Below are 57,671 nucleotides of genomic sequence, written 5' to 3'. Positions count from 1 at the left end.
AGGTTTCGCAGTAACATATAAAGATGCCAAGCGCATATCAAGAAAAGGTAAACAGCCAACAAAAACAGCATATTAGTTAAGTTAAAAAAATTAACAAATGAAAAAAACAACAATCTACCAGACGCTTATTAAATTACATAACGACAACAAAACGCCACAATAAATATAACGCTCTCGGCAGCGCTGCGCTCGTCGAGAGCCATGATAAGGTCATTTATCGGCGTCGTAATGAGCTAAATAAGGAACAACGGCAGAAATTGAGGTTTGGAATATGCCATTTGTTATCCAATGCAAGGTGTTTTCCCCAGGGCGCAAATTGAAAGCGGTGATATAAGAATCTGCTGCTAAATGATTTCGCCCCTGCATTTCATAAACCTTGCCCAGCAGAACATAATTAATCCATGACATTTGCATGTCGATAGCCTTATTTATTGATCGGTAGGCGTCGTCGATTCTCCCCTGCCCCAGCGCTTCCACGGTATATATCTGCTGCAAGATAGGACTGTCTTGCAATTGCGGTAGGCCTTCCAGCCGCTTGATTTCATCACGCAGTTGCTGCGACTGCTGGCTGTCAAACGGTTGATATGAGTTTCTTAATACGTCAACCAGCGCTTTTTCTGCCCCGCTATAGACAAAATCAGGCGCGCTTTTCATCAGCGCGCTGAGCAGTTCGCTGGCACGCGTCAGGGAATCTGCGTCTCCCTGAATCAGCAGCTGATGCGCCTGATAAAACTGCTGCAAGGCCGGCCCCTGCTGCGGAAGTACAGCGTTCAGACGCTTTAGCAACTGCGGCGGCCACGGCTGTTTCAGCGCCACCGACATACTGTTTAGCAAATCGGCCTGGATCTTGAGCTGATTGTCCGTAGTAATAAAGTAACGTTTATCCAGCATGATTGCGCTATCGGCGTTATCCACCAGCTTTACCGACAGGAAGCATTGCTGGGCGCGGTAGTGACGCTGATTGACGAATTCGATGGTCAGCGATTTACCCGAGCTGCTCGGCCCGCCGTAGTTATAGTTGGTGTGATCGTGAACCAAAAAGGTGGAGTAGGTATTGAGCGAATCGGCAATCAGTTCACTGAGGCCAACCACGTAGGAAAGCTGCGGCATCCAGTTGCTACAGCTGTTGCCACCCTGAATGCGGATATCGATATCACGCGGATTAAGCAGCATCGGCATGGTTGCCACCGGCACCCGCGGCGACAAGGTAGCAATACCGACAAACGCCACGCAGGCGCTGAGTGCGGCCAGGAAGCTCAACCATACCCAAAATGGCGAGCGTTGATAAAATCGCGTGCCGCTACGCGCCGATTCGACCGGTTTTGCCGTCGGCCGTGGCGGAATATAGTCTTGCACCTCATCCTCGCCGCCATCTTCCGGCTCATGGGTAATTACTGCCACCTGCGGCGCTGCCGGCGGCGGTAGCTCACCTTCTTCACACCACATGACCTGTGCAGCCAGCTTATAACCACGCTTAGGCACGGTGACAATATATTCACGACCGTTGCCGTCACCGTCTTTCAAATACTTGCGCAGTTCGGAAATGCTCTGCGTCACCACATGATTGGTGACGATATTGCGTTTCCAGACGTTATCGATCAGTTCATCACGACTCAGCACCACGTCCGGATGCTGAGCAAAATAGAACAACATATCGATTAAACGTGGCTCCAGCGTCTTCTGACGCCCATCACGGCTGATTTGATTATTTGCTGGAGTAACCAGCCACTCTCCGACGCGAAATACAGGCTGTTGCATGGCGGAAATAACTCAAAGGGGACACGAAGCAAGCGCGCGATGATACCATAACCGCCTGCGACTTGGGCTGCGCCATATCGATTAAGCATTCATTGTTCATATAACTCTAGCGGCAAGCCGTCGGGATCGCTAAAGAATGTGAAGCGCGCCCCGGTATAAGGATCGACGCGTACCGTTTCGCATGCTACGCCGGCAGCCTGTAAATGCGCAATCGACTGCTCGATATCGTCGACGCTAAACGCCAGATGGCGCAGGCCGCAAGCTTCCGGGCGGCTGACGCGCAGCGGTGGTGACGGGAAGGAAAACAGTTCGAGGGTATATTGGCCATTCAGCGCCAGATCGGCCTTCCAGGAGTCGCGCTCCTGGCGATAAAACTCGCCTTGCAGGGTAAAGCCCAGTATCTGGCAATAAAAGTGCTTACTGACGGCATAATCGGACGCAATGATTGCAATGTGATGCACCTGACGTAAAGCCAACATGCTAACTCCTGATGTAAGGTTGGATGAGCTACGTTAGGCGATGAGTCCAACCAAGGTCAATTGGCAAAAGGCCGAATAGCAAAAAGCCCCGCTGAGACGGGGCTTGAAGCAATACCGTAGTTAACCCGGCAGATCTGCCAGCGCCGCACCAAAGTTGATATGTAACACCTGTCCATCCACCACCAGCGCAGGCACGCTTTTTACCCCAGCCCGTTCGGCATCGGCAATATAGGCCGGCTGCTCGCCCAGATGCACCACATTCACTGCGACATCATCACGCAGCAGTGCCAGCAACTGCTGTTCTGCACTCACGCAAACCGGGCAACCGGCATGATAGAAAACGGCTTTAGTCATGTTAATTCTCCTTGTTGTGACCCTGTGGGTAAGTTGACCCTCACCCATTTAGTTTCGAATCAAAACCAAATGCACGATAAGGTCATCCCTGCCGCTTGTCAATATAGTTTTCAATCGATACTATCTAGCGACAATATTGAGGGGATTATGCTGACACTGTTTGATTTGCTGGAACGTCTGAATAGCCTGCAGCGCAGCTGGCTGCGCAGTCATGAGGAGCTGGCCGCCCTGCCGCCGGTGCAGTTGAGTGCGCTGTATTATCTGGCGCGCTGCAATCACTATTCCAACACGCCGATGGCGGTGGCGGATTACCTTGGACTCACCAAGGGTACGGTGTCGCAGTCGCTAAAAAAATTAGAGAGTAACGGACTGATCGCCCGGATGGCGGACGTTAAAGATCGCCGCAGCGTACGATTGCAGCTGACCGACAAAGCGCGTGAATTGATGGACGCGCTGTTTCCACCGGCCTATCTGCGCGAGGCGCAGCAGGCGATGGGCAACGACGGCGATAACCTGTTGGAATTACTGACGCAGTTGCTGCGCCAGTTACAAAAACAAGGCGACGCTGCGCTGTTCGGTGAGTGCCACCGCTGCCGCTACCATCAACGGCGCGAAGGGCACGGCTTTTGCGGCCTGACGCATGAGTCGTTACCGCACGACAGCGAGCGGCTTATCTGTCGCGAGTTTGCCTGAATCACAGCGGATCTTTCAGCACCTTCACCAGATAGCGCCCGTCGTCGGTCAGCTTGGCACCATGAATGTCGGTTTCAAACCCTGGATAACGCTCACCAATCGAACACAGCATCAGCAGAAAATCCAGCACCGCGCGGCTTTCTTCGGTGATCATCTCTCCTGGCATCACCAACGGCACTCCTGGCGGGTATGGCAAGATCATGTTGGCCGCCACTTTGCCGATCAGTTGATCTATTTCACAGGTTTCAACGTTGCCGCGCACCTGCTGCTGGAACATCTGATGTGGGGTCAGACACATCTGCGGCAAAACGTCGAACGCGCGTTGCATCAGGCGCGGCAAGTCGTGCTGGCAAATCAGCCGATGGATGCCGGCGGCCAGATCCTGGACGCGCATATTGCGGTAGAAGTCGGGGTCTTCAGCGTATAGATCCGGCAGCATGTTCTTCACCCGCAGGTTAAGATCGAAAGCGCGTTTAAAATCGGTCAAACCGCGCAACAGGCTCATCGCCTTGGTTTTATCAATACCGATGCTGAACAGAAACAGCAGGTTATAGGGACCGGTTTTTTCTACCACGATACCTCGCTCGTCGAGATACTTGGCCACCAGCGCCGCCGGAATACCGCTTTCCGCCAACCCGCCCAACTCATTCATGCCGGGTGTCAAAATGGTCACCTTGATCGGATCGAGGAACAGATGATCGCGGTCGGTGTTGCCGAAACCATGCCAGTTTTCGTCTGGCGACAGCGCCCAGCATTCGGCCTGATCGATCTCCTCTGGTTGCCAGATGTCAAAGAACCAGCCGTCGCTTTCCGCTCGCAACCGCTGCACCTCACGGCGGAAATGCAGCGCGCGCTCTACCGAGCGGTTGATCATGCGCCGCCCCGGATTGCCGCGCAGCATCGCCGCAGCGGTTTCCATCGATGCCACAATGCCGTAATGCGGCGAGGTGGTGGTGTGCATCATATAGGCTTCATTGAAGGTGCCTTCATCGTAATCCCCCTTGATATGTATCATCGAGGCTTGGGAGAACGCCGCCAATAATTTGTGCGTCGACTGGGTTTCGTAGATCACCTTACCGGCGATACGCTCGCCGCTCATACCGCTCTTGCCGGCATAGATGGGGTGAAAATTGGTGTAAGGCACCCAGGCGGAGTCAAAATGGATCGACGGCACCTCCAGCGTCTGCTTGATAAAGTCGGTGTTGTACAGCAGGCCGTCATAGGTGGAATTGGTGATCACCGCATGCACCGGCCAACTGGCATTGGCGGTTTCTGCAATGCGACTGCTGATACTCTCCCGGCTGAACTCCCGACGTGGGATGCCGCCGAGAATACCGTAGGCATTACGCAGCGGGCGCAGGTAAATCGGTACGATATCGCTCATCATCAACAGATGGCACAGTGACTTGTGGCAGTTGCGGTCAATCAATACCGTGCTGCCCGCCGGCGCCGCGTACATGCCGATAATCTTGTTGGCCGTCGAGGTGCCGTTGGTCACCAGATAGCTCTGCTCGGCGTTAAAGGTCCGGGCGATATACTCCTCGGCCTCCAGGTGCGGGCCGGTATGATCGAGCAGCGAGCCCAGTTCGGTCACCGAAATCGACACGTCGGCCTTTAGCGTATTGGCGCCAAAGAAGTCATAGAACAGACAGCCGACCGGGCTTTTCTGGAACGCGGTGCCTGCCATATGGCCAGGCGTACAAAAGGTGTATTTTCCTTCCTTGACGTAGGTGAACAGCGCCTTGGTCAGCGGTGGCGTGATGGTATCCACGTATTCGTCGGTGTACTGGCGGATGCGCTGGGCGATATCCTGCGCCGCATTCAGGCCGTACTCAAAGAAATACAGCACCATGCGCATTTCATGCAGGCTGACGTCGAAGGTGGAATGGGTGTTGATGAACGCATACAGCGGCAAGTATTCATTCAGCTCGTTGATTTCGCTGCACAGTTCCAGACTGTACTCGTCCCAGTCGAAAATCACGCCGCAGATGCGCGCATTGTGTTCAATCAGCTTTAGCAGGTCTGCACTGCCTTGCGGATACACCAGTTGAAACCCCATGACAGACAGCGCCTGGTGCAGCTCGCGTATCGGTTCATCTTTGTAGTAAACGCCCATCGGGCTCATGATCGCGATAATATTCATCGTGCTGCTCCTGTCAGTAAACGGCCAATACAACCTTATAAAGCATAAAGCAAAATAGGCAGACATAAAAAAACCGCCCGGAGGCGGTTTGGTGTGGCAGGCGCTTATCAGCAGTAGCCGTAGTTCATCAGGCGCTGATAGCGGCGATTGAGCAACTCTTCGGTGTTCAACCCGTCGAGATCGGTCAGATCGGCCAGCAGTTGTGCCTTCAACGATGCGGCCATCGCCGGTACGTCGCGATGAGCCGCGCCCAGCGGTTCCGGGATCACCGAATCAATCAGCTTCAGTTCTTTCAGACGCGGCGCGGTGATGCCCATCGCTTCTGCGGCGATTGGCGCTTTGTCAGCGCTTTTCCACAGAATCGAGGCGCAGCCTTCCGGCGAGATCACCGAGTAGGTGCTGTACTGCAGCATATTCACTTTGTCGCCAACGCCGATCGCCAACGCGCCACCGGAGCCGCCTTCGCCGATAACCGTACAGATCACCGGTACCTGTAGACGCGACATCTCACGCAGGTTGCGAGCAATCGCTTCCGACTGGCCGCGCTCTTCTGCACCCACGCCCGGATAGGCGCCCGGGGTGTCGATGAAGGTGATGATCGGCATATTAAAGCGTGACGCCATTTCCATCAGGCGCAGCGCCTTGCGGTAACCTTCCGGTGCCGGCATACCGAAGTTGCGGCGGATTTTCTCTTTGGTTTCACGGCCCTTCTGATGTCCGATGATCATCACCGGCCGACCGTCCAGACGCGCGATTCCACCGACGATCGCCTTGTCATCGGCATAGGCGCGGTCGCCGGCCAACTCTTCGAAGTCGGTAAAGATGTGTTTGATATAATCCAGGGTGTAAGGACGGCGCGGGTGGCGTGCCAATTGGGCAACTTGCCAGGCCCCAAGATCGGAAAAAATCTTGCGCGTCAGCTCAACGCTCTTTTCACGCAGGCGCTGAACCTCTTCGTCCAGATTAATATCTAATTTTTCGTCTTGACGGCTGACTGCAGTCAGCGAGTCAATTTTCGCTTCCAGCTCTGCAATCGGCTGTTCAAAATCAAGAAAATTCAGACTCATAGCATTCCTATTTTAGTCAAATTCCAGTTCCACCTGCTCATTGCCTACCAAAGTCCGCAAATCTATCAACAAGCGGTCGGTGGGCGTCACGCGCCAGGTTGCGCCAAAACGCAGCTTGGCCCGCGCGTCGATCCGTTGATAGTAGAGATGCACTGGAATCGTCCCCGAGCGATGGGGTTCCAACGACTGACGGAGACGGTTCAAAAGCTGGTCATCAATTTGCCTGTCAGTCAGCGAGATAGCAAGCCCGCGAGCGTATTTTTCACGTGCTTCGCTGATGTCCATTAGCTCACGGGCGGTCATTTTAAGTCCGCCGCTAAAGTCATCAAAGCTGACCTGTCCACTGGCAATCAGGATACGGTCTTTTTCCAACAAATGCTGGTATTTTTCCAACGCATCGGTGAAAAGCATCACTTCCAGACGCCCGGAACGGTCATCCAGCGTACAAATCCCGATGCGATTGCCGCGCTTGGTGACCATTATCCGCGCAGCGACCACCAAGCCAACGGCGGTGGTCATTTTGCCCCGATCCGTCGGGTGCATGTCTTTCAAACGCTGGCCACCGGCGTAACGTTCGATTTCCTTAAGGTACTGGGTGATCGGATGGCCGGTCAGATACAGCCCCAGCGTCTCCCGCTCACCGTCCAGTACCACCTGCTCTTGCCACGGGGCAACGTTGGCATAAGATTGCTCAACCTGCTCCGGCGCTTCCGCCAGCACGCCAAACATATCAACCTGGCCGATGGCCTCGGCTTTGGCATGCTGATCTGCCGCTTTCAACGCATCACCGAGCGAATTCATCAGCGCAGCACGATGCGGTCCCAGGCGATCAAACGCCCCAGACATGATCAGCTTTTCCAGAATGCGGCGGTTCAGCTTTTTGATATCAGAACGCGCGCAAAGGTCGAACAGATCCTTGAAGTAACCCTGTTCGCCGCTGTTGCGCGCTTCAATAATAGCTTCAATTGGCCCCTCACCCACACCTTTAATCGCGCCGATACCGTAAACGATTTCGCCGTCGTCATTGACGTGGAAGTGATATTGACCGCTATTGATGTCCGGCGGCAGGATTTTTAGCCCCATCCGCCAGCACTCGTCCACCAGCCCTACCACCTTGTCGGTGTTGTCCATGTCGGCGGTCATCACCGCCGCCATAAACTCGGCCGGGTAGTGCGCCTTCAGCCACAGCGTCTGATAAGACACCAGCGCATAGGCCGCGGAGTGGGATTTGTTAAAGCCGTATCCCGCGAACTTCTCAACCAGATCGAAGATCTTGATCGACAGTTCACCGTCAATTCCCCGCGATTTCGCTCCATCTTCAAAGCCGCCACGCTGCTTGGCCATTTCGACCGGGTTCTTTTTACCCATTGCACGACGCAGCATATCCGCGCCGCCCAGCGTATAGCCAGCCAGCACCTGGGCAATCTGCATCACCTGTTCCTGATACAGAATGATGCCGTAGGTTGGCTCCAATACCGGTTTCAACGACTCATGCTGCCATTGAATGTCCGGGTAGGAGATCTCTTCACGACCGTGCTTACGGTCGATAAAGTTATCTACCATGCCAGATTGCAACGGCCCCGGACGGAACAGGGCCACCAGGGCGATCATGTCTTCGAAGCAGTCAGGTTTCAGGCGCTTGATCAGGTCTTTCATGCCGCGCGATTCAAGCTGGAACACCGCAGTGGTTTCCGAACGTTGCAGCATATCGAAGCTTTTCTTGTCGTCGAGCGGGATCGCTGCAATGTCAATCGGCGGCAGATCGGTCTTGGCACGCCGCTTGTTGATCATCTCCAGCGCCCAGTCGATGATGGTCAGGGTACGCAGGCCGAGGAAGTCGAACTTCACCAACCCGGCGTATTCCACGTCGTTTTTATCGAACTGGGTAACCGGATGGTTGCCTTCCGCATCGCAATACAACGGGGCGAAATCGGTAATTTTGGTCGGTGCAATCACCACGCCACCGGCGTGCTTACCGGCGTTACGCGTTACCCCTTCCAGCTTGCGCGCCATGTCGATCAGCGCCTTGACCTCTTCGTCCGCTTCGTAGATTTCCGGCAACTGCGGTTCGGCGGCAAAGGCCTTTTCCAGCGTCATGCCCGGATCGGGCGGCACCAGTTTCGAAATGCGATCGACAAACCCGTATGGATGCCCCAGCACGCGACCAACGTCGCGAATTACCGCTTTGGCCGCCATGGTGCCGAAGGTAATAATCTGCGATACCGCTTCGCGGCCGTACATCTCCGCCACGTGCTCAATCACCAGATCGCGTTTTTCCATGCAGAAGTCGACGTCGAAGTCGGGCATCGAAACACGTTCAGGGTTAAGGAAACGTTCGAACAGCAGATCGAACTCCAGCGGGTCGAGATCGGTGATCTTCAACGCATAGGCTACCAGCGAACCGGCACCCGAGCCTCGCCCGGGCCCTACCGGCACGTTGTTATCCTTCGACCACTGGATGAACTCCATTACGATCAGGAAGTAGCCGGGGAACCCCATCTGGTTGATGACCTTCAGTTCGGTATCCAGACGCTCATCGTATTCTGGCCGGCGCTGCGCACGGACTTCAGGATCGGGGAACAGGAACTCCAGACGTTCTTCCAGCCCCTCTTTGGATTTGGCCACCAAAAAGTCTTCGGTAGTCATATCACCGGTTGGGAATTGCGGCAGGAAGTATTCACCCAGACGAATGGTGACATTACAGCGTTTGGCAATTTCAACGCTGTTGATCAACGCTTCGGGAATATCGGCAAACAGCTCGCACATTTCGTCTTCGTTGCGCATATATTGCTGCGGGCTGTAATTGCGCGGACGTTTGGGGTCATCAAGGGTGAAGCCGTCGTGAATCGCCACGCGGATTTCATGGGCGTCGAAGTCATCTTCGACCAGGAAACGCACATCGTTGGTCGCCACTACCGGTAAATCACGCTCGTTTGCCAGGGCTACCGCAGCGTGCAGATAGTTTTCTTCATCCGGCCGCCCGGTGCGGATCAGTTCAAGGTAGTAGTTATCAGGGAAATACTGCTGATAGAACGCCAGACATTGCTCGACCTGCGCGTGGTTGCCGCGCAGCAGAAATTTGCCAACGTCGCCCATCCGCCCGCCGGACAGCAATATCAGCCCTTCTCGGTGCTCTACCAGCCAGTCACGGTCAATGATCGGACCGGCGGCGCCGTAACCGCGTTGATAGGCGCGGGAGATCAGCAACGTCAGATTCTGATAGCCGTCGTTGTTGGCGGCCAGTACGGTCAGCTGCGCCAGCTCATCGCCCAGCACATCGCTTTGCACGTTGAAATCCGCGCCGATGATCGGCTTGATACCGGCACCGTGAGCGCTGCCATAAAACTTGACCAGACCGCACAGATTGGTGAAATCGGTGATTGCCAGGGCCGGCATGGCTAACGCAGCGGCTCTTTTCACCAACGGCCCGATTTTGGCGAGCCCATCGATCATCGAGTAGTCGCTGTGAACGCGTAAGTGAATAAAACGGGGTTCGGCCATATCCTGATACCAGAAATGTGTGAATGTCATAACATGGCGTCAAGCCGCAGTCAGGGTATTTGCCATCCTGTTGCGGGGTAACGCACGTTACATTTTATTCAGCAAAAGGTGCGGCTTCCAGCGCTCTTCTTACCGGTGCAAAACTGCGTCGATGATGCTGCGTCGCACCATGCTGCGCCAGCTTTTCCAAATGGAACGCGGTCGGATAGCCTTTATGCTGGGCAAAGCCGTAAGCCGGGAACGACAGATCCAGCTCGGCCATTTCGCGATCGCGCGTCACCTTGGCCAGAATCGACGCGGCACTGATTTCGGCAACCCGGCTGTCGCCCTTCACTACCGCTTGCGAGCGCATCGGCAGTTTTGGGCAACGGTTGCCATCTATCAGCACCAGATCTGGCGTTATCGCCAAGCCGGCCACCGCCCGCTGCATCGCCAGCATCGTGGCGTGCAGAATGTTCAAACTGTCGATTTCAGCAGGTTCTGCTCGTCCAAGGCTCCAGGCCAGGGCTTTTTCGACGATTTCGTCGTACAGCGCCAGTCGACGTTTTTCACTCAGCTTTTTGGAATCGGCCAGGCCAACGATAGGACGTGCAGGATCGAGGATCACCGCAGCGGTCACTACCGCACCGACCAACGGGCCGCGCCCGACCTCGTCTACGCCGGCGATACATTGCGCCGTCGGATAAACAAAGGGTTCAATCATGCTAATGCCAGCTCCAACACAGCCTGGGCGGCCTGTTCGTCAGCGCCACAGCGAATGCTCTGGTGCAATTCAAGGAAGGTCTGTTTCAACTGCTCCGCTTGCGGGCTGTCCTCCAGCAGAGGCAACAGCGCGGCGGCCAGCTTGTCCGGCACACAGTCATGCTGCAACAGTTCGGTAACGATTTCGCGCCCGGCCAGCAGGTTTGGCAATGAGACATACGGGGTTTTCACCAGCCGCTCCGCCAGCCAAAAGGTAAACGGCTTCATGCGGTAACCTACCACCATCGGGCATTTTGCCAGCATGCACTCCAGCGCGGCGGTACCCGACGCCAGCAGCGCGGCGTCGCTGGCCAGCATCGCCTCGCGCCCCTTGCCGTCAAGCAAATGCGCCGGCAGTTCCGGCGCCACGTCCGCCTTGATGCGTTCAAACTGTTCACGCCGTTTGGCATTGACCAGCGGAACGACGATCTCCAGGTCAGGATAGCGCGTGCGCAGCAACTGGGCGGTTCGAAGAAAATCCGCGCTGAGCATTTCCACCTCCGCACCGCGACTGCCCGGCAACAGCGCCAGACAGCGGGCCTGGGGATCGATGCCCAATGCGGCGCGCGCCGCCAGTTTATCCGGCTGCAACGCCATGGCATCGGCCATGGTGTGGCCGATAAAGCGGCAGGGAACGTTGAAACGATCGTAAAACGCTTTTTCAAAAGGGAGAAACGCCAATACCAGATCGGTCGCTTTGCCAATTTTGAAAACGCGCTTTTGACGCCAGGCCCATACTGACGGGCTGACATAATGAATGGTGTGAATACCACGTTGCTTCAGACGCCCCTCCAACGTGATGTTAAAGTCAGGCGCATCAATGCCGACGAAGACATCAGGGGCAAGCTCGCTAAAGCGGCGGGTAAGATCCTTGCGGATCTTCAACAGGCGAGGCAAGCGCTCAAGCACTTCCACGATGCCCATCACCGCCAGCTCTTCCATTTCATACCAGGCTTCACACCCTTCGGCCTGCATCAACGGGCCGGCAACGCCGACAAAGCGCGCGTCCGGGTGTTTTGCCTTGAGCGCACGGATCAATCCGGCGCCAAGAATATCACCGGATGTTTCGCCGGCGACCAAACCGATAGTCAATGGACGCATAGACATGGGTTAGCGAATGATACCGCGGGTGGAACGACTAAAGAAATCGAGGTATTGCTGTACTACCGGCTGCTGTTGCGCCAAGGCTTCGATTTCCGTTTTCGCTTCATCCAGCGTTTTTTCACTGCGATAAAGAATCTTGTAGGCATTGCGAATCGCCTGCATTTCATCTTTATCAAATCCACGGCGTTTCAGGCCCACGGCGTTAACGCCGAATGGCGTGGCGTGGTTACCTTGTGCGATGACAAAAGGAGGCACGTCCTGTGCAACACCGGAGCAACCGCCAACCATCACGTGCGCGCCGATAATGCAGAACTGGTGGATCGCCGTCATACCGCCGATGATCGCATGATCGTCAATTTCCACATGTCCCGCCAGCGTGGCATTGTTGGCAAGAATGCAGGAATTACCCACCACGCAGTCGTGAGCAACGTGTACGTTGACCATCAGCAGATTGTCATTGCCCACTTTGGTTACGCCGTTACCCTGCGCTGTGCCGCGGTGGATGGTGACGCTTTCGCGAATGCGATTGCGATCGCCGACTTCGACACGCGTAGGTTCACCTGCGTATTTCAGATCCTGGTTCACTTCGCCGATGGAAGCAAACTGGTAGATCTGATTGTCGCGACCAATCTTGGTAATGCCATTGACCACAACGTGCGACTTCAGCACCGTGCCCTCGCCGATTTCCACCTGCGAGCCGACATAACTGAAGGGACCGATATGCACGCTAGCGCCGATAACGGCGCCTTCTTCAACAATTGCGCTTGGGTGGATAAAGGCGGTTTTGTCTATCACGGATTATGCCTCCCGGCTGCGGGCACACATCATGGTTGCTTCGCAGACAATTTTACCGTCAACGGTCGCCACGCCTTTAAAGCGCGTCAGACCACGGCGGGTTTTCTCGAAAGTGACTTCCATGATCATCTGATCGCCAGGCACCACAGGGCGCTTGAAGCGCGCTTCGTCGATACCGGCAAAGTAATACAGCTCGCCCGGTTCCAGTTTACCCACGCTTTTGAATGCCAGAATGCCGGTGGCCTGCGCCATGGCTTCCAGGATCAATACGCCCGGGAAAATCGGTTTACCAGGGAAGTGCCCCTGGAAAAACGGTTCGTTTACGGAAACGTTCTTCACCGCACGCAGATATTTATGCTCTTCAAACTCAAGTACACGGTCAACCAGCAAGAATGGGTAACGATGAGGGAGCAGTTCCAAAATTTCTGCAATATCTAGAGTATGAGTGTCGATAGTCAAAATACTCTTCCTGTCTCTAAAATCTGATGGCATCAACAACACGGCCTGCGTTGACCCCAAAAAGGAGATCATCAGGCAGGCCGCAAATTAACAACTATTTGCGCTTTTGGCCGCCGTAGAGCGGCCAACGCGTTTCGTTTTTCTACCCAGTAAGGCTCAGGCGGACGGCAGTGATTAGTCTTTTCCGACTTTTCGTTCGACAGCTTTTAAGCGTTTGCTAATCTCATCGATATTCATCACCAACGCGGCGGTTTTACGCCAAACTTTGTTGGGTTGTAACGGAATGCCCGAAGAGTATACCCCAGGTTGGGTGATTGGTCGCATAACCATTCCCATTCCTGTCACTACCACCTTGTCGGCAATTTCCATGTGACCATTAATCACACTGGCGCCACCGATCTGGCAATAGCGGCCAATTTTCAGGCTGCCGGCCATGATAACGCCGCCGGCAACGGCAGTATTCTCACCAATCACCACGTTATGTGCAATCTGGCATTGGTTGTCAATGATAACACCATTCCCGATATGAGTGTTATCCAGGGCACCGCGATCGATGGTGGTACATGCACCAATCTCAACGCGATCGCCAATAATTACCGTGCCCAGCTGGGGAATTTTAATCCAGTTGCCACGTTCGTTGGCATAACCGAAACCATCAGCGCCGATTACCGTGCCGGACTGAATCAGGCACTGCTGCCCGATGACCACCTCATGATAAACGGTAACGTTGGCCCATAGACGCGTACCTGCGCCAATGGATGCATTCTTGCCGATAAAACACCCGGGGCCGATAACCACGTTATCGCCGAGTACGGCACCCGACTCAATCACCGCATTGGCACCGACGGCAACATGCTCACCAAGCTGCGCGTCAGGAGCAATCACCGCGCTCGGCGCGATATCCTGAGCCGGAGCCGGCGTGGTGTCCATCAGTTGCGCCATGCGCGCGTAGGTCAGATAAGGATTCTTCACCACCAGCGCCGCGCTGCGGCAGTGTGGCAAATCTGCTTCGGTCAGCACCACGGCGCTGGCCTGGCAGGAGGACAACCGCTCTTGATAACGGCTGTCTGACAAAAACGTGATTTGGCCCGCTTGTGCCGAATGCATAGAAGCAATGCCGGTGATGACGAGATCGCCATCACCGTGCAATTGTGCATCCAACTGCTGTGCTAAATCAGCCAGTCGAATTGAAGGCATGTTGTTATTTAACCTGTTTCAGCACGTCAGCAGTGATATCTTTTGAAGTGCCTGCATAAGCAACGGCGTTAGCGTCGATCACGACGTCATAGCCTTCTTTGCTGGCAACAGATTTCACTGCATCCTGAATACGGCTCAGGATTTTGTTACGTTCTTCCATTTGACGACGACGGTTGTCCTGCTCGAAAGCCTGGGCTTTCTGAGAGAACTGCTCGCGTTGAGCCATCACGTCTTTTTCCAGCTTGCTGCGTTCGCTTGCCTTCATGGTAGAACCGTCACGCTGCAACTTCTGCATTTTGGTTTGCAGGCTGCGTTCCATGTTCTGGAGTTCGCCCGCGCGGCCCTTGAATTCGTTTTCCAATTGTTTAGCAACGGTTTCACGTGCTGGCAACTGTTGGAAAATGCTGGAAACGTTGACGACAGCAATCTTGTCAGCTGCCTGAACGCCCGCTGAAGCAGCCATTGCTAAACCGAGGCCTGCGGCACACAACCACTTTTTCACTATAAACTCCTTACCATCACCCGTTTGTGTCATATGACACTTGAAATACACAATCTGCCAGACTTATCTCAAGACACAATGAGACTTATCTCTCTCTGCTCCGCCGACGGTCTGGCACCTGTGATTCTTAACTACAGCTAAACCCAAAGATGAGCCCCGTTACCAGGTCTTACCAATGTTAAACTGGAACTGTTCGGACTTGTCGCCTTCGTAATCCTTGAGCGGATTGGCATAAGAGAACACCAACGGCCCAAGCGGTGACATCCACTGCAATGCGATACCGGCAGAAACGCGGATGTTACCCGGTTTGCTGTAGTCTGGTATGTCGAAACCTGCGGTTTGACTCTTCTCCCAGTTGGTATCCCACACGGTACCCGCATCGACGAACAGCGAGGTGCGCACCGAGTTGGCATACTTCTCGCTGATAAATGGCGTTGGGGTAATCAGCTCCATGCTGGCCACCGCCATCGCGTTACCGCCCACCGCATCATCGGAACCACAAATCTTGGTGCCGTTGCTGCAGCTATAGGAGTTGGAATTGTAGTACACCGCCTTCGGACCAATGGTATTGGACTGGAAGCCACGCACGGTGCTTGAACCACCGGCATAGAAGTTCTCGTAGAACGGCATTTCCTTGCCGCCCAGACCGTCGGCATAGCCCAGACGACCACGCCCCAGCAGTACCCAGGTGCGATCGTCGTTGATCGGCACATACTGCACGCTGTCCAGCGTTACCTTGTAGTATTCGTTGTCAGAACCAGGAATGGTGACTTTACCGTTCAAGGTGGTGCGGTTACCGGAAGTCGGGAAGTAGCCGCGGTCCAGATTGTTGTAAGTCCAGCCCAGGTTCAGAGTGAAATCGTCAGCCTTGTAGCTGGCGCGATCCATGGTGTTCGGATTCTGACCCATCGATTCGAGATAACGCCACATGGCGATCTGCGGCTGCATGTCGGACAGGCTGTTATGCACATAACCCAGACCGGCGCGCAACGAGTTGTTCTCGTTGATCGGGAAGCCCAGCGTACCGTCCACACCGTAACTGCTATTGGTATAGTCGGACAGGTCCGCATCATCCGCCTTGAAGTCGTTGTAGAAGATACGACCGCCCAGGCTGACACCGTCAACGGTGAAGTACGGGTTGGTGGCGGACAGTTCCGCATAGGTCTGGTAATCGTTCTTGGTGCCGCTGACGCCCACCGAGTAACCGGTACCCAGCCAGTTGTCCTGCTGCACGCCAACCTGGAAGCTGACGCCGCTTTCGGTACCGTAGCCGACGCCGAAGTTGAAGGTACCCGTATTGCGTTCCTTGACCTTGTAGGTCACGTCAACCTGGTCGGCGCTGCCCGGAACACGCTGGGTTTCAACGTCAACGGTTTCGAAGTAACCCAGGCGGTTCAGACGCTCTTTGCCCTGCTCGACCTGATCGTTACCCAGCCACGCCCCTTCCATCTGACGCATTTCGCGGCGCAGAACGGAGTCTTTACTGGTGTCGTTGCCTTCAAACTTGATGCGACGCACATAGAAACGGTTGCCCGCATCAATATTGACGTGCAGCTTGACGGTCTTGTCGGCGTCGTTGATTTCCGGCTGGGTCTGTACCCGCGGATAGGCATAACCGTAACGGCCCAACATCTTCTTGATGTTGTCTTCCATCTTGGTCACTTTGCTGCCGTTGTACAGTTCGCCCGGCTCGATTTTGGTCAACTGGGCGACTTCGGCCGAATGGCCCGCCAGGTTGCCGTTCACCATCACGTCGGAAAGCTTGTACTGATCGCCTTCGGTAATATTGATGGTGATGTAAATGCCTTTTTTGTCCGGCGTCAGGCTGACCTGGGTCGAATCAATGTTAAAGCGGGCATAACCGCGGTCCAGATAGAAGCTGCGCAGGGTTTCGAGATCGCCCGCCAGTTTCTGCTTCTGGTATTTGCGATCGCCAACCACGTTCCACCACGGCACCTCATCACGCAATTGGAAGCGTGAAATCAGCTCATCGTTGGTGAAGGCATGGTTGCCGACGATGTTGATTTGTTGAATTTTGGCGGAAACCCCTTCCGTGAACACCAGTTTCAGGTCAACACGGTTGCGCGGCAACGGCGTTACCACGGCTTTCACCGAGGCGCTGTATTTACCGACGCTGTAATAGAAGTCTTCCAGACCTTTTTCAATACTGGAGATCGTGGTGCGGTCGAGCGCCTCGCCAACCCGGACGCCAGAGGCTTCCAGATTCTGCTTGAGCATATCGTCCTTCACCGACTTGTTGCCGGAGAAGGTGATGCTGGCTATGGTAGGGCGTTCCTTAACCTGAACGATCAACGTATTACCATCGCGCAGTACGCGCACGTCCTCGAAGTTGCCAGTGGCAAACAAGGCACGGATGGTATTACTGATATCATCGTCAGTGACGGTATCGCCTACGCGAACCGGCATGTTGAGTAACGCCGCACCGACGGCGACCCGTTGCAGGCCTTCGAAATGAATATCTTTCACTACGAACCCGTCTGCACCGTATACGGTGGCGCTGCCAAACAGCAGCGACGCTATGAGCAACTTTTTCATCGCCATCGTTGTTATGCGTTCTTCCTAACCTATCCCCGCCCCTAAAGGCGAGAAAAATCATTGAAAAGTGCAAGACCCATTAACAGCACCAACACGATCGAACCAATGCGGTAGCTGTAGTCCTGTACTCGCTCGGAAACCGGCCCACCCTTCAGCTTTTCTATCGCCAGGAAGAGGAGATGCCCACCATCTAACACCGGTAATGGGAACAGGTTGATGATCCCCAGATTGACGCTAATCAACGCCAGGAACATCAGGTAATACACGAACCCTACCCCGGCTGACGCCCCTGCTCCCTGCGCAATGGATATCGGGCCGCTCAGGTTATTCAGCTTTACATCACCGGTTATTAACTTGCCCAACATGCTGACCGTTAACCGCATCAGCTGCCAGGTTTTGTCCCCGGCCTGATACAACGCCGGGAACGGCCCATACTGGCGAATCGTTTTGTACTCATCCGGCAGTGGCAACACCTTCGGGATAATGCCGGCAAAACCCACGCTTTTCCCTTCGCCCACCGGTTTTGTATCTGGTATCAGCGTCAAAGACAAGGGGGCGCCGTTTCTTTCAACTTCTAAAACCAGCGGTTGCCCGGGGCCGTCGTGAATGCGCTTCACCAGCGTTTGCCAACGACCCAGCAGTTGCCCATCGACTTTAACGATCCTGTCTCCGGCTTGCAAACCCGCTTTTTGCGCCGCAGATCCGGTTTGCACCTCGGCGAGTACCGATTCGATCTGCGGACCACGCGGAATAATGCCCAGCGAGACCACCGGATCCTGCTTGTCCGGCTCAAAGCGCCACTGACGCAGATCCAGGGTTTTATTCACTACCTGCGCCGAACCAAAAGGCGCGACGCCTACCTCGGTTTGCGTATCGCCAATTTTGGTAACCAGCGCCAAACGAACTGATTCCCAATCAGGCGTTTCGATACCATCAACCGATTTTAGTTCCATTCCCGGCGAAATTTGCGCCTGAGCGGCAATGGATTGAGGAGATATTTCGCCAATTACCGGACGGAAACTGGGCACGCCGATGATGAACACCAGCCAGTAGGCAAGGATGGCAAAAACAAAGTTGGCAATCGGCCCGGCGCTGACGATGGCAGCGCGCTGCCAGACGGTTTTGTTGTTGAAGGCCTGATGACGCAGCTCCGGGGCGACCGTCTCGACGCGTTCGTCGAGCATTTTCACATAACCGCCCAGCGGGATCAGCGCAATGACAAACTCGGTGCCATGCCGGTCGGTTCGTTGCCACAGGGCGCGGCCAAAGCCGATAGAGAAGCGTTCAACGCGGACGCCGCAGCGGCGGGCCACCCAAAAGTGCCCGAACTCATGCACGGTGATTAACACACCGAGTGCAATAATAAACGCTACCAGGTTCCAGAGCACGCTGAACATCATCCCTTCACTCCCCGTCAACGACGGATTAAAACACTAACAGCATCAGGCAGGCAAATACAGGCACGGCCGCGGTCAAGCTGTCGATACGATCCAGTACCCCGCCATGGCCAGGTATCAGATGACCGCTGTCCTTGATGCCCGCTTCGCGTTTGAACATGCTCTCAGTCAGATCGCCCAGCACCGATGCCAGCGCTGCAATGATTGAGCAAACCAGCAAGGTGGCCGGTATCACATTCAATGGCGCATAGCGGCCAAACAGCCATGAAATAACGGCCGAGGTCACCAGCCCGCCGATCAACCCTTCCCAGGTTTTTCCGGGCGAGACCTTTGGCGCCAGCTTGTGCTTACCCAGCATTTTGCCGAATACATAGGCGCCTGAATCCGCTCCCCATACCAGCAGCATTACATACAGCAGCCACCAGGCACCGGTGAAATGATTTTGTTCATAACCGAACTGACGCAGCGCCACCATGCCCCAGAAAAAAGGCACGATGGTCAATACGCCAAACAGCAGCCGCAACGGGCGGGAATTACGCCACAGGGCGGCTGAACCTGGATAGAACAGCACCAGCAGCAACGCCGCCAGCCACCAGCCCATCGACGCCCATAACGGCCCACCGACCTGCAGCAGATGTACCGACTGGTGATAGGCAGGTACGCTGAGCATCATCAACGCCAGCAGGAACCCGCAGAGTATCGCCAGCCAGATTCGTTGGGAACGGGAAGCAAAGCCAGCCAACTGGCCCCACTCCCAGGCTGCTAACATGCATACAACCAGCGTTACCAGTGCAAATCCCACCGGCGGCAGCAAAAACAGCGCTGCGATAACGATCGGTATTAAAATCAGAGCAGTTATGAGGCGATACTTCAGCAAAAGTTCCCCCTAGGACGCATTGACGCCGATAGGTGTTGTTCCCCCGAAGCGACGCTCACGTTGTGCAAATGCATTCAGCGCACCTTCAAAGACAAGTTCATCAAAATCAGGCCAGAGTACATCAGTAAAGTAAAGCTCGGCGTAAGCTATTTGCCATAATAAAAAGTTGCTGATGCGGTGCTCGCCACCGGTGCGGATCACCAGATCCACCGGGGTCAGATCGTTCATGCAGACCTGCTCGCTCAGCAATTCTTCATTAATCTGGTCCGGGCGCAGTAAACCTTCCTGCACGCGTTCGGCCAGGTGCTTCACTCCCTGAATGATATCCCAACGGCCGCCGTAGTTGGCAGCAATGTTGAGCGTAAGGCCATCGTTATTTTCTGTCAGCTGCTCGGAACGACGGATCCGCTCCTGCAAACGTGCGCTGAAACGGCTGACATCGCCGATTACGCGCAACCTGACGTTATGTTTGTGCAGGCTTTTTACTTCGCTGTCCAGGGCGCGGACAAAAAGCTCCATTAACGCAGAGACTTCCTGTGCCGGACGATTCCAGTTCTCACTGCTGAAGGCATAAAGCGTGAGCGCATCCAAATGATGGCTGGCAGCAAAGCTAACGGCTCTACGCACCGATTTCACCCCTGCTTTATGACCGAAGACACGTAACTTGCCCTGACGTTTAGCCCAGCGTCCGTTGCCGTCCATAATGATGGCGACATGACGAGGCCCAAAGATGGACGGATTAGCCTCTTGTTGATTTTCGGACGACATAACGCGTACTTATTTCCTCAATAGAAACACAAAAGCTTTTCCGGAGCACAGGCCCTTGCGCGCAAAAAAAGCCGTGTGCCCGACACGGCTTTTCAGTCTGCACGTCCTGAGCATACCGATGATATTCGGAATGCAAATGGCTTTTCGACCGCCAATCAGGCCTTTATTCAACGGCATAACCGTTGGCAGGTGGCGCAGACTATATCACCTCAGCGAGGCCTGAACAAACAGGCCACGGCGGTGCGCGCAATTTACGAACAAAAATGAACCGTATCACCAATCAGGCGCGCAGTTGCCGCACCAGTTCGCTGGCCACGTCACGCGCCTGGCGATCAATGTCTAAGACCGCGTCGACGCACGTCGGTTCCTGCAAAGCCAGACCTTCAACGACTTTTTGGTTAACCGTGGCAATATCGGTAAAGCGAATCTGCGCCTGCAAAAACGCCGCTACCGCCACCTCATTGGCGGCGTTGAGCGCAGTGGTCGCCGCCTGGCCGGCATCACAGGCGGCAATCGCCAGATGCAGGCAGGGATAACGTTCACGCTCGGGCTCGGCGAAGGTCAGCGCGCCAATACGGCAGAAATCCAGGGCAGCGACGCCGGAATTGACCCGCTGCGGATACGCCATCGCATGGGCAATCGGCGTACGCATGTCCGGGGTTCCCAGTTGCGCCAGCACGCTGCCGTCAGCATAACGCACCATCGAATGGATCACCGATTGTGGATGCAGAATCACTTCCATTTGTTCGGCTGAAGCATTGAACAGCCAGCGGGCTTCAATGTATTCCAGACCTTTATTCATCATGGTGGCGGAGTCGACCGAGATCTTGCGCCCCATCGACCAGTTTGGATGGGCACAGGCCTGATCCGGCGTCACCGCGGCAAACTGCGCCAACGGCATAGTACGGAACGGGCCGCCAGAACCGGTCAACACGATGCGTGACACACCATGATCTTCCAATGAAGAGTACCCCAACTGGCGCTGGATGCTCTCAGGTAAACTCTGAAAAATGGCGTTATGTTCGCTATCGAGCGGCAATAACTGGCTGCGGCTCTTGCGTACCGCATCCATGAACAGGCGACCGCAGGTGACCAGCGACTCCTTGTTGGCCAGCAATACCTGTTTACCGGCACGGATCGCCGCCAGCGTTGGCAGCAGCCCGGCAGCGCCGACAATGGCGGCAGTGACCTGATCGACGTCGTCCAGCGCCGCCAGTTCGCACGCTGCCTCCACGCCCGCCAGCACCTCGGTTGCCACGCCGTTTTCCGCCAGGATACGGCGCAATTCCCGCGCGGCGGTTTCATCGGCCATGGCGGCATACGCCGGGCGGAACTCCAGGCATTGCTCTGCCATTACCGCCACATTGCGGCCGGCAACCAGCGCCTTGATGGCGAAACGTTCGGAATTTTCCCTGACAACGGCCAGCGTGCTGGTGCCGACAGAGCCGGTGGAACCAAGAATAGTCAGTTGCTTCATGAGTTCGCTCTGAATAACTGTCTGAGGAGATCGGAGGTGTTCCAGTGTGAAACCTTGTACACCCGTTGTCATGATCTTTCAGTACGATGTAACGGGATCTGCGCCACAAAAAACAAAGCGCCGCCTGGGCGACGCTTGTTTTTTGTGCAAGCCGATTAGAACTCCATCAGCTCTTTTTCTTTGTCTGCCAGAGCGGCGTCGACCAACTTGATATAAGCATCGGTCATTTTCTGAATATCGTCTTGCGCACGACGTTCTTCGTCTTCGCTGATTTCCTTGTCTTTCAGCAGCGCCTTGATCTTGTCGTTGGCATCACGACGAACGTTACGTACCGAAACACGGCCCTGCTCCGCTTCACCGCGCACCACCTTGATCAGGTCCTTACGGCGCTCTTCGGTCAATGCCGGCAGCGGCACGCGAATGTCGGAACCGGCAGACGACGGGTTCAGGCCAAGGTCGGACGACATGATGGCCTTTTCGACCGCCGGGCTCAGCGAGCGGTCAAATACGTTGATTTTCAGCGTACGGGAATCTTCCACGGTGATGCTGGCCAATTGGCGCAGCGGCGTGGCAGCGCCGTAATACTCCACCATGATACCGTCGAGAATGCTTGGCGAAGCGCGGCCGGTGCGGATTTTGCTGATTTGGTTTTTGAATGCTTCAACGCTTTTTTCCATGCGTGTGTCAGCATCTTTTCTGATGTCGTTAATCACGTTGCGAACCCTTGAAAGCTGGTTACTTGGCAGGCCATTTTCCCCTGGGTATTCCACCGCACATCACCGCTGGCTGTAACGTTGATCCTGGCGCTTAACGCTCCAAGCGCCGAAGTTCCGCACTTGCCGACAAGATGCGCAGTGAAATCCTTTGGGTAGGTAATTATAGCCCGTGAATTTTACTCAAGGGGAACAGACGGCGTGGCGCACCGTCACTCCCCGCTAAATCAGGTTGAACGGCAATTATTTGCCGATCAGCGTACCTTCGTTTTCACCCATCACGACGCGGCGCAGCGCGCCCGGCTTGTTCATGTTGAACACGCGAATCGGCAGACCGTGATCGCGCGCCAGCGTAAAGGCAGCCAGGTCCATCACTTTCAGTTCGCGTTCCAGCACGTCTTGATAGGTTAACTGTTCGTACAGCGTTGCATCCGGGTTTTTAACCGGATCTGCGGAGTATACACCATCTACTTTAGTCGCTTTCAACACCACGTCCGCTTCAATTTCGATCCCGCGCAGGCAGGCGGCAGAGTCAGTGGTGAAAAACGGGTTGCCGGTACCGGCGGAGAAGATAACCACGCGGTTATTACGCAGCAGGCTGATTGCCTCTGCCCAGCTGTAGTTGTCGCACACGCCGTTCAACGGAATGGCTGACATCAGGCGGGCGTTCACATAGGCACGGTGCAGTGCATCACGCATAGCCAGACCGTTCATTACGGTAGCCAGCATTCCCATGTGGTCGCCCACTACGCGGTTCATGCCGGCTTGCGCCAGGCCCGCGCCGCGGAACAGGTTGCCACCGCCAATAACTACGCCCACTTGAATTCCCAGTTCGACCAGCTCTTTTACTTCCTGAGCCATGCGATCCAAAACGCTAGCGTCGATACCAAATCCTTCTGCGCCTTGCAGGGCTTCGCCGCTCAGTTTGAGCAGGATACGCTGATATACGGGTTTTGCATTGGTTGCCATGGTTATTCTGTCCTAAGCAGCAGTAATAGTATTGGAGGTTTCAGCCGATGAAATGCGCCTGCGCAGAGTATAACCCGGCAGGGCCGCCATCGGTGTAAATCTGGCTGGAGAAACATATACCCGGCATAACGCTTTATGCAGGGTATAAAATGGAACCGCCCGGAGGCGGTCCCATTAACAGGCATTAAGACTGTTTGCTCATTGCTGCAACTTCGGCAGCAAAGTCGGCTTCAACTTTCTCGATGCCTTCGCCCACTTCGAAGCGGATGAAGTTAACCACGTCAGCGTTGTGCTCTTTCAGCACCTGGCCAACGGTTTTGCTTGGTTCGATGACGAAAGGCTGACCGGTCAGAGACACTTCGCCGGTGAATTTCTTCATGCGGCCTTCAACCATTTTCTCAGCGATTTCTTTCGGCTTGCCAGACTGCATCGCGATGTCCAGCTGAACCTGGTACTCTTTTTCTACCACTTCGGCAGACACGTCTTCAGGCTTGACGAATTCTGGCTTGCTGGCAGCAACGTGCATGGCAATTTGTTTAACCAGTTCTTCATCAGCGCCTTTAGCGGCAATCAGAACACCGATACGCGCGCCGTGCAGGTAGCTGCCCAGCACGTCGCCTTCCAGAATGGAAACGCGACGAATGTTGATGTTTTCACCGATTTTTGCCACCAAAGCAACGCGTTCTTCTTCGAACTGTGCCTTCAGTACTTCAACGTCGGTTACCTTGCCAGCAGCGGCTGCATCCAGCACTTTGTCAGCAAATGCCTGGAAACCGGCATCTTTGGCAACGAAGTCGGTCTGGCAGTTAACTTCCAGGATCACGCCGAAGTTGCCTTCGATCTTGGTTTTGATCACGCCGTCAGCAGCCACGTTGCCTGCTTTTTTCGCCGCTTTGATCGCGCCGGACTTACGCATGTTTTCGATTGCCAGCTCGATGTCGCCGTTGGATTCAACCAGCGCTTTCTTACAATCCATCATGCCTGCGCCGGTACGCTCACGCAGTTCTTTTACCAGAGCAGCGGTAATATCAGCCATTTCTTTATTCCTCGGTTATCTCGCTCGGAGATTTACCCTTCGTCTTTCGCGCCACCGCGGCGTTGGCTGCCTTCTCTCACCTTGGCCACCTGGCTCGCCAGGCACCTGGAGATACATGCAGTTTCCGCTCTGCCGCAACCCGAAATCTTTTGGGCAGGGTTCTCATTTAGATAAGCAAAGGGGGCCTTTAAGGGGCCCCCCTAACCAACATATGTCAATACCTGGTTAATAAGGGCTCGAGTTCGAGCTTGCCTTATTATTCAGCTTCTACGAAGCTTTCTTCCGCCTGAACGGCCAGATCTTGAGAACGACCTTCACGGACGGCAGCAGCAACGGCGGTCAGGTACAGGTTAACTGCACGGATTGCGTCGTCGTTGCCTGGGATGATGAAGTCAACGCCGTCTGGATCGGAGTTGGTATCAACGATAGAGAATACCGGGATACCCAGGTTGTTGGCTTCTTTGATCGCGATGTGTTCGTGATCGGCATCGATAACGAACAGAGCGTCAGGCAGACCACCCATGTCCTTGATACCACCCAGAGAGTTTTCCAGCTTGTCCAGTTCACGAGTGCGCATCAGCGCTTCTTTCTTGGTCAGCTTGTCGAAGGTGCCGTCTTGAGACTGAGTTTCCAGATCTTTCAAACGTTTGATGGACTGACGAACGGTTTTCCAGTTAGTCAGCATGCCGCCCAACCAGCGATGGTTCACGAAGAACTGGTCGCAGTTGTTTGCAGCTTCTTTTACCGCTTCGCTTGCAGCGCGTTTGGTACCAACGAACAGGATCTTGCCTTTACGGGAAGAGATCTTGGTCAACTCAGCCAGAGCTTCGTTGAACATTGGTACGGTTTTTTCCAGGTTGATGATGTGAACCTTGTTACGAGCGCCGAAGATGAAAGGCTTCATTTTCGGGTTCCAGTAACGGGTTTGGTGACCAAAGTGTACACCAGCCTGGAGCATGTCGCGCATGGAAACAGTTGCCATGATTAAACCTCTATAGATTAGTTGGGGTTATGCCTCCACGTATCCCATAACGCCGACCCCAGCATGACGATGTCACCCGAGGCACCCCGGCGGATGTGCCGATACGTGTGTGTTATTTACACAATGTGAGTGCAGTTAAAGTATTTTCGGCCATATCTGCCGTCGTCACAAGGACGAACTCACCGATCGCCGGCGCGCTTTATACCATAAACCGGCCACACACTCCAACTTTTGTTGCATTATCGTCGCGTTGCGGCCACGCCGTGCGCAAATGAAATTTGGCAGCCTATCGGTGGGCTGATACCATAAGAGACTGCTTCCTATTCTTATTGTTGTCGGCATTACCGACACTCCTGCGGACGAATTTCATGGCAATTTCTATCAAAACCCCTGATGACATCCAAAAAATGCGCGTGGCTGGCCGCCTGGCCGCCGAAGTGCTGGAAATCATCGAGCCCCATGTCAAACCCGGTGTCACCACCGGCGAGCTGGATCGCATCTGCCACCAGTACATTACCGAAAAACAGCAGGCGATCTCTGCCTGCCTTGGCTATCACGGCTTCCCGAAATCGGTGTGCATTTCCGTCAACGAAGTGGTGTGCCACGGCATCCCAAGCGATGACAAGGCGCTGAAAGACGGCGATATCGTCAACATCGACGTGACCGTCATCAAAGACGGCTGGCATGGCGATACCTCCAAAATGTTCCTGGTCGGCAAACCGACCATTCTGGGCGAGCGTCTGTGCCGTGTCACACAGGAAAGCCTGTATCTGGCGTTGAAGATGGTCAAGCCGGGCATCCGCCTGCGCACGCTGGGTAAAGCCATCCAGCAATTCGTCGAAGCGGAAAAATTCTCCGTAGTGCGTGAATATTGCGGACACGGTATCGGCGAAGTGTTCCATGAAGAACCGCAGGTGTTGCATTACGACGCCGACGACGGCGGCGTGGTGCTGCAGGCGGGCATGGCCTTCACCATTGAACCGATGGTCAACGCCGGTGATTACCGCATCCGCACCATGAAAGATGGCTGGACGGTAAAAACCAAGGATCGCAGCTTGTCGGCACAGTATGAGCATACTATTGTGGTCACTGATAACGGCTGCGAAATAATGACGTTGCGCAAGGATGACACCATCCCCAACATCATTACGCATGAGATGTAAGTGCGGCGTCAACGCACTGCGAATGCATGACAGGCCGGCTTACGCCGGCCTTTTTTATGGGCCATCATAATGTCAGACAATTTCCGTGAACAGGCCGCTCCGGTCACTTCTGCGCAGGCCGCACCAATGCAGCCTGACTACCCCAACGTCTACGGCGATGAGGAAATCAACTGCGGTGCGCTAAAACAGCGGCTGGAACAGTTCCAGCAGTGGCTGGCGGCGGCATTTGACGCCGGTTCAAGCGCCGAAAGCCTGGTGGCGGCACGCAGCGAGTTTATCGACCGCCTGCTGCGCCGCCTGTGGACTTTCTACGGTTTCGACGCGCTGACCGAAACCGCGCTGGTTGCGGTCGGCGGCTATGGCCGCGGTGAGCTGCATCCATTGTCGGACATTGATGTGCTGGTCCTGAGCCAGCAACGCCTCGACGACGGCCAGGCGGCACGCGTCGGCGAATTCATCACCCTGCTGTGGGATCTGAAGTTGGAAGTCGGCCACAGCGTGCGTACGCTGGAGGAGTGCCTGCTGGAAGGCCTGGCGGACCTGACCGTGGCCACCAACCTGATCGAATCGCGCATGATCTGCGGCGACGTTGCGCTGTTCCTGCAAATGCAGAAACACATTTTCAGCGACGGTTTCTGGCCGTCGCCGCAATTCTTCCATGCCAAAATTGCCGAACAGCAGGAACGCCACCAGCGCTATCACGGCACCAGCTACAATCTGGAACCCGACATCAAAAGCAGCCCCGGAGGCCTGCGCGACATTCATACCCTGCTGTGGGTCGCCCGCCGTCACTTTGGCGCCACCTCGCTTGACGAAATGGTTGGCTTCGGCTTTTTGACCCAGGCTGAACGCAACGAACTGAACGAATGCCAGAGCTTCCTGTGGCGCATTCGCTTCGCGCTGCACCTGATGCTGACGCGCTACGACAACCGGCTGTTGTTCGACCGCCAGCTCAGCGTGGCACAACTGCTGCGTTACGAAGGCGAAGGCAACGAGCCGGTTGAACGCATGATGAAAGATTTCTACCGCATGACGCGCCGCGTCGGCGAACTGAATCACATGCTGCTGCAACTGTTTGACGAAGCGATCCTGGCACTGGACGCCACGGAAAAGCCGCGCCCGCTGAACGAAGATTTCCAGTTGCGCGGCGCATTGATCGATCTGCGGGATGAAACGCTGTTTATCCGCCAGCCGGAAGCCATTATGCGGATGTTCTACCTGATGGTGCGTAACCGTGATATCAAGGGCATCTATTCCACTACCGTGCGCCAACTGCGCCATGCGCGCCGCCATCTTAAACAGCCGCTGTGTACCATTGCACCAGCGCGCGAGCTGTTTATGGCGATCCTGCGCCATCCGGGCGCGGTATCGCGTGCGTTGGTGCCAATGCACCGCCACAGCGTGCTGTGGGCCTACATGCCTCAGTGGGGCAAAATCGTCGGCCAGATGCAGTTCGATCTGTTCCATGCCTATACCGTGGATGAACACACCATCCGCGTGCTGCAAAAGCTGGAAAGCTTTGCCGACGAAGAGACCCGTCCGCGCCACCCGCTGTGTGTCGAACTGTATCCGCGGCTGCCGCATCCGGAACTGTTGCTGATCGCCGCGCTGTTCCACGACATCGCCAAAGGTCGCGGCGGCGATCATTCAATTCTCGGCGCACAGGACGTGATCGAGTTCGCCGAACTGCATGGCCTGAACTCGCGCGAAACCCAACTGATTTCCTGGCTGGTGCGCTGCCACCTATTAATGTCGGTTACCGCGCAGCGTCGCGATATCCAGGATCCGACCGTCATTCAGCAATTCAGCGCCGAAGTGCAAAGCGAAACGCGGCTACGCTATCTGGTGTGCCTGACGGTGGCCGATATCTGCGCCACCAATGAAACGCTGTGGAACAGCTGGAAGCAGAGTCTGTTGCGCGAACTGTATTTTGCCACCGAAAAACAGCTGCGGCGCGGTATGCAAAACAGCCCGGACCTGCGTGAACGCGTGCGCCACCACCGTTTGCAGGCGCTGGCTCTGCTGCGTATGGACAATATCGACGAGGAGGCGCTGCACCGTATCTGGAGCCGCTGCCGCGCCGATTATTTTCTGCGTCACTCACCAAACCAGCTGGCCTGGCACGCGCGCCACCTGTTGGCGCATGACTCCACCCGGCCGCTGGTGCTAGTTAGTCGGCAGGCGACGCGCGGCGGCACCGAAATCTTCATCTGGAGCCCGGACCGCCCTTATCTGTTTGCCGCCGTCGCCGGTGAAATGGATCGCCGCAATCTCAGCGTGCATGACGCCCAGATCTTCACCAATCGCGACGGTATGGCGATGGATACCTTTATCGTGCTGGAGCCGGACGGCAGCCCGCTGGCGCAGGATCGCCACGCGGCAATTCAGCAGGCGCTGCTGCAGGCCATTACCCAACGGGATTACCAGCCGCCACGAGTGCGCCGACCGTCATCAAAACTGCGGCATTTCAGCGTGCCAACCGAAACCAGCTTTCTGCCAACCCACACCGATCGGCGTAGCTATCTTGAATTGACCGCGCTGGATCAGCCCGGTCTGCTGGCTCGGGTCGGCGAAGTATTTGCAGATCTGGGGCTTTCGCTGCACGGCGCGCGTATTTCCACTATCGGCGAGCGGGTTGAAGACTTGTTTATCCTGGCCGACGGCGATCGACGCGCCTTGAATGCCGAGACGCGCAGAAAGTTGGAACAACGGTTGACAGAGGCACTCAATCCAAACGATAAAATGTGATACAAATATCCTTTTCGTAGATAACATCAGGACAGAGAACAGAATGCAGCAACTACAGAACGTTATTGAAAATGCCTTCGAACGCCGCGCTGACATCACGCCGGCAAACGTAGACAGCGTCACTCGCGAAGCGGTAAACCAGGTCATCGGCCTGTTGGACAGCGGCGCACTGCGCGTGGCCGAAAAGATCGACGGCCAGTGGGTCACGCATCAATGGCTGAAGAAAGCGGTGCTGCTCTCTTTCCGCATTAATGACAACATCGTGATGGACGGTGCCGAAACCCGCTACTACGACAAGGTGCCAATGAAGTTCGCCGGCTACGACGAAGCGCGCTTCCAGCAAGAAGGTTTCCGCGTGGTGCCGCCGGCCAGCGTACGCCAGGGCGCGTTTATCGCACGCAATACCGTATTGATGCCTTCCTATGTCAATATCGGCGCTTACGTTGACGAAGGTTCGATGGTTGACACCTGGGCCACCGTCGGCTCTTGCGCACAGATCGGCAAAAACGTTCACCTGTCCGGCGGCGTCGGCATCGGTGGCGTACTGGAACCGTTGCAGGCCAACCCGACCATCATTGAAGACAACTGCTTCATCGGTGCGCGCTCTGAAGTTGTAGAAGGCGTGATCGTCGAAGAAGGCTCGGTGATCTCCATGGGGGTTTACCTCGGCCAGAGCACCAAGATTTACGATCGTGAAACCGGCGAAGTGCACTACGGTCGCGTACCGGCCGGCTCGGTGGTGGTTTCCGGCAACCTGCCATCAAAAGACGGTTCCTACAGCCTGTACTGTGCGGTCATCGTGAAAAAAGTTGACGCCAAAACGCGCGGTAAAGTCGGTATTAATGAGTTATTACGCACTATCGACTAAGCTTGAACAGCGGGTGATTCACCCGCTATTTTTTTGCCTTGATGCCAGACGCAGTCATAATCGCAGTACCGTCTTTTCGCCATAATAAACCGTGATATAAACGCTATTAGAGGGGCGCCGTATGTACGATAACTTGAAAAGCTTGGGTATTAATCAACCGGAAGATGTCGATCGTTATAGCCTGCGACAGGAAGCCAATAACGACATTCTCAAGATTTATTTCCGCAAGGATAAAGGCGAATTCTTCGCCAAGAGCGTGAAATTCAAATATCCGCGTCAGCGCAAAACCGTGGTAGCGGACAACGCAGGGCAAGGTTACAAGGAAATCCATGAGATCAACCCGAACCTGCGCTATGTGATCGACGAACTGGACCAGCTGTGCCAGCGCGATCAGGTCGAAGTCGATCTGAAACGCAAAATCCTGGAAGATCTGCGTCATCTGGAAGGCGTGGTTTCGAACAAAATCGCCGAGATCGAATCCGATCTGGAGAAGCTGACCCGCGGTAAATAATACCCGGCGACAAAAGGGCGGATCATTTCGCCCTTTTCATTGATACTGCACGGCGCAACGCTTATTTCAGCAACGTGCCCCAGTTTTCTACCCAAGGGCAGGACACCACTTCCGGCTCCGGCTGTTCCATGGCGTCAATTTCCAGCATTTCGCCTATCCGGGTCGCGCCCTGCTCTTGCAACAGCGCATCAAACGCCCGGCCGGCACCGCAGAAGTTGTCATAACTGCTGTCACCGAGCGCGATCAGGCCATATTTCAGCTCTGGTTGAAAACCAACCTCATCGCGAATGGCGGCAAACAGCGGTGCGATGCTGTCCGGCAAATCGCCCTGTCCGGTAGTTGAGGTAATCACCAACGCATAATGCTGGCGATAAAACTGCCAGGCTTCGAGCGTGCCTTCTTCGAACAGCTTGACCTCGTGGCCCTGCTCGCGAAGGATAGTTTCCGCTTCTTCCGCCACCAGCAACGCATTGCCATACACCGTTCCAACGAAAATACCGACCTGAGCCATCGCTCCAACTCCCTTCCTGAACTGTAAAAATTACCGGCTATCCTGACCGCTCGCGGTTGGAAACTCAACCCCGGCAAGCTCGGGTAGCACCGATAGCCAGCCAAACTGTGACATTACCCGCTGCCAGGTTTCATCCCAGCGTGCGGAAATGCATAACGGCTGGCCGGTCACCGGATGCGTGAATTGCAAATGGCTGGCGTGCAGCATCAGACGCGAACTGCCAAAATGCTGTGCCATACCGCGATTTTGCCGCAGGTCGCCGTGCTTGCTGTCGCCGATAATCGGATGGCGCAGGTGCGTCATGTGACGCCGCAGCTGATGTTTTCGCCCGGTTTCCGGTTGCAGCTCTACCAGACTGTAGCGTGCGCTGTCATAACGGCCAATCGCCACCGGCATTTCAACCTGTGCCAGCGGACGATAATGCGTGACCGCCGGCTGCGGCTCCTTGTCCTGCTCGGCAAACTTGTCGGCAATCTTGTCCCTTTCCTGGGTCAGCGGATAATCCAGCCGCGCGCCTTGCGTAACAAAGCCACGCACCACCGCATGATAGGTTTTCTGCACCTGATGCTGCTCAAACTGCTGTGACAGCAGGTGCGCCACCTCGCTGGACAGCGCCATCAGCAACACGCCGGAGGTCGGGCGATCGAGACGGTGCACGGTGAACACATGCTGGCCAATTTGATCGCGCACGGTTTGCATCACGAATACCGTTTCGCGGCTGTCGAGCCAACTGCGGTGCACCAGCCAACCGGCCGGCTTGTTTACCGCTACCAGGTATTGATCCTGATAAAGAATTTCAAGCATTAGCCGGGCTCTTTATTCAGCGTATTGTCCAGACGCTGCAACAGCACCAGCAGTGGCAGACAGTTTGGCTGCTTGTCTTTCAGCGCTTCCTCGAAATATGGCGTAATGGCAAAGCGGGTCGGCAATGGCGCACCGGCGTCCAGTAACGCATACATCCGCGGCAACAGCACCCATTGCAGCCACTCTTCCGCCAACATGCTGTCGACGCAAAACGGCTCGCTGCTGCTGAACGCTTCAGGTGCAGGCGGCGACGCCTGCCACAACGCCAAATCCCGCATCGATTGTTCTATCGCCTGCAAATCGTGGCGAACCTGATTTTGTATACTCATCTGCATTCCCGATCTGTTTAAACCATGGTAATCAGCGCACTGGCTGAAAGGCGGCAGAGCATAGCATTTAACCTGTTATAGCCCAAATTCCAATATCGAGCGTCGCCAGAGACAATTTCATCTGGTGGCGTTCAGCGTCGCACGGCACAATAGATGCCCAAATAAACCCACAAGATGAAACACATGTCGCTTAACATCTCAACCAAACCTCACGCCACCCCGGGCAAGGCGATGCTGGCCTCGGTGACAGGCTACGCCATGGACGGCTTCGATCTGCTGATTCTGGGCTTTATGCTGCCGGCGATCACCAGCGAACTGGGGCTGAGCTCATCGGAAGCCGGTTCACTGGTGACCTGGACACTGATTGGTGCAGTGCTAGGCGGCGTGATCTTCGGTCATCTGAGCGACCGCTTCGGCCGGATCCGCGTTTTGACCATCACCATCCTGATGTTTTCATTGTTTACCAGCTTGTGCGCGCTAGCGGTCGGTTACTGGGATTTGCTGGCTTATCGAACGCTGGCTGGCATTGGCCTGGGCGGTGAGTTCGGCATCGGCATGGCGCTGATCGCCGAAGCCTGGCCGGCAGAAAAACGCAATCGCGCATCAGCATACGTCGGCATGGGCTGGCAGCTTGGCGTGCTGGCGGCTGCCTTTCTCACGCCGCTGCTGCTGACGCATATCGGCTGGCGCGGCATGTTCCTCGTCGGTTTGCTGCCAGCATTGGCGTCCTTCCTGATCCGCCGCACCATGGGTGAGCCAGAAGAGTTTGCCCGCAATAAAGGCCGTGAAGCACCACTGCCCTTTATCCAACGCGTCAGACTGCTATTCAAGGATCGCGCCACCAGCCGCGCCAGCATCGGTATTTTTATTCTTTGTTCGGTGCAAAACTTCGGTTATTACGGCCTGATGATATGGATGCCGACCTATCTGGCAAAAAACTTTGGCTTCTCGTTGACCAAATCCGGCATCTGGACCGCGGTAACGGTCATCGGTATGACTTTCGGTATCTGGCTGTTTGGCGTGCTGGCCGATCGCTTTGCACGCTGGAAGATCTTTGTGATTTATCAAATTGGCGCAGTCGTGATGGTAGTCTGTTATGCACAGCTCAGCGATCCGCTGCTGATGCTGTTCGCCGGTGCCGTAATGGGCTTATTTGTTAACGGTATGATCGGCGGCTATGGCGCATTGATTTCTGACACCTATCCAGTACAGGTGCGCGCCACGGCGCAGAACATTCTGTTCAACCTGGGGCGCGGCGTCGGAGGGCTTGGGCCTTTGGTGATTGGTGCGTTGGTGACGCAGGTTTCCTTCACTGCGGCTATCACGCTGCTGGCGGCCATCTATCTGTTGGATATCTATGCCACGCTGTGCCTGCTGCCGAAAAAGCAGAGCAATGGCGATACCCTGGGAGCGATTGGTTAATCAGTACGCCATGCCGGCCGGCGGCATGGCGCAAGGTGGGGCATGGCGGGCAAAAAATTGGGGGCACTGCGTTAACAGTGCCCCCGGTTCGTTTTATAGCTATCCCGCTACGCAGTGTGCTCCCTGCTCATCCTTGAAAACTTTTCCTTCGGCCATCCTGACCAGACAATCCTTGCCGTATTCCTTTAAACGTCAGCCTGACGAGGTTCCTTAGTCTTCCTGACCCACCGACCATCCCGTGCCGGTTCTCAATCTCCATCCTGGAGGTGTCCCTGGTTTCATGCCTGAAACATCCTGAGCATCATCCTGACGCCATCCCTGCCACTCTTCACTGAGTGCATCCGCTTCTTCATCCTGAAGTCTGCATCATCCTGACGCATCCTACTCCAACCATTTCCATCCGGTAGGTATAAGATCGCCTAATTCCCCGCGGATCACAAGGGCTTGTAAAACCATTGTGTCAAAAATTGCTCAAGAGTTATTTTAAGAGAAAGTTAACTATTTGATACATCTGGCAATAAATCAAATTTCACGTTAACGCGATATAAAATTAAAAGCGATCTCGCACAACTCGTGTGAGAGATCTCTCACACGGCATGGCACTATTTAACCTCAGTAGCTCAATGTTGGTCGCAACGCATCCAAAAAATTGCCCAGGCTGGCCGCCAGCAAGGTACGCTTATCGCTGCCAAACTGTTCAAGCACCACGTTGCCGCTGACGTTGCACAGCGATACCACGGTCATCTCGGAGTCGGTGGTGGCCAAAAACAGCGTCGGCGACAGCTTCAGCCGTTTTTGTGTAACCAAATGGCCGATCAGGTTTTCCTGCAGGCGAATAAAATCCTCGTCGCTCCATACCTGCAAAAGACAAAGATGATGCTCGCCGAACTGCGCGCTCATATCGCCGGCGAATTGCCGGGTATAAAAAGCATGAATGTCCGGTTGCAAACGCAACTCCATTGCCGCTTCGACCTTTTCCAGCGTCGCGTCAGCAGGCGTGAACGGCTGCGGCAGCCATAACACTTCGTCGTCACGGTTTTCAACGATGCATGGCGAAGCAACGCCATACAGTTCGCGGCTTGCCGGCGCATGGCCGCGCTCCTGCTGCCAAATCGCCACATAGCGCTGGGTAAATTCACGCAGGGCGTGCGTTACTTCATGATCCATATTTCCTCTCGCATACGCTAAACTGGCTGCCATTGTACCTCGCTAACTTTAAGGTGACAGCAGATGTCCTCTCATCAAGATCATCAGGCATTATCGGGCCTGACGCTCGGTAAGCCGACGGCCTATCACGACCACTATGACGCGGCGCTGCTGCAACCGGTGCCACGCAGCATGAACCGCGAACCGCTGGGCCTGTATCCAGACAACCTGCCGTTCCACGGCGCAGACATCTGGACACTGTACGAACTCTCCTGGCTGAACAACAACGGCTTGCCACAGGTTGCCGTGGGAGAAATCAGCCTCGATGCCACCAGTGTGAATCTGATCGAGTCCAAAAGCTTTAAGCTGTATCTCAATAGCTTCAACCAGACGCGGTTTGCCGACTGGGAAACGGTGCGCAATACGCTGCAACGCGATCTGGCCGCCTGCGCACAAGGCAGTATCGAAGTGGCACTCTACCCGCTAGACCAGCTCGAAGGCCAGCCTATCGCTGGTTTTCGCGGCGAATGTATCGATCGACAAGATATCACCATCGACAACTATCAGTTCAACGCGGATTATCTGCAAAATGCCGCCGGCACGCAGACGGTAGAAGAAACGCTGGTCAGCCATCTGTTGAAATCAAATTGCCTGATCACCAATCAACCGGATTGGGGTTCGGTGCAAATCTGCTACCACGGCCCGCAGATTGATCGCGAAGCGTTGCTGCGCTATCTAGTGTCGTTCCGCCATCATAACGAGTTTCATGAACAATGCGTTGAACGTATCTTCAATGACATCATGCGCTTCTGTCAGCCGCAGCGGCTATCGGTCTATGCGCGTTACACCCGCCGTGGTGGGCTGGACATCAACCCGTGGCGCAGCAATGGGCAATTTTCACCGTCACGTGGCCGTCTGGCACGCCAATAATGCGAAGCGCTGCTCAACAACTGAGCTAACGGTAGCGTTACGTTGGTAAAAATCAGGGGACAGCGGTAAGGTTAAACTAGGATCGGTGCAGTAAATGCGCCCCTTGGCGAGCAAATCGACAGCCTTACCGCCGTGCGCGAAAAACCCATTTACAATAATCGATGCCGTTCTGCTGCCGTATGGATTACTACCGCCCCATCCCGGGTGCAAAGGAGTTACCTTGATTACACATATCAGCCCGCTTGGCTCGATGGATTTGTTGTCGCAGTTGGAAGTCGACATGCTGAAGCGTACTGCCAGCAGCGACCTGTATCGTTTGTTCCGTAACTGTTCGCTGGCGGTGCTCAATTCCGGCAGCCAGACCGACAACAGCAAACAGCTGCTGTCACGCTATGAAACCTTTGACATCAACGTACTGCGTCGTGAGCGCGGGGTAAAACTGGAGCTGGTCAACCCGCCGGAGGAAGCCTTTGTCGACGGGCGTATCATTCGCTCGCTGCAAGCCAACCTGTTCGCCGTACTGCGCGATATCCTGTTTGTTCATGGCCAGCTGGTCAACGCCGGCCGCTTCCAGCATCTGAATCTGGAGAACTCCGCACACATCACCAATCTGGTGTTCTCCATTCTGCGCAACGCGCGCACGCTGCACCTCGACGAAGATCCAAACATGGTGGTGTGCTGGGGTGGCCACTCGATCAACCCAACCGAATACCTGTATGCGCGCAAGGTCGGCAGCGAGCTGGGCCTGCGCGAACTGAATATCTGTACCGGCTGCGGGCCTGGCGCCATGGAAGCGCCAATGAAGGGCGCGGCAGTCGGCCACGCCCAGCAACGCTACCGCAACAGCCGTTTCATCGGCATGACCGAACCGTCGATCATTGCCGCCGAGCCGCCTAACCCGCTGGTGAACGAACTGGTAATCATGCCAGATATCGAAAAACGCCTGGAAGCCTTTGTACGTATCGCGCACGGCATCATTATTTTCCCTGGTGGCGTCGGTACAGCAGAAGAGTTGCTGTATCTGCTGGGTATATTGATGAATCCGGAAAACAGCGACCAGGTGCTGCCGCTGATTCTCACCGGACCAAAAGAAAGTGCCGATTACTTCCGCGTGCTGGACGAGTTCATCATGAATACCCTCGGTGACGAAGCACGCCGCCACTACACCATTATCATTGACGATCCGGCCGAAGTGGCGCGCCAGATGAAGCTGGCGATGCCGCTGGTGAAGGAAAACCGCCGTAATACCGGTGACGCCTACAGCTTCAACTGGTCAATGCGCATCGCCCCCGATCTGCAACTGCCGTTTGAGCCAACCCATGAAAACATGGCCAATCTCAACCTGTCGCCGGAGCAGCCGCCAGAAGAACTGGCGGCCGCCCTGCGCCGTGCATTCTCCGGCATCGTCGCCGGCAACGTAAAAGAAAACGGCATTCACGCCATCGAGCAGTTTGGCCCTTACAAACTGCACGGCGATCGGCAGATGATGAAACAGATGGACAGCCTGCTACAAGGGTTTGTCGCGCAGCACCGCATGAAGCTGCCGGGCAGCGCCTACGTGCCCTGCTACGAAATCATTGCCTGATGCCCTTCCCCTGGGCGGCACCGAGCCGCCCTCTTTATTATTAGTGTAAATGCCATGCCCATATCTTTGCTTATTGTTGACGCGCTAAATCTGATCCGCCGCATCCATGCGGTGCAGGGCTCGCCATGCGTCGATGCCTGTCGCCACGCCCTGCGCCAGTTGATTCAGCACAGCAACCCGACCCACGCGGTGGCCGTGTTTGATGAAGACGATCGTAGTGACAGCTGGCGGCATCAGTTATTACCGGACTATAAGGCCGGGCGCTCGCCAATGCCGGAAAACCTGCAACAGGAAATGCCACAGCTGCGTCAGGCGTTCGAAGCCCTCGGCGTGGCTTGCTGGCATTCGGCGGGCAATGAGGCTGACGATCTGGCCGCTACGCTGGCGGTAAAGGTCGCGGCCGGCGGCCATCAGGTCACCATCGTTTCTACCGACAAAGGCTATTGCCAGTTGCTATCGCCCAAGGTGCAGATCCGTGATTACTTTCAAAAACGCTGGCTGGATATGCCGTTTGTGCAGCAGGAATTCGGCGTGCTGCCGCAGCAGTTGGCGGATTACTGGGGGTTGGCAGGTATCGGCAGCAGCAAAATACCGGGCGTTGCCGGCATCGGGCCTAAAACGGCGGTGCAATTGCTGCAACAGGCGGGGAGCCTGGATGGCGTGTACCAACAGCTGGCGGACATCCCGGAAAAATGGCGCAGCAAACTGGCACAGCATCGCGAGATGGCTTACGTTTGCAAGCAAATCGCCACCCTGCGCACCGATCTGCAGCTTGACGGCAATCTGCAACAGCTGCGACTGCCCGAACGCTAATCGCCATAACCGCCCTGGGGCAGCGATGGGTTTACCGCGACATGATGAGCCGGTTGGCGGTCAAGCGACAGCGCGGCTCCCGCCTGCCAGGGGATTAACGTTCGTCGCGACGACCAGGGATCGCTGACCACATGCGGCGTACATGCACCGTCACCTCTTCGCGATCGTGGTACAACTGCTTGGCATGCACTTCGGCACTGATATCCGCCGCCGCAAGCGCTTCACGGATGCTCTGCAAATTCTGCGAAACCTCTTCGTAACGCTTTTTCATCGGCAGTTTCAAATTGAAGATTGCTTCGCGGCACCAGCCCTTGACCAGCCACTGGATCATCAAACTGGTCACCTTGGCCGGCTTCTCCACCATGTCGCAGACCAGCCAGTACACCTTGCTGCTGGTGGGTTCGAAGCGGAAGCCGTCGGCACGGTGGTGGGTCACCTGACCGGTATCCATCAGGCTCGGCGCCATCGGGCCGTTATCCACCGCATGCACCATCATGCTGCGTTTCACCAACTGATAGGTCCAACCGCCAGGGCAGGCACCCAAATCGACCGCGTGCATGCCGCTGGCCAACCGCTCATCCCACTCGTCGGCGGGAATGAACACGTGAAAAGCCTCTTCCAGTTTCAGCGTAGAGCGGCTCGGCGCATCGGACGGGAACTTCAGCCGCGGAATGCCCATATAGAACGGCGAGTTGTTATTGCTGTAGGAATAGCCGACGTAGCAACAGCCCGGTGCAATAAAGAATACGTGCACCACCGGCCGCGTTGGGTTCTCACGTGCCATCAGCACCTTTTGCTCACGCATCGCAGCACGCAGCGGCACCGTCAATTTACGGCAGAACTTCATCAGCTCTTTACTTTCGTTGGTATCCGCCACCTCAACCCGCAGCTCGCCACCGCGATCGACCACCCCCATCAGCATGCCGACAATCGGTGAAACCCGATCTTCAGGCGGCAGATCGCGCAGCAGTTCGCCAACCACCACCAACTGACGGGCAAAAATCAGCTCGCGGAATGGAATTTCTTTTGCCAGACGGTCGGCGTCGTCCGGTTGATAACACTCAAACAGCACATAGCCGCTGTTTTCCTTCACCCGCGCAAAGCCGAAAATCTCCAGCTGCGCGGCTTTGTCGGTAATTTCCGCCGCACACTCTTTTTCAAAGCCGGGACGGCAGTACAACGCAATCTTATTCATGGCGCTCGGCCCTTTTCCCCAGACGCAACGCGCCAATCAACATCAATGCCCAACCGATCAGGAAGCACACGCCGCCAACCGGCGTGATATACACCCAGACCTTCAGGTGCGACAGCGCCAGACAGTACAGGCTGCCACTGAACAACACGGTGCCGAGCGCCAACAGCGCCCCGCTCCAGTAAAACCACAGGCTGACGCGGCGCTGCATCGCCACCGCCAACGCCAGGATCGCCAACGTATGGAACCCCTGATATTCAAGACCGGTACGGATCCATGCCATTTCATTGGCACCGAGGGTACCGGTCAGTACGTGCGCGCCAAACGCCCCCAGGGCGACAAACACAAAGCCGCTGATGGCGGCGAAAATCAGCATTGAACGACTTGTCATCGTTATTTACCTTTATTAAAGAAATCAACCGCCGTCAGGCCGCGGCCGATTTATTGTTCATAGCGAAAGCGGAACTTTTCCTGTTCGCTGGCTGCTCGCGCCAGTATCCATTGGCGAAAGGCGGCTATTTTACCCAGTTCTGCCTGGCTGTCATGACATACCAGATAAAAAGCGTTTTTGCTGACCAGCACATCATTAAACGGACAGACCAGGCGGCCGGCTTCAATCTCGCTTTGCGCCATCACGTTATTCACCAGCGCAACGCCTTGCCCGTGCACCGCTGCCTGCACCACCATTGCGCTGTGGCTAAAAATCGGCCCCTGCTGCACATTGATGTGCTGTAGGCCCAACTGACGGGTATAAGCCAGCCAATCGCGGCGTGAAGTATCATGCAGGAGCGTATGATAAGCCAGATCGTCCGGTGATTTTAGTGCATGTTCGCCGGTCAACAGACTGGGTGAGCACACCGGCAGTAAATATTCGGCATATAAACGCTCGGCGCGCAGGCCTGGCCAGTTACCACGCCCATAGAAAATGGCCACATCCACATCGTCAGCCAGCTTGTCCTCTTCACGGTCCACCGCCTGAATACGCACGTCGATGCCCGGATAAGCTGAGTTAAAGCCGGACAGGCGCGGTACCAGCCATTGAATGGCAAAACTGGGCGGCAAACTGACGGTCAGCGCCCCTTTGGCACTACGCGCCTGCAGCTTGCGCGTCGCCTCGTTGATCGAAGAGAAAATCTCCTTGATATCCAGATAGTAACTTTGCCCTTCTTCGGTCAGCAACAGCGAACGGTTGCGGCGCCGGAACAGTTTCAAGCCAAGGAAATCCTCCAGCGACTTGATCTGGTGGCTTACCGCGGCCTGGGTCACGAACAGCTCTTCAGCCGCTTTGGTGAAACTCAAGTGTCGTGCTGCCGCGTCGAACACCCGCAGCGCATTAAGAGGAGGTAAACGTTTAGACATGAATTAGCTACTTTTGTGTAACAACTTCCGAGTGACTCAGCCAGAAAAACAAGCTGCGTTAAATGACAGGTTTCAGGCTCGTTTCCATGAACCAATGCCATTAGTTTTTTTAATCCGAGGCATTATAATTTGTCCGTTGAGCATGCGCCAGCAAATACCTATAGTGGCGGCACTTCCCGGGCCGGAACGAAAAGGAATTGGGTGTCGAGGACGCCGATGAACTTTTGGCTTGTGGTTGTGATGTTGTGTTTGCAAATTGTCCGGCAATCCGGACGTGGTAGCTAAGCTACTGTTTTTTCACTTCCTGTACATTTACCCTGTCTGTCCATAGTGATTTTATGCAGCACCGCAAACGTTGCGGTGCTTTTTTTTATCTGGCGTTTACCGATCGCTTTCTGCCAGTTCCTTCACTTCTGCACGGTTAATCTGCTGTTCTACGCCGTTGGCATCTTTGTAACTGATCATCCCGGTGTCATCATCAACCTGCGGTTTTCCATCAGCAACAATGGTTCGTCCATCATTGGTATGCATCACATAATTACTGGAACAGGCTGCCAGCGTGAATGTAAGCATCAGGGCAGAGATTACTGCGGCTGTTTTCTTCATTGTGGACTCCTTGTAGATAAAAATGCTGAAAAAAACCTTTTAAATTAGTAAATGAAAGGTTTCGTATGCCACTAAACAGCATAACAAACTCACCGAAGAATGCCAGGCAGGCGTGGCAATTGATCGGCATAACTTGTTACTTTCGGAAAAATAGGACAGGATCGTCGCTTGTCCCAGCCAGTGATAGCTTGTATGACGTCGTTTAACCCTTCACTTTTCCGCAGCCAGTTTCCTGCCCTTGCGCAGGCCGGCATTTATCTGGACAGCGCAGCTACCGCGTTGAAGCCGCTGCCGGTTATTGCCGCGACCCAGCAATTTTATGGCAATGACGCCGCCACCGTGCACCGCAGCCAGCATCGGGCAGCGCAGGATCTGACCGCCCGCTTCGAGCAGGCGCGCCAGCAGGTGGCAGGGCTTGTCAACGCGCCGAGCGCGGATGACATCGTCTGGACGCGCGGCACGACCGAAGCGATCAATCTGGTTGCGCAAAGCTACGCCCGCCCGCGTTTGCAGCCCGGTGACAACATCATCGTCAGCGAAGCCGAGCACCACGCCAACCTGATCCCCTGGCTGATGGTGGCACAGCAGACCGGTGCACAGGTGGTGAAGTTGCCGTTGGGCGCCGACTATTTGCCTGACCTGGGCAAGCTCCCGCAATTGCTGAACGAAAACACCCGTCTGCTGGCACTGGGGCAAATGTCCAACGTTACCGGTGGCTGCCCGGATTTGTCGCTGGCCATTCGGCTGGCGCACGCGGCCGGGGCTAAGGTGATGATCGACGGTGCCCAGGGTATCGTGCATTGCCCGGCTGACGTTCAGGCGCTGGATATCGATTTTTATGCCTTCTCTGGCCATAAACTGTATGGCCCGACCGGCATCGGCGTGCTATACGGTAAAAGTGATCTATTGACGGAAATGGCGCCATGGCAAGGCGGCGGTAAAATGCTGACCGACGTGTCGTTCGACGGTTTTACACCACAGAAGCCCCCTTATCGCTTTGAAGCCGGTACGCCGAATATTGCCGGCGTGCTGGGGTTGTCCGCCGCGCTGAGCTGGCTGGAAAGCCAAAACAGGGATCTGGCCGAACTCTACAGCCGAGAACTGGCGGCCAGCGCCGAACGGCGCCTGGCGCAACTGCCGGGATTTCGCAGTTTCCGCTGTTCGGATGCCAGCCTACTGGCATTTGACATCGCCAATCTGCATCACAGCGACATCGTCACCCTGCTGGCGGAACAGGGTATCGCGCTGCGCGCCGGTCAGCATTGTGCGCAGCCATTGATGGCGGCGCTTGGCGTCAGTGGCACCCTGCGCGCTTCATTTGCGCCGTACAATACGCCGCAGGACGTCGACGCGCTGGTCAACGCGCTGTCCAACGCCATCGAGCTACTGGCGGATTAATCGCTTATGACATACGGAGACACCATGCTTGCCCCCCATCCCTTTGGCCGTGACATCAACGCGCAGATGCTGATCGACACCTTTACCACGTTCAAGCAGTGGGAAGATCGCTATCGCCAGTTGGTAATGCTGGCAAAACAGCTCCCGCCGCTACCGCAGGCATTACGCGGTGCTGAACAGGAATTGAGCGGCTGTGAGAACCGGGTGTGGCTTGGCCATCAGCTGTTGGCAGACGGCACGCTGCACTTTTATGGCGACAGCGAAGGTCGTATCGTGCGCGGCCTGCTGGCGGTATTACTGACGGCAGTAGAAGGCAAAACGCCCGCACAGATCCTGGCGAGCGATCCCCTGGCATTGTTCGAACAGCTCGGGCTGCGCACCCAGCTCAGCGCAACCCGCGCCAGCGGCCTGGCAGCGCTGGCCGCCGGTGTCAAAGAGATTGCCGCGCGTTATGCCTGACGCGCAGCCTTGGCCAGCATTTTCTTCAGGGCGTGAGATACCGCCACAAAACCAAAGCTGGCGGTGACCATGGTCGCCGCACCGAAACCGGCGCTGCAATCCATGCGCTTGGGTCCCTCTGCGGTACTGCGCGAGGCGCACACCGTACCGTCCGGCTGCGGATAAACCAGCGGTTCACTGGAAAATACGCAGTCGATCCCCAGCTTGCCCTTACTGTTCTTCACCACCTTGAAGTCGTTCTTCAGGCGTTCGCGCAGCTTGGCCGCCAGCGGATCCTGAATGGTCTTCGCCAGATCGGCCACCGCAATCCGTGTCGGATCGATCTGCCCCCCCGCGCCGCCGGTGGTTACCACCGGGATCTTGTAGCGCCGGCAATAGGCCAGCAACGCCGCTTTGGGTCGCACGCTGTCGATAGCGTCAATAACATAGCTAAAGTTGTTCGCCAGCAGCTCGGCCACGTTATCCGGAGTAATAAAGTCATCAATGCAGGTCACCCGGCATTCTGGGTTGATCGCCAGAATGCGTTCCGCCATCACCTCGGTTTTTGACTGGCCGACGTGCTGTTTCAGCGCATGGATCTGGCGGTTGGTATTGGTTACGCACACATCGTCCATATCGATCAGGGTAATGGCGCCAATCCCGGTGCGCGCCAGCGCTTCCGCCGCCCACGATCCCACACCGCCGATGCCAATCACGCAGACGTGCGCCTGGGCAAACAACACCAGCGCCTGCTGGCCATACAAACGCGCCGTACCGCCAAAACGTTGCAGATAGGCTTCTGAATAAGGTGTGGTGCTCATAACGCTTTATTTACCTTGGGCCGCTCGCCGGACTAACGGCGCAGGCTGTTGAGTGTGCAAATGACAAGGGCCGGAAAATCCGGCCCTTGCGGGTCTGGAACGCGCTGCGCCGCGCTTTAACGGGTTACCAGCAGCGAGCCGCTCTGATTGGCTTTTGGCTGATAGGCGCTGAACAACGGCGCGCTGTTATTGCCGCCCTTCAACACCCAAACGCGACCATAGTGGTTGTAGTAGCCCGCCGAATGGCCGGCTTCCGGGCCGATCCCCTGGTACATGTCAAAGTGCTGGCCTTTGATGGCTCCGCCAACGTCCAATGCCACCATCAGGCGCATCTCGTATTTTCCCGTGAATTTACCCTTGTTGTCCAGTAAAGGCACCTCCGCCAACAGCGTAGTGCCGGCAGGGATTAACGAGCGGTCGGAGGCCACCGAGGCTTTTGCGATCAGCGGCACCGCGCTGGCGCCCTTCACTGGCGCGAAGGATTCAGGACGGAAGAACACGAACGACGGGTTCTGTTCCAGCAGCTCGCGCACTTGTGCCTCGCTATGGCTGTCAGCCCATTGGCGGATCGCCTGCATCGACATGTCCGCCTTGGCTACTTCGCCACGATCGATCAGCACCTTGCCGATACTGCGGTAAGCATGGCCGTTCTTGCCGCCATAGCCAAAGAACACCAGGGGCTGGCCATTGCCGAAGTCGACATAGCCGCTGCCCTGCACTTCCATCATAAAATTGTCCATCAGAGAGTTGGTATAGGCAATGATGTAGCGGTCATCAAGCGCGCCGCTGTAGATACCGGCGCGATCCGGCAGGCGGCCGCGGCCTTTTGGCGGCATGCGATACAGCGGGTAGCGGAACTCGCCCTGTTGGGTGTAGCGCGCCTGCAACACCGGGGTATAGTAGCCGGTAAACTGGACGTTACCGTAGTTGTCTACCCCTTCCATCTGGTAGGCATTCAGACCGAACTGGCTCAGTTGGCGCGTATCGGCACCGGAGGCCATCCAGCTCTGCACCGCCTGATAGGTACTGTTGTTGCGATTGAATAATGACGGCGACGCGTACTGAATTTCCATCAATTGATCTGAATAATCTTTGGCGTTGACCGGTACGCCGCGGGCATTGGGCTGATTAACCAACTCCAGCGATTGCTCCAGCCGCCCATCCTTATATTGCTGACCGCGATCGGTCGGCTTTGACGAACAGCCTGCCAGCACCGCTACTACCGTCACCACTAACCCGCCCAGCAGGTATTTGCCCCAACGTCCTTTCATCGCGCACTCTCTTAGACAGATATAATTTGTCCCAACATATCTCGAAAGATGAGGGATATGACGGCAAAACGATAACAAACGGCCATGGATAAAGGAATCGCCTGCCAACAAAAAAGTCGCCGCAGCCAGGTTGCTAAAAAATCGGCAGATTGGGGGTAAAACCAGCAATAAAATGGCTTTCATTCAATTATCTGCAAAAAGGGGTTGCATCATAAATCATGGAGAGTATAGTGCGCTTCCATCGGACGCGGGGTGGAGCAGCCTGGTAGCTCGTCGGGCTCATAACCCGAAGGTCGTCGGTTCAAATCCGGCCCCCGCAACCAACCGATACCGTACCAGCGGTATCAGATAACAGGGTTGGCTTCGATAAGGCAGTAGACGGACGCGGGGTGGAGCAGCCTGGTAGCTCGTCGGGCTCATAACCCGAAGGTCGTCGGTTCAAATCCGGCCCCCGCAACCAACTGATATCGTATAGCGGTATCCAAGCCAGACAGTAATGCATCAAGACGGACGCGGGGTGGAGCAGCCTGGTAGCTCGTCGGGCTCATAACCCGAAGGTCGTCGGTTCAAATCCGGCCCCCGCAACCAACTGATATCGTATAGCGGTATCCAAGCCAGACAGTAATGCATCAAGACGGACGCGGGGTGGAGCAGCCTGGTAGCTCGTCGGGCTCATAACCCGAAGGTCGTCGGTTCAAATCCGGCCCCCGCAACCAATTTGATGACCATAATCAAGCACCTTAACGGGTGTTTTTTTATGCCTGAAATTCCCGCCCCGGGCGTTAATCACGCCGAGCCACGCAGCCCGGCGCGCGCGCTTAACGCCTGGCCAGCGCACCACCGTTGGCAAAATAAGCCTTGATGCCGGCCAGAATCGACTCGGCCACCTGCTGTTGAAAACGGCTGGTTCGCAACTTGCGCTCTTCTTCAATATTGCTGATAAAAGCCGTCTCGACCAGGATCGACGGGATGTCCGGCGCCTTTAATACCGCAAAACCGGCCTGATCGACACGGTTCTTGTGCAACCGGTTGATTTTCCCCATGCGGTTCAACACTTCTTTGCCAAACTTCAGGCTGTCGTTAATGGTCGCGGTTTGCAGCAGATCGAACATGGTATGGTCGAGATAACGGTCACCGCTTTTGCTGACGCCGCCAATTTGATCCGATTCGTTCTGCGTCTGCGCCAGAAACTTCGCCGCGGCGCTGGTCGCCCCCTTGGTCGACAGCGCAAACACCGAGGAGCCGCGTGCGGCCCGGCTGGTAAACGCATCGGCATGAATGGAAACGAACAGATCGGCGCGTTGCTTGCGTGCTTTGGCCACCCGCACCTTGAGCGGAATAAACACGTCTTCGTTACGCGTCATAAACACTTTCATGTTCGGTTCACGCTTGATCATGGTGCTTAAACGGCGGGCAATTTGCAGCACGATGTCTTTCTCGCGCGTTTTGTATTTGCCGATAGCCCCGGGATCCTCACCGCCATGCCCCGGATCGAGCATAATGACAATCGGCCGATCGCGTCCGGCCTTGCCGGCCTGCGGAGCCTGGGTCGGTGCCGGCAACGTCCGCTCCAAATCCCCTTTATTGTAATCTTCCAGCAATGCCAATAGCGGATCATACTCTTCGCCGGACGACGATTTGGACGGGTACAAGTCCAGCACCAGTCGGTTACGGTATTCCGCCACCGGCGACAGGGTAAACATGTGCGGGCTGACGCTTTGCTTTAATTCCAACACCAGCCGCACGGTATTCTTGTCAAACTGGCCGACGCGCGCCTGTTTCAGATAAGGGTCGGCAGTCTGTACCTGGCCGGCGATGCCCTTGAGGATGCTGTTGAGGTGCACACCTTCGATATCCACCACGATACGATCGGGGTTGGTCAGAGCAAACTGCTTGTACTTGAGTTCCTCGTTGGATTCGAGCGTCACGCGGGTGTAGGTAGAGGAAGGCCAGACGCGCACCGCAATCACGTGCGACGAAGCGGCAAAACCGACGCGACTCACGCTCAGCAACCAGGTTGCGGCAACCCCCTGCAACAGACGACGGCGACCCAGATTGTGATTAGCGTTTGGCATGCGACTCCAGCAAAAAAATCAGCTTAAAAAAACACCATAAAGTGAGAATGGCAAAAACTTTAACGAATCCGTCCAGCGCTGTCACCAGAAAATCCTTTTATGTTTTGTCAATTTATTAACGATTTAGCGGTGTTAGCGCCAAAAAGCCAACAAATCCCCACTTGCCATTAGCGCAAAAAAGGAATAAAAATACAAAAATACCGTATAAATATGCAAAAGAGGTTTGACCGTGAAGGAACGTAGTACAGAGCTGGTTCAAGGATTCCGTCACTCAGTCCCTTATATCAATGCTCACCGCGGCAAGACTTTTGTGGTCATGCTGGGGGGAGAAGCCATTGAGCATGAGAATTTCTCCAATATCGTCAACGATATCGGCCTATTGCATAGCCTGGGCATCCGGCTGGTGGTGGTCTACGGCGCGCGGCCGCAGATTGACGGTAACCTGGCGTTGCATAATCTGGCGCCGATTTATCATAAGCATACTCGCGTCACCGATGCGCCGACGCTGGAGCTGGTCAAACAGGCCGCCGGTTTGTTGCAACTGGACATCACCGCCCGGCTGTCGATGAGCCTGAACAACACGCCGCTGCAAGGCGCACATATCAACGTGGTCAGCGGTAACTTTATCATTGCCCAGCCGCTTGGCATCGATGACGGCGTGGATTATTGCCACAGCGGCCGCATTCGTCGCATTGACGAAGAAGCGATCCATCGCCAGCTCGACAGCAACGCTATCGTGTTGATCGGCCCGGTAGCGGTTTCCGTTACTGGTGAAAGTTTCAATCTGACGTCGGAAGAGGTTGCAACCCAGTTGGCGATCAAACTCAAGGCGGAAAAAATGATTGGCTTCTGCTCGTCCCAGGGGGTTAACGACGCGGAAGGCAATATCATTTCCGAGTTGTTCCCCAATGATGCACAAAAGCGTATTGAAGAACTGGAACAGAGCGGTGATTACCATTCAGGCACCGTACGTTTCCTGCGTGGTGCGGTGAAAGCCTGCCGCAGCGGCGTGCGGCGCAGCCACCTGATCAGCTATCAGGAAGACGGCGCGTTAGTGCAAGAACTGTTCTCACGCGATGGCATCGGTACGCAGATCGTCATGGAAAGCGCCGAACAGGTACGGCGTGCCACCATCAACGATATCGGCGGTATTCTCGAGCTGATTCGCCCGCTGGAACAGCAAGGCATTCTGGTACGCCGCTCGCGTGAGCAGTTGGAAATGGAAATCGACAAATTTACCATCATCGAACGCGATAACCTGACCATCGCCTGTGCCGCGCTATACCCGTTCCCGGATGAGAAAATCGGTGAAATGGCCTGCGTGGCAGTGCATCCGGACTACCGCAGTTCATCGCGCGGCGAAATGCTGCTGCAAAGAGTGGAAACGCAGGCGCGCCAGATGGGGCTGAAAAAACTGTTCGTGCTGACCACGCGCAGTATTCACTGGTTCCAGGAGCGGGGGTTCACCCCGGCGGATGTCGAGGTGCTGCCAATGCAGAAACAGGCGCTATATAACTACCAGCGCCGCTCGAAGATCCTGCTGGCCGACCTATAGCCCACCGCCGGCACTAGTCGGCGGTGTCTCATTGGCCTGAGCCACCCTCACCAACCGCTCCGCCAGCCCGCTGCGCCGCTGGGTTGGCGTGCGGATGGCGCTGTTCAGCACCTTTTCACTCGCATACAGCGACAGTTGCCGACGCGCGCGGGTAATGGCGGTATACACCAGCTCACGCGTCAATACCGGTAGAAAGTGATTAGGCAGCACCAGCGCCGTATGGTCGAACTCTGACCCCTGAGACTTGTGCACCGTCATGGCATAGGCGGTTTCATGAGCCGGTAAACGACTGGGTTGCACCGATTTGATATTGCCGTCCGGCAATTGGAAATGCACACGCAGTTCGCCGCCCTCCTCCGGCAGAGCAATGCCAATATCACCGTTAAACAGCCCCAACGCACTGTCGTTACGGCCAATCATCACCGGTCGACCGCGATACCAGCGACCGGCAGATGCCGGGTTACGGCGAATCAACCCCGCACGTTGCAGCCCGCTTTCAATCCGTTCATTCAGACCGGCAACGCCAAACGGCCCTTCACGCAGCGCGCACAGCACCTGGAAACGGCCAAATGCTGCCAGAATATCGACCGCCGGCGCTCCGGCGGCGACCCGCTGGAGATAGTCGCGATAACCGGCCACACAGGCATCCAGCAACGCCTGGTAATCCTCGGTTTCCACCAGCGGATAACCGGCAACGTCGCTAAAATTGCCGTTGAGTGCGGCCCAGGCTCGTTTGTTGTCGCCGGCATTCACCGCCATCGCCAGTTGACCGATGCCGGAATCGGCGTCAAAACGGTAACTCTTGCGCAACAAACAGAGGCTGTCGCGTACCGCGGCGTCACCCTGCGCACTCTGGCCGCTCAACACACAGCCGGTCAGTTGCGCCAATTGTGCGGCGCGCGCGTCGCTATAGCCTTGCTCGGCAAAACGGCAGATATCTCCCAGCACCGCGCCAGCTTCCACCGAGGCCAGTTGATCGCGGTCGCCAAGAAAAATCACCCTGGCGTGCGGCGGCAAGGCGGCAATCAGACGAGCCATCATCGGCAGATCGACCATCGACGCCTCATCCACCACCAGCACGTCGAGGTGCAGCGGATTGCCACGATGATAGCGCATGCGTTGACTGTTCGGTTGTGCACCCAGCAGACGGTGCAGCGTTGCCGCTTCGGTGGGGAATAACGCCCGCTGTTCGGGGGTCAGTGGCAATTGTCGGCTGGCGCTGCCCAGTGACTCCGTGAGTCGTGCTGCCGCCTTGCCGGTTGGTGCTGCCAGCTGGATACGCAAGCGCGCCCCTTCGGCCAACTGCACCAATGCGGCCAGCAGTTTGGCCACGGTGGTGGTTTTACCGGTGCCCGGCCCGCCGGATATCACCGCAATACGCCGGGTCGCAGCTACCGCCGCGGCAATTTTCTGCCAGTCAGGGGTGTCCGTCGCCGTACCGAACAGCTGGTCGAGGATCGCACGCAGACGCTGAGTTTCGATAACCTGCGGTACGCTATCGCTGCTGATAAATGCCGCTACCTGGCCTTCGCTTTGCCACATGCGCTGTAAATACAACCGTTGTTTTTGCAGCACCAGCGGCGTTGGCTGACTGCCGTCACTGACCGCCGGCGAGCTCAACAGCCGTTGCCGCCAGCCATCCAGATCGGGCTGTCCTGCGGCCTGCCATACCGCCTGTGCCAATGCGGGTTGCCGCCCTTCGAACAAGTTCTCCGGCATTAGCTGTTGCAACAGCAGACAGACGTGCCCCGCACCGGCTTCCGCGCTGAGGCAAGCGGCGGCCAGCAACATATCCGGCCGATCCGCTGCCGCCACCACTCGTGCGAACTGCACGTCTAGCGGGCGCAGTACGCCAAGCGTCGCCGCTTGCTGCAATAAATCGATCATTGCTCGGCCTCCGTAGCACGGTGGACGCCACTGAACAGCCGATCCATCCCCATGACCAGTTCACTGTCCGGACGGCAGGAGAAGATGCCGTTGCCAGGGTGTTCGGCAGCGACACCGCGCAAAAACAGATAAATCACGCCACCAAAATGGCGCTGATAATCGTAATCCGCCAGACGGTGCCGCAGGTAACGGTGCAATGCCAGCGTGTAGAGCTGATATTGCAGGTCGTAGCGATGTTCGGCCATCGCCCGCGCCATTGCCGGCTGGGTATAGGCGCTGCTGTCCTCGCCCAGCCAGTTGGACTTATAGTCCAGCAGGTAATACTTCCCCTGCCAGCAGAATACCAAATCGATAAAACCCTTCAGCATGCCTTGCACCTGCTGAAAGTCCAGTGCCGGGCAGTGGGCAGACAGCGGGTCGTAGCGTTTGGTTAACGCATCCAGCTCATCGGCGCGCAGCAGGTCACCAATCGGCAGGTAGAACTGCAGCTCGGCCTGTTTGACCTGCGGTGCCAGCATCGCCAGCGATACCCCGCTGTCGTTGAGCCGGGTGTGCAACAATACCTGCATCCAGTCCTGCAACACCGGCAGCCAATGGTCGTCATAACCGTGCAAACGCAACTGTTCCAGCAGCCAGTCGGCGTCCAGCGGTTGGGTGAAATCCAGCGTTTCGAACAGGCTATGCAAGAAGGTTCCGGGTGCCGCACCGCGAGGAAAAGTATGTGGAGTAAGCGCCGGCTCACCGTCTGCGGCCTGCTCGCCGGCGGCATCCACATCCAGACGCGGCAGCAGATCCTGGGTGATTCCTGCTGAGCCATGCTGTTGCAGACCGGTATAACTGGTGACCCGCCAGTAATCCTGTACCTGGCGGGTAAAGCGGCGAGCGGTCAGTTTGGCCGCCGCCTCGGCTTGCGCTTGCCACGGTTGCGGGTCTGGTTCGTCCACCAGCGACAGCGCGACGCCGTCGCCGGTCAACTGCTGTAAACGCTGCTGCAGATAGCCGGCATCGCCGGCTTGCCCGGCCTGCACCAGGTAGCCCAGTGCGCTGCGGTGCAAATCGGTATCTCCCTGCTTCTTGCGCGTCCCCTGAATCAACGGGGCTATGCCAATGCTGCAGTGATAGACCGAACGGGTCAGTGCGACATACAGCAGGCGCAGGTCTTCCGCCAACCGCTCTTCTTCGGCCCAGGCGAGGCTTTCTTCATTGGCATTAAGATCGAGCAACGCCTTGAAATTATTGCGATCGTGATACAGCACCTGTTGCTGCTGGCGGAAATTGCCAACAAACGGCAGCCAGACCAGCGGATATTCCAACCCTTTGGACTTATGGATAGTGATCACCTGCACCAGATGGCGATCGCTTTCCAGACGCAACTGCTGATTGTCCGACTGGCGGTTAGGCTGGGCTATCTGCTGCGCCAGCCAGCGCACCAGCGCATGCTCGCTGTCGAGCTGCGCGGAGGCTTCCTGCAGCAGTTCACCCAGATGCATCACATCGGTCAGACGACGTTCGCCGCCGGGGCTGGCCAGCAGGTTCTCCGCCAGATGACGGCGCGTCATGACTTCACGCAGCATCGGCAGTACGCCGCGCCGCTGCCAGTGGCTGCGATAGCCGTCAAATTCATTGACCAACAGATCCCAGGCGCGTTCGTCATGGTTCAGCGCGTCCAGCGTCGGCGCGTCCAACCCTAATAGCCCGGTCGCCATCGCGCTACGCAGCGTACGCTCCTGCTCTGGCGCCAATACCGCCTGCAAAAGCCACAGCAAATCCTTGGCCTCCGGCGTGTCGAAAACGCTGTCGCGGTTGGAAAGATACACCGACGGGATTGCCAATTGGCTCAGAGCGTCGCGCACCAGCGCGGCTTCGGCACGGCTGCGTACCAGAATGGTAATATCCGACGCCTGTACCGCACGCCGCTGCGCGCCGTTAAGCAACCAGGCTTCACCGCGCTGGCCGGCGCTCAGCCAGTCGCGGATCTGCGCCGCACACCAGCGCGCCATCATCTGTTGGTAATCACTTACTCCTACACCTTCGCCCGGCTGTAACCAAAAATGCAGCGCCGGCTGTGCAGTTGCCTGAAGCTCGAACCCCAACCCCTGATTTTTAGCGGCAGCGGACACGGCAATAAACGGGATCTGACCAAACAAGAACGGCTGGTCAACCTGCGAAAACAGCTTATTGACGCTGCCTACCATGGCCGGAGACGAACGCCAGTTAGTCTCTAACGTATAGTGGGTGCTTACCTCTGAGCGAGCGCGCATATAGGTGAAAATATCCGCCCCGCGGAAGGCGTAAATGGCCTGCTTGGGATCGCCGATCAACAACAGACCGCACCGTTCACACCCAACGTAAAGCTTTTGGAAAATGCGATACTGCTGCGGATCGGTATCCTGGAATTCATCGATCATCGCCACCGGGAAGCGCTGGCGAATGGCCTGCGCCAGCTGTTCCCCGCCGGCACTTTGTAACGCCGCATCCAGACGACCAAGCAGGTCATCAAAGCCCAGTTCGGCACGTTGGCGCTTTTCCTGCTGGATTGAACTGCGGATCTCACTCAGCGCGCGCGCCATAATCAGATCACGCAGCGTCAGCGGTTGGTCAAACAGGCCATCAATGGCCGCGAACAGCGGGTGTCGCGGTGGCTCGCCTTTTTTGGTTTTTTCCAGCAGCGTCGATTGGCGGAATTTCTCCAGCTCTTTCGGCAATTGATAATCCTGGGTAGCCAACGTGCTCCACTCGCCAACCTTGCTCAGCCAGTTGGGTAAATGCTTACTGCTGTAGCTACGCTTATCAACGCCGGACGCGCTAATCAGCGCTTCCAAATCCGGCGCAGCCGCCTGCCATTGCGCTTTGATCTGCTCAATACGCGCCACGATTTGCTCGTGGCGCATCAGCACCGTTTCATCGTCTTTTGGCGGTTGGCGCAGGGTGGGCGCTTCGCCGTGCAGATAGCCGGCCAGATCGGCCAATAATGCCTCCGGCCCACTCCATTCCTGACTTACCGCACGTGCTACCGCCAGCGGCAATGGATAGCATTGCCGCCGCCAAAAGTCTGCGCAGGCCTGACGGCGCAACGGCAACTCATCCTGAATCAGCGTCTGTTCAAACAGAATGCCGGACTCGAAGGCATTGTGCGCCAGCATGCGCTGGCAGAAACCGTGAATGGTAAAGATCGCCGCCTCGTCCATCTGCCGCTCCGCCGCCAGCAACTGCGCCGCAGCGTCGGCCAGATCGTCGATTTCCGCCATCAGGGCGGAAAACAGCGGATCGGTGCACTGCTCCCGGCCGCGGACGCAGGCGATGCGCAGACCGTGGATATTGCTGCGTATCCGGCTGCGCAGCTCTTCGGTCGCCGCTTCGGTAAAGGTCACCACCAGAATTTCCTCTACCGTCAGCGGTCGGGGGAAAGCCGCCTGCTTGCCCAACCCAAGCAACAGGCGCAGATATAACGCACCGATGGTGAAGGTTTTCCCGGTCCCAGCCGACGCTTCAATCAGTCGCTCGCCAAACAGCGGTAACGTCAGCGGATCGAGCCTCTGCGGGGTACTGGCTGTCATGGCGTCGCGACCTTGCGCGGCAGCGTTTGCTGGAGCGCAGACGCATTCGGCATCGACTGCCAGCCCTGCGGCGCCGCATAATCGGCTTTATCCTGGCTGCTGCCGCTGACCTGCGACAGTACCGCCAGGCCGTTCGGCTGAATCACCGCCTGATGGAAAAAGTCCGCCAGTTTGGCCGGTGTCAGCTGTTGTATCTGGGCGATCAATTTATCTCGAGTGTCGAAGGCAAAGTTGCCGCGATCAAAATCATTGCTAAAGCGGCTGGCCTCTTCGCTCAAGGTCTGCGGGCGCTGCTTCAGTTCGTTAATCAGCGCCTGCTGATACTGAGCGAAGTCGGCCTCACTCATGTCCCGCAGGCGCTTTTCGGCCTTCGGATAGAAGTCCTGGTAACGCTGATACAGGTAAGCCGGCTGCTTGCTGTTGCTTTGCAGCAGGAAGCCCAGCCCCCATTGCCGCCCCACAGACATTGGGAAGGCGAACACCGCATACCCCAACTGTTCCTGGGTACGCAACTGGCTATAGAACCACGGCTGGATAATCTGCCCGAGCAATGAGCTGTAAGCCATGCCGGTGACCTCTTGATAGCCGGTCGGGACATACACCGCCGCCAGCGCCGAGTCGGTGCTGCTGCCCGGACGTTGCAAGCTGGCCAACTGCCGCTTGGCAATTTGCACGTCTTCGCCGTGCCACCAGGTCTCGCCGGTACAGCCCAAACGCTGTTTCAACGAGGAAGCCAGCGCGTCCACCTGCTGCTTGCTCATGTTACCGACCACCAGCAGTTCAGGCGTCGCTTCTGCCAGCAACGCCTTACGGTAGGCCAGCACGTCTTGCAGCGTCAGGGTCTGCAATACCTTGCGGCGTTCGCTGCGCTCGCTGTACGGCACACGGGAAAGCATTTGTACCGGTTGCAACGCCAGCTCAAACGCCTTGCCCTTTTCAGCGGCGTCCAACTGTTCCAGATACCAGGACTTGGCCTGTTGCAGCTGTTCTTCGGTCGGCGTAAAGCTCGAATAGCCTTCGATCAGGGTAGTCAGCAGCTGTGGCAACCGCTGGGTAAAGCCGCTGGCGTTAAACAACAGACCGTTGTCCGGCGAGGTGGAGAAGCTCAATCCCCCCACCGACGCCTGATAGCTCAGTTGATCGAGGGCAATGCCCGCCAGGTAGTCAGTCAGTGAGAACAACACCTGATTGCGAGCCGAGTCCATGGTTTTCGTGTTGCGGAACGCCACGGTGACATCGGCTTTCGGCTCATCGGCAAAATAACGGCTCGGCATATACAGCACCCGTAACCCCGGCTGATTGACCACCAGTTCAGGCTTGGTGAACGCATGCGAGGGTTGGTTGAGCGTGAAATCATCCGGAATATACGGGTTCAGCGCGGGCAATGACAGGCTGAGCCCCTTGCCCAACTGCTGCCATTGCTCAAACCGCGAGGCGTCGATTTTGTTGACCTGATATGGCGCGTTAACGAAATACGCCATTTTATCGTGTGGTTCATTCGGGCTGATAAACCAGATGCGCGCGTTTTGCGGGGTCATTTCGTCCAGACGCTGCGCGATGGCTTGCGGATCGTAACGATCGGCCAGATAAGGCGCATCCAGCGTATGCTCAACCGGCACGCGCAACATGGTGTCCACCAGCCATTCGATATAGTCCATATCGCGAGTAATCGACGGGTAGCGGAAATCCAGATTCAGCACGTGCGAAATTTCGTCGAAGTAGCTCTGTTTGACGCCTTCGCTACGCAGCATTTTCAAATAGTTGAAGATTGCCGCCACCACCCGATCGCGCTGGGCCAGCCCTTTGTCGGTGAGTGAAACGCTGATGGAAAACACGCCGCCGTTGCGATCGACCATCGGATCGGCGCCGGCATTAATGGCGTCTGCCAGCCCCTGTTTCTGCAACCAGTCTGACAGGGTGTTTTGGCTGCGGTTGCCGATCAGATAGCTGATGTAGGTATCGGTCTTGCTGCGGAACGCCGCGCTATTGTTATCAATACGGAACTCGACCTTCAGCTGTTTGCGCGGCTGGGCAGGCACGTAATGAATAATGATGCCCTGCTGCTGTTTGGTGACCGCCGGAACGGTGATAGGCGCAACGCTGGCATTATGGTTGGGTACGCGACCAAAGGTTTTTGCCGCCAGCGTCGCCAACTGAGGCAACGGCTGATTGCTGTACAACACGCCCATCATCAGATTGGCGGAATAGTAGCGCTGGTAAAACGCCATCAGTTCATCGTGCAGTTTGCTGCCGGGTTTATCTTTGAGCGTATCCAGATTACCGCCGGAAAAGCGTGCGCTCGGGTGCGCCGGATTTAGCGTTTCCGCACCGACCTGCGCCATGCGCATACCGTCGCGCGAACGCGCCATGGTTAATTCGGCGTTCACCGCATTACGTTCTTTGTCGGCATTGCCAGGATCGAGCAGCGGCTCGGCAATGGCATCCGCCATGCGGTCAACCGCCGGTTCAAGTGCATCGTTTTCCACTTCCAGATAAAAAGCGGTACGGTACGACGCGGTGCTGGCGTTGTGGCTGCCGCCGTGCTTCTTGAGAAATTCGGACAGGTTTTCCGGTTCCGGGTAACGCTTGGATCCCATCAGGACCATGTGTTCCAGATAATGCGCCAGGCCAAGCTGGCTGTCGGGATCTTCCAGCGAACCAACCGGCAATGCCAACGCAGCCAGGGACTTCGGCGCCTGCGGATCGGAAACCAGCAGCACCGTCATGCCGTTATCCAGTTTGATCGCCTGGTAATGGCGCGGATCGTGATCGCTTTTGTGGATTTTCTCCGCCAGCGGTTGCCATCCCTGTGCGGCCCAGCTTAACGGTGCCCAAAATAATACTACCAACATCAACCCACTGAAACGGGCCAATCGTCTGCGCATATCCAAAATAAACCCCTATTCAGGCGCGGTGTCGCCATATCCCTGACGACCCCGTCGCTCATCAAAAAACAGCAAAGCTATATGCCGATATCTTATGTAAGACCGGAAACAACCCTGAAGGTTGAATATAAACCAGTTTATTTTTACCATCTCCCGGCAACCAGTACCACCGGGTGATGGTCACCCTCTATTATGGCGAGCCACCGGCAGCAGGTAACGCTCTGTTTCC

At 56.1% G+C, this 57,671-nt stretch carries 48 protein-coding genes and 4 tRNA genes (1 of these 52 only partly in view); 16 read left to right on the top strand and 36 right to left on the bottom strand.

The annotated features are described in order from the left end of the window. Positions 1–210: 210 nt before the first annotated feature. The 3 genes from cadC to NYE85_RS09390 form a co-directional block, all read right to left on the bottom strand. On the bottom strand, positions 211–1,758 hold the full coding sequence (gene cadC, locus NYE85_RS09400) for a lysine decarboxylation/transport transcriptional activator CadC (RefSeq protein WP_259004463.1): 1,548 nt from the start codon (positions 1,756–1,758) through the stop codon (positions 211–213). Between the two features lie 89 nt (positions 1,759–1,847). Next, positions 1,848–2,237 carry a VOC family protein gene (locus NYE85_RS09395; RefSeq protein WP_259004462.1) on the bottom strand — a complete coding sequence of 130 codons (390 nt, stop codon included), beginning with the start codon at positions 2,235–2,237 and terminating at the stop codon, positions 1,848–1,850. 120 nt (positions 2,238–2,357) lie between these two features. Continuing rightward, positions 2,358–2,591, bottom strand: a complete 234-nt coding sequence (locus NYE85_RS09390; RefSeq protein WP_259004461.1) for a glutaredoxin domain-containing protein — start codon at positions 2,589–2,591, stop codon at positions 2,358–2,360. A 147-nt stretch (positions 2,592–2,738) separates the two neighbouring features. Between NYE85_RS09390 and NYE85_RS09385 the strand changes: the two genes are divergently transcribed. Continuing rightward, positions 2,739–3,284: a MarR family winged helix-turn-helix transcriptional regulator gene (locus NYE85_RS09385; RefSeq protein ID WP_259004460.1), complete on the top strand. Its 546-nt coding sequence runs from the start codon at positions 2,739–2,741 to the stop codon at positions 3,282–3,284. A gap of 1 nt (position 3,285) precedes the next feature. Here the strand turns inward: NYE85_RS09385 and NYE85_RS09380 are convergent, their stop codons facing one another. The 18 genes from NYE85_RS09380 to rpsB all read right to left on the bottom strand — a co-directional run bounded on the left by NYE85_RS09380 (position 3,286) and on the right by rpsB (position 25,568). Further along, a complete protein-coding gene (locus NYE85_RS09380) occupies positions 3,286–5,427 on the bottom strand; it encodes a lysine decarboxylase LdcC (RefSeq protein WP_259004459.1) in 2,142 nt (713 codons plus the stop codon). Between the two features lie 107 nt (positions 5,428–5,534). Next, entirely contained in the window at positions 5,535–6,494 is a 960-nt protein-coding gene (gene accA, locus NYE85_RS09375; protein ID WP_259004458.1) for an acetyl-CoA carboxylase carboxyl transferase subunit alpha, read from the bottom strand. Between the two features lie 12 nt (positions 6,495–6,506). Further along, positions 6,507–9,995 carry a DNA polymerase III subunit alpha gene (gene dnaE / locus NYE85_RS09370; RefSeq protein WP_259004481.1) on the bottom strand — a complete coding sequence of 1,163 codons (3,489 nt, stop codon included), beginning with the start codon at positions 9,993–9,995 and terminating at the stop codon, positions 6,507–6,509. 94 nt (positions 9,996–10,089) lie between these two features. After that, the gene (gene rnhB, locus NYE85_RS09365) at positions 10,090–10,698 is read right to left on the bottom strand and encodes a ribonuclease HII (RefSeq protein WP_259004457.1); all 609 of its coding nucleotides are present in this window, start codon (positions 10,696–10,698) and stop codon (positions 10,090–10,092) included. After that, positions 10,695–11,843, bottom strand: coding sequence for a lipid-A-disaccharide synthase (gene lpxB, locus NYE85_RS09360; RefSeq protein ID WP_259004456.1), 1,149 nt, complete (start codon positions 11,841–11,843; stop codon positions 10,695–10,697). Before lpxB ends, rnhB begins: the two co-directional genes overlap by 4 nt. Positions 11,844–11,846: 3 nt before the next feature. Then, positions 11,847–12,635, bottom strand: coding sequence for an acyl-ACP--UDP-N-acetylglucosamine O-acyltransferase (lpxA, locus tag NYE85_RS09355; RefSeq protein ID WP_259004455.1), 789 nt, complete (start codon positions 12,633–12,635; stop codon positions 11,847–11,849). 3 nt (positions 12,636–12,638) lie between these two features. Further along, positions 12,639–13,094 carry a 3-hydroxyacyl-ACP dehydratase FabZ gene (fabZ, locus tag NYE85_RS09350; protein WP_147415637.1) on the bottom strand — a complete coding sequence of 152 codons (456 nt, stop codon included), beginning with the start codon at positions 13,092–13,094 and terminating at the stop codon, positions 12,639–12,641. Positions 13,095–13,268: 174 nt separating this feature from the next. Next, positions 13,269–14,291 carry a UDP-3-O-(3-hydroxymyristoyl)glucosamine N-acyltransferase gene (gene lpxD / locus NYE85_RS09345; protein WP_259004454.1) on the bottom strand — a complete coding sequence of 341 codons (1,023 nt, stop codon included), beginning with the start codon at positions 14,289–14,291 and terminating at the stop codon, positions 13,269–13,271. A gap of 4 nt (positions 14,292–14,295) precedes the next feature. Then, a complete protein-coding gene (gene skp / locus NYE85_RS09340; protein ID WP_259004453.1) occupies positions 14,296–14,793 on the bottom strand; it encodes a molecular chaperone Skp in 498 nt (165 codons plus the stop codon). 159 nt (positions 14,794–14,952) lie between these two features. Continuing rightward, positions 14,953–17,355 carry an outer membrane protein assembly factor BamA gene (bamA, locus tag NYE85_RS09335; RefSeq protein WP_259004452.1) on the bottom strand — a complete coding sequence of 801 codons (2,403 nt, stop codon included), beginning with the start codon at positions 17,353–17,355 and terminating at the stop codon, positions 14,953–14,955. A 35-nt stretch (positions 17,356–17,390) separates the two neighbouring features. Further along, positions 17,391–18,746, bottom strand: a complete 1,356-nt coding sequence (gene rseP / locus NYE85_RS09330) for a sigma E protease regulator RseP (RefSeq protein ID WP_259004480.1) — start codon at positions 18,744–18,746, stop codon at positions 17,391–17,393. Between the two features lie 28 nt (positions 18,747–18,774). Beyond that, a complete protein-coding gene (gene cdsA / locus NYE85_RS09325) occupies positions 18,775–19,623 on the bottom strand; it encodes a phosphatidate cytidylyltransferase (protein WP_004959236.1) in 849 nt (282 codons plus the stop codon). 9 nt (positions 19,624–19,632) lie between these two features. Then, on the bottom strand, positions 19,633–20,391 hold the full coding sequence (gene ispU / locus NYE85_RS09320; RefSeq protein WP_259004451.1) for a (2E,6E)-farnesyl-diphosphate-specific ditrans,polycis-undecaprenyl-diphosphate synthase: 759 nt from the start codon (positions 20,389–20,391) through the stop codon (positions 19,633–19,635). Between the two features lie 280 nt (positions 20,392–20,671). After that, complete coding sequence (ispC, locus tag NYE85_RS09315; RefSeq protein WP_259004450.1) at positions 20,672–21,868, bottom strand: 1-deoxy-D-xylulose-5-phosphate reductoisomerase; 1,197 nt, start codon at positions 21,866–21,868, stop codon at positions 20,672–20,674. 155 nt (positions 21,869–22,023) lie between these two features. Continuing rightward, entirely contained in the window at positions 22,024–22,581 is a 558-nt protein-coding gene (gene frr / locus NYE85_RS09310; protein ID WP_259004449.1) for a ribosome recycling factor, read from the bottom strand. Between the two features lie 243 nt (positions 22,582–22,824). Then, complete coding sequence (gene pyrH, locus NYE85_RS09305) at positions 22,825–23,550, bottom strand: UMP kinase (protein WP_004959220.1); 726 nt, start codon at positions 23,548–23,550, stop codon at positions 22,825–22,827. Positions 23,551–23,734: 184 nt separating this feature from the next. Then, complete coding sequence (gene tsf / locus NYE85_RS09300) at positions 23,735–24,586, bottom strand: translation elongation factor Ts (protein WP_259004448.1); 852 nt, start codon at positions 24,584–24,586, stop codon at positions 23,735–23,737. Between the two features lie 256 nt (positions 24,587–24,842). After that, entirely contained in the window at positions 24,843–25,568 is a 726-nt protein-coding gene (gene rpsB / locus NYE85_RS09295; RefSeq protein WP_004959211.1) for a 30S ribosomal protein S2, read from the bottom strand. A 368-nt stretch (positions 25,569–25,936) separates the two neighbouring features. Here rpsB and map point away from each other — a divergent pair, with 368 nt between their 5' ends. The 4 genes from map to NYE85_RS09275 all read left to right on the top strand — a co-directional run bounded on the left by map (position 25,937) and on the right by NYE85_RS09275 (position 30,858). Then, positions 25,937–26,731, top strand: coding sequence for a type I methionyl aminopeptidase (gene map, locus NYE85_RS09290; RefSeq protein WP_259004447.1), 795 nt, complete (start codon positions 25,937–25,939; stop codon positions 26,729–26,731). 69 nt (positions 26,732–26,800) lie between these two features. Beyond that, positions 26,801–29,479, top strand: a complete 2,679-nt coding sequence (glnD, locus tag NYE85_RS09285) for a bifunctional uridylyltransferase/uridylyl-removing protein GlnD (RefSeq protein WP_259004446.1) — start codon at positions 26,801–26,803, stop codon at positions 29,477–29,479. A 43-nt stretch (positions 29,480–29,522) separates the two neighbouring features. Then, positions 29,523–30,347, top strand: a complete 825-nt coding sequence (gene dapD / locus NYE85_RS09280; protein WP_259004445.1) for a 2,3,4,5-tetrahydropyridine-2,6-dicarboxylate N-succinyltransferase — start codon at positions 29,523–29,525, stop codon at positions 30,345–30,347. Positions 30,348–30,468: 121 nt separating this feature from the next. Continuing rightward, positions 30,469–30,858, top strand: a complete 390-nt coding sequence (locus NYE85_RS09275) for a DUF3461 family protein (protein WP_004959202.1) — start codon at positions 30,469–30,471, stop codon at positions 30,856–30,858. A gap of 61 nt (positions 30,859–30,919) precedes the next feature. On the opposite strand, the gene NYE85_RS09270 is transcribed toward NYE85_RS09275, so the two are convergent. Genes NYE85_RS09270 through NYE85_RS09260 form a run of 3 tightly spaced genes read right to left on the bottom strand, consistent with a single transcriptional unit; the run spans position 30,920 to position 32,502 of the window. After that, positions 30,920–31,369, bottom strand: coding sequence for a flavodoxin (locus NYE85_RS09270; RefSeq protein ID WP_259004444.1), 450 nt, complete (start codon positions 31,367–31,369; stop codon positions 30,920–30,922). 30 nt (positions 31,370–31,399) lie between these two features. After that, entirely contained in the window at positions 31,400–32,173 is a 774-nt protein-coding gene (gene truC, locus NYE85_RS09265; RefSeq protein ID WP_259004443.1) for a tRNA pseudouridine(65) synthase TruC, read from the bottom strand. Further along, on the bottom strand, positions 32,173–32,502 hold the full coding sequence (locus tag NYE85_RS09260; protein ID WP_259004442.1) for a YqcC family protein: 330 nt from the start codon (positions 32,500–32,502) through the stop codon (positions 32,173–32,175). Before NYE85_RS09260 ends, truC begins: the two co-directional genes overlap by 1 nt. A gap of 183 nt (positions 32,503–32,685) precedes the next feature. Here NYE85_RS09260 and NYE85_RS09255 point away from each other — a divergent pair, with 183 nt between their 5' ends. Further along, positions 32,686–33,924: an MFS transporter gene (locus NYE85_RS09255; protein ID WP_259004441.1), complete on the top strand. Its 1,239-nt coding sequence runs from the start codon at positions 32,686–32,688 to the stop codon at positions 33,922–33,924. A 612-nt stretch (positions 33,925–34,536) separates the two neighbouring features. Here the strand turns inward: NYE85_RS09255 and syd are convergent. Then, positions 34,537–35,091, bottom strand: coding sequence for a SecY-interacting protein (gene syd, locus NYE85_RS09250; protein ID WP_259004440.1), 555 nt, complete (start codon positions 35,089–35,091; stop codon positions 34,537–34,539). 63 nt (positions 35,092–35,154) lie between these two features. Here syd and queF point away from each other — a divergent pair, with 63 nt between their 5' ends. The 3 genes from queF to xni all read left to right on the top strand — a co-directional run bounded on the left by queF (position 35,155) and on the right by xni (position 38,398). Further along, positions 35,155–36,000: an NADPH-dependent 7-cyano-7-deazaguanine reductase QueF gene (gene queF / locus NYE85_RS09245; RefSeq protein ID WP_259004439.1), complete on the top strand. Its 846-nt coding sequence runs from the start codon at positions 35,155–35,157 to the stop codon at positions 35,998–36,000. 220 nt (positions 36,001–36,220) lie between these two features. Continuing rightward, positions 36,221–37,585 carry a nucleotide 5'-monophosphate nucleosidase PpnN gene (gene ppnN, locus NYE85_RS09240; RefSeq protein WP_039991805.1) on the top strand — a complete coding sequence of 455 codons (1,365 nt, stop codon included), beginning with the start codon at positions 36,221–36,223 and terminating at the stop codon, positions 37,583–37,585. Positions 37,586–37,639: 54 nt separating this feature from the next. Next, the gene (gene xni / locus NYE85_RS09235; RefSeq protein ID WP_259004438.1) at positions 37,640–38,398 is read left to right on the top strand and encodes a flap endonuclease Xni; all 759 of its coding nucleotides are present in this window, start codon (positions 37,640–37,642) and stop codon (positions 38,396–38,398) included. A gap of 94 nt (positions 38,399–38,492) precedes the next feature. On the opposite strand, the gene rlmM is transcribed toward xni, so the two are convergent. From rlmM to NYE85_RS09215, 4 genes are all read right to left on the bottom strand, one after another. Next, positions 38,493–39,593, bottom strand: coding sequence for a 23S rRNA (cytidine(2498)-2'-O)-methyltransferase RlmM (rlmM, locus tag NYE85_RS09230; RefSeq protein ID WP_004959184.1), 1,101 nt, complete (start codon positions 39,591–39,593; stop codon positions 38,493–38,495). Beyond that, entirely contained in the window at positions 39,586–39,981 is a 396-nt protein-coding gene (locus NYE85_RS09225) for a DUF423 domain-containing protein (protein ID WP_259004437.1), read from the bottom strand. The genes rlmM and NYE85_RS09225 overlap by 8 nt, the downstream gene beginning before the upstream one ends. Positions 39,982–40,031: 50 nt before the next feature. After that, positions 40,032–40,949, bottom strand: a complete 918-nt coding sequence (locus NYE85_RS09220) for a transcriptional regulator GcvA (protein WP_259004436.1) — start codon at positions 40,947–40,949, stop codon at positions 40,032–40,034. A gap of 381 nt (positions 40,950–41,330) precedes the next feature. Further along, positions 41,331–41,555: a YgdI/YgdR family lipoprotein gene (locus NYE85_RS09215; protein ID WP_004959181.1), complete on the bottom strand. Its 225-nt coding sequence runs from the start codon at positions 41,553–41,555 to the stop codon at positions 41,331–41,333. Positions 41,556–41,747: 192 nt separating this feature from the next. On the opposite strand from NYE85_RS09215, the gene csdA reads away from it, so the two are divergent. Then, positions 41,748–42,953, top strand: a complete 1,206-nt coding sequence (csdA, locus tag NYE85_RS09210) for a cysteine desulfurase CsdA (RefSeq protein WP_259004435.1) — start codon at positions 41,748–41,750, stop codon at positions 42,951–42,953. A 24-nt stretch (positions 42,954–42,977) separates the two neighbouring features. Next, entirely contained in the window at positions 42,978–43,412 is a 435-nt protein-coding gene (gene csdE / locus NYE85_RS09205) for a cysteine desulfurase sulfur acceptor subunit CsdE (RefSeq protein ID WP_259004434.1), read from the top strand. On the opposite strand, the gene tcdA is transcribed toward csdE, so the two are convergent. After that, complete coding sequence (gene tcdA / locus NYE85_RS09200) at positions 43,403–44,212, bottom strand: tRNA cyclic N6-threonylcarbamoyladenosine(37) synthase TcdA (protein ID WP_259004433.1); 810 nt, start codon at positions 44,210–44,212, stop codon at positions 43,403–43,405. The two genes, csdE and tcdA, sit on opposite strands and share 10 nt — an antisense overlap. A gap of 116 nt (positions 44,213–44,328) precedes the next feature. After that, complete coding sequence (gene mltA, locus NYE85_RS09195; protein WP_259004432.1) at positions 44,329–45,483, bottom strand: murein transglycosylase A; 1,155 nt, start codon at positions 45,481–45,483, stop codon at positions 44,329–44,331. A gap of 246 nt (positions 45,484–45,729) precedes the next feature. Here mltA and NYE85_RS09190 point away from each other — a divergent pair. From NYE85_RS09190 to NYE85_RS09175, 4 genes are all read left to right on the top strand, one after another. Further along, a tRNA-Met gene (locus tag NYE85_RS09190) sits at positions 45,730–45,806 on the top strand. Positions 45,807–45,866: 60 nt separating this feature from the next. After that, positions 45,867–45,943, top strand: a tRNA-Met gene (locus tag NYE85_RS09185). 51 nt (positions 45,944–45,994) lie between these two features. Beyond that, a tRNA-Met gene (locus NYE85_RS09180) sits at positions 45,995–46,071 on the top strand. Between the two features lie 51 nt (positions 46,072–46,122). Further along, positions 46,123–46,199 (top strand) — tRNA-Met (locus NYE85_RS09175). Positions 46,200–46,301: 102 nt separating this feature from the next. On the opposite strand, the gene amiC is transcribed toward NYE85_RS09175, so the two are convergent. Next, positions 46,302–47,558 (bottom strand): N-acetylmuramoyl-L-alanine amidase AmiC, encoded by a 1,257-nt coding sequence (gene amiC, locus NYE85_RS09170; protein ID WP_259004431.1) that lies wholly within the window; start codon positions 47,556–47,558, stop codon positions 46,302–46,304. Positions 47,559–47,787: 229 nt separating this feature from the next. On the opposite strand from amiC, the gene argA reads away from it, so the two are divergent. After that, complete coding sequence (gene argA / locus NYE85_RS09165; protein WP_259004430.1) at positions 47,788–49,113, top strand: amino-acid N-acetyltransferase; 1,326 nt, start codon at positions 47,788–47,790, stop codon at positions 49,111–49,113. Here the strand turns inward: argA and recD are convergent. From recD to recC, 4 genes are all read right to left on the bottom strand, one after another. After that, positions 49,108–51,000: an exodeoxyribonuclease V subunit alpha gene (gene recD / locus NYE85_RS09160; protein ID WP_259004429.1), complete on the bottom strand. Its 1,893-nt coding sequence runs from the start codon at positions 50,998–51,000 to the stop codon at positions 49,108–49,110. The two genes, argA and recD, sit on opposite strands and share 6 nt — an antisense overlap. Further along, positions 50,997–54,557 carry an exodeoxyribonuclease V subunit beta gene (gene recB, locus NYE85_RS09155; RefSeq protein WP_259004428.1) on the bottom strand — a complete coding sequence of 1,187 codons (3,561 nt, stop codon included), beginning with the start codon at positions 54,555–54,557 and terminating at the stop codon, positions 50,997–50,999. Before recB ends, recD begins: the two co-directional genes overlap by 4 nt. Then, the gene (gene ptrA, locus NYE85_RS09150) at positions 54,554–57,442 is read right to left on the bottom strand and encodes a pitrilysin (protein ID WP_259004427.1); all 2,889 of its coding nucleotides are present in this window, start codon (positions 57,440–57,442) and stop codon (positions 54,554–54,556) included. The genes recB and ptrA overlap by 4 nt, the downstream gene beginning before the upstream one ends. A 180-nt stretch (positions 57,443–57,622) precedes the next feature. Further along, positions 57,623–57,671, bottom strand: the final stretch of a protein-coding gene (recC, locus tag NYE85_RS09145; protein ID WP_259004426.1) for an exodeoxyribonuclease V subunit gamma. 3,323 nt of this gene lie beyond the right edge of the window; only the last 49 of its 3,372 coding nucleotides appear in the window; its start codon lies off the right edge, out of view — the gene reads right to left on this strand; the stop codon is at positions 57,623–57,625.

The organism is Serratia sp. AKBS12, from assembly GCF_024793895.1.
GTDB lineage: Bacteria > Pseudomonadota > Gammaproteobacteria > Enterobacterales > Enterobacteriaceae > Serratia_F.
This window is presented reverse-complemented; position numbering and strand designations above follow the sequence as displayed.

Coding starts and splice junctions, on each gene's coding strand:
- cadC (WP_259004463.1), bottom strand. CDS start 1,758: ATGCAACAGCCTGTATTTCGCGTCGGAGAGTGGCTGGTTACTCCAGCA.
- NYE85_RS09395 (WP_259004462.1), bottom strand. CDS start 2,237: ATGTTGGCTTTACGTCAGGTGCATCACATTGCAATCATTGCGTCCGAT.
- NYE85_RS09390 (WP_259004461.1), bottom strand. CDS start 2,591: ATGACTAAAGCCGTTTTCTATCATGCCGGTTGCCCGGTTTGCGTGAGT.
- NYE85_RS09385 (WP_259004460.1), top strand. CDS start 2,739: ATGCTGACACTGTTTGATTTGCTGGAACGTCTGAATAGCCTGCAGCGC.
- NYE85_RS09380 (WP_259004459.1), bottom strand. CDS start 5,427: ATGAATATTATCGCGATCATGAGCCCGATGGGCGTTTACTACAAAGAT.
- accA (WP_259004458.1), bottom strand. CDS start 6,494: ATGAGTCTGAATTTTCTTGATTTTGAACAGCCGATTGCAGAGCTGGAA.
- dnaE (WP_259004481.1), bottom strand. CDS start 9,995: ATGGCCGAACCCCGTTTTATTCACTTACGCGTTCACAGCGACTACTCG.
- rnhB (WP_259004457.1), bottom strand. CDS start 10,698: ATGATTGAACCCTTTGTTTATCCGACGGCGCAATGTATCGCCGGCGTA.
- lpxB (WP_259004456.1), bottom strand. CDS start 11,843: ATGTCTATGCGTCCATTGACTATCGGTTTGGTCGCCGGCGAAACATCC.
- lpxD (WP_259004454.1), bottom strand. CDS start 14,291: ATGCCTTCAATTCGACTGGCTGATTTAGCACAGCAGTTGGATGCACAA.
- bamA (WP_259004452.1), bottom strand. CDS start 17,355: ATGGCGATGAAAAAGTTGCTCATAGCGTCGCTGCTGTTTGGCAGCGCC.
- rseP (WP_259004480.1), bottom strand. CDS start 18,746: ATGTTCAGCGTGCTCTGGAACCTGGTAGCGTTTATTATTGCACTCGGT.
- ispU (WP_259004451.1), bottom strand. CDS start 20,391: ATGTCGTCCGAAAATCAACAAGAGGCTAATCCGTCCATCTTTGGGCCT.
- ispC (WP_259004450.1), bottom strand. CDS start 21,868: ATGAAGCAACTGACTATTCTTGGTTCCACCGGCTCTGTCGGCACCAGC.
- pyrH (WP_004959220.1), bottom strand. CDS start 23,550: ATGGCAACCAATGCAAAACCCGTATATCAGCGTATCCTGCTCAAACTG.
- tsf (WP_259004448.1), bottom strand. CDS start 24,586: ATGGCTGATATTACCGCTGCTCTGGTAAAAGAACTGCGTGAGCGTACC.
- rpsB (WP_004959211.1), bottom strand. CDS start 25,568: ATGGCAACTGTTTCCATGCGCGACATGCTCCAGGCTGGTGTACACTTT.
- map (WP_259004447.1), top strand. CDS start 25,937: ATGGCAATTTCTATCAAAACCCCTGATGACATCCAAAAAATGCGCGTG.
- glnD (WP_259004446.1), top strand. CDS start 26,801: ATGTCAGACAATTTCCGTGAACAGGCCGCTCCGGTCACTTCTGCGCAG.
- dapD (WP_259004445.1), top strand. CDS start 29,523: ATGCAGCAACTACAGAACGTTATTGAAAATGCCTTCGAACGCCGCGCT.
- NYE85_RS09275 (WP_004959202.1), top strand. CDS start 30,469: ATGTACGATAACTTGAAAAGCTTGGGTATTAATCAACCGGAAGATGTC.
- NYE85_RS09270 (WP_259004444.1), bottom strand. CDS start 31,369: ATGGCTCAGGTCGGTATTTTCGTTGGAACGGTGTATGGCAATGCGTTG.
- truC (WP_259004443.1), bottom strand. CDS start 32,173: ATGCTTGAAATTCTTTATCAGGATCAATACCTGGTAGCGGTAAACAAG.
- NYE85_RS09260 (WP_259004442.1), bottom strand. CDS start 32,502: ATGAGTATACAAAATCAGGTTCGCCACGATTTGCAGGCGATAGAACAA.
- NYE85_RS09255 (WP_259004441.1), top strand. CDS start 32,686: ATGTCGCTTAACATCTCAACCAAACCTCACGCCACCCCGGGCAAGGCG.
- syd (WP_259004440.1), bottom strand. CDS start 35,091: ATGGATCATGAAGTAACGCACGCCCTGCGTGAATTTACCCAGCGCTAT.
- queF (WP_259004439.1), top strand. CDS start 35,155: ATGTCCTCTCATCAAGATCATCAGGCATTATCGGGCCTGACGCTCGGT.
- xni (WP_259004438.1), top strand. CDS start 37,640: ATGCCCATATCTTTGCTTATTGTTGACGCGCTAAATCTGATCCGCCGC.
- rlmM (WP_004959184.1), bottom strand. CDS start 39,593: ATGAATAAGATTGCGTTGTACTGCCGTCCCGGCTTTGAAAAAGAGTGT.
- NYE85_RS09225 (WP_259004437.1), bottom strand. CDS start 39,981: ATGACAAGTCGTTCAATGCTGATTTTCGCCGCCATCAGCGGCTTTGTG.
- NYE85_RS09220 (WP_259004436.1), bottom strand. CDS start 40,949: ATGTCTAAACGTTTACCTCCTCTTAATGCGCTGCGGGTGTTCGACGCG.
- NYE85_RS09215 (WP_004959181.1), bottom strand. CDS start 41,555: ATGAAGAAAACAGCCGCAGTAATCTCTGCCCTGATGCTTACATTCACG.
- csdA (WP_259004435.1), top strand. CDS start 41,748: ATGACGTCGTTTAACCCTTCACTTTTCCGCAGCCAGTTTCCTGCCCTT.
- csdE (WP_259004434.1), top strand. CDS start 42,978: ATGCTTGCCCCCCATCCCTTTGGCCGTGACATCAACGCGCAGATGCTG.
- tcdA (WP_259004433.1), bottom strand. CDS start 44,212: ATGAGCACCACACCTTATTCAGAAGCCTATCTGCAACGTTTTGGCGGT.
- mltA (WP_259004432.1), bottom strand. CDS start 45,483: ATGAAAGGACGTTGGGGCAAATACCTGCTGGGCGGGTTAGTGGTGACG.
- amiC (WP_259004431.1), bottom strand. CDS start 47,558: ATGCCAAACGCTAATCACAATCTGGGTCGCCGTCGTCTGTTGCAGGGG.
- recD (WP_259004429.1), bottom strand. CDS start 51,000: ATGATCGATTTATTGCAGCAAGCGGCGACGCTTGGCGTACTGCGCCCG.
- recB (WP_259004428.1), bottom strand. CDS start 54,557: ATGACAGCCAGTACCCCGCAGAGGCTCGATCCGCTGACGTTACCGCTG.
- ptrA (WP_259004427.1), bottom strand. CDS start 57,442: ATGCGCAGACGATTGGCCCGTTTCAGTGGGTTGATGTTGGTAGTATTA.